This is a genomic window from Meiothermus ruber DSM 1279 (assembly GCF_000024425.1).
GTDB classification, from domain to species: Bacteria; Deinococcota; Deinococci; order Deinococcales; family Thermaceae; genus Meiothermus; species Meiothermus ruber.
Window position 1 is genome coordinate 879,986 of the sequence record NC_013946.1, and the last position, 54,856, is coordinate 934,841.

The 54,856-nt window shown below is 62.1% G+C and carries 53 protein-coding genes, 2 tRNA genes and 2 rRNA genes (2 of these 57 cut by a window edge); 21 read left to right on the plus strand and 36 right to left on the minus strand.

The genetic code is table 11. The features are described from left to right. From MRUB_RS04525 to MRUB_RS04540, 4 genes are all read right to left on the minus strand, one after another. Positions 1-716, minus strand: partial view of an O-antigen ligase family protein gene (locus tag MRUB_RS04525; RefSeq protein WP_244403993.1) — the 5' portion only. The gene continues 787 nt to the left of window position 1, outside the view; 716 of the gene's 1,503 nt are visible here — the first part of the coding sequence; it begins with the start codon at positions 714-716; its stop codon lies off the left edge, out of view. A gap of 162 nt (positions 717-878) precedes the next feature. Beyond that, a complete protein-coding gene (locus tag MRUB_RS04530; protein WP_013013180.1) occupies positions 879-2,264 on the minus strand; it encodes a hypothetical protein in 1,386 nt (461 codons plus the stop codon). Between the two features lie 105 nt (positions 2,265-2,369). Next, entirely contained in the window at positions 2,370-2,726 is a 357-nt protein-coding gene (locus tag MRUB_RS15535; RefSeq protein WP_013013181.1) for a competence type IV pilus major pilin ComGC, read from the minus strand. 55 nt (positions 2,727-2,781) lie between these two features. Further along, positions 2,782-3,129 carry a type II secretion system protein gene (locus tag MRUB_RS04540; protein WP_013013182.1) on the minus strand — a complete coding sequence of 116 codons (348 nt, stop codon included), beginning with the start codon at positions 3,127-3,129 and terminating at the stop codon, positions 2,782-2,784. A gap of 230 nt (positions 3,130-3,359) precedes the next feature. On the opposite strand from MRUB_RS04540, the gene MRUB_RS04545 reads away from it, so the two are divergent. After that, positions 3,360-4,088, plus strand: coding sequence for a tetratricopeptide repeat protein (locus MRUB_RS04545; RefSeq protein ID WP_244403994.1), 729 nt, complete (start codon positions 3,360-3,362; stop codon positions 4,086-4,088). A gap of 104 nt (positions 4,089-4,192) precedes the next feature. Beyond that, positions 4,193-4,633: a hypothetical protein gene (locus MRUB_RS04550; RefSeq protein WP_013013184.1), complete on the plus strand. Its 441-nt coding sequence runs from the start codon at positions 4,193-4,195 to the stop codon at positions 4,631-4,633. Between the two features lie 8 nt (positions 4,634-4,641). Here MRUB_RS04550 and MRUB_RS04555 read toward each other — a convergent pair whose 3' ends face one another. Genes MRUB_RS04555 through MRUB_RS04565 form a run of 3 tightly spaced genes read right to left on the minus strand, consistent with a single transcriptional unit; the run spans position 4,642 to position 7,137 of the window. After that, positions 4,642-5,097 (minus strand): cupin domain-containing protein, encoded by a 456-nt coding sequence (locus MRUB_RS04555; protein WP_013013185.1) that lies wholly within the window; start codon positions 5,095-5,097, stop codon positions 4,642-4,644. 18 nt (positions 5,098-5,115) lie between these two features. Continuing rightward, complete coding sequence (locus MRUB_RS04560) at positions 5,116-6,213, minus strand: RuBisCO large subunit C-terminal-like domain-containing protein (RefSeq protein ID WP_013013186.1); 1,098 nt, start codon at positions 6,211-6,213, stop codon at positions 5,116-5,118. Between the two features lie 60 nt (positions 6,214-6,273). After that, a complete protein-coding gene (locus MRUB_RS04565; protein ID WP_013013187.1) occupies positions 6,274-7,137 on the minus strand; it encodes a hypothetical protein in 864 nt (287 codons plus the stop codon). Between the two features lie 118 nt (positions 7,138-7,255). On the opposite strand from MRUB_RS04565, the gene MRUB_RS04570 reads away from it, so the two are divergent. Beyond that, a complete protein-coding gene (locus tag MRUB_RS04570; RefSeq protein ID WP_013013188.1) occupies positions 7,256-7,924 on the plus strand; it encodes a TetR/AcrR family transcriptional regulator in 669 nt (222 codons plus the stop codon). Between the two features lie 9 nt (positions 7,925-7,933). On the opposite strand, the gene MRUB_RS04575 is transcribed toward MRUB_RS04570, so the two are convergent. The 11 genes from MRUB_RS04575 to MRUB_RS04625 all read right to left on the minus strand — a co-directional run bounded on the left by MRUB_RS04575 (position 7,934) and on the right by MRUB_RS04625 (position 22,289). Further along, positions 7,934-8,009, minus strand: a tRNA-Gly gene (locus MRUB_RS04575). Between the two features lie 11 nt (positions 8,010-8,020). Continuing rightward, positions 8,021-8,137: ribosomal RNA gene (rrf, locus tag MRUB_RS04580) — 5S ribosomal RNA — on the minus strand. A 75-nt stretch (positions 8,138-8,212) separates the two neighbouring features. Then, a 23S ribosomal RNA gene (locus MRUB_RS04585) occupies positions 8,213-11,107 on the minus strand. A gap of 251 nt (positions 11,108-11,358) precedes the next feature. Further along, complete coding sequence (locus tag MRUB_RS04590) at positions 11,359-12,246, minus strand: response regulator (RefSeq protein ID WP_013013189.1); 888 nt, start codon at positions 12,244-12,246, stop codon at positions 11,359-11,361. Positions 12,247-12,514: 268 nt separating this feature from the next. Then, positions 12,515-13,249 carry a DUF4388 domain-containing protein gene (locus MRUB_RS04595; protein WP_013013190.1) on the minus strand — a complete coding sequence of 245 codons (735 nt, stop codon included), beginning with the start codon at positions 13,247-13,249 and terminating at the stop codon, positions 12,515-12,517. A gap of 42 nt (positions 13,250-13,291) precedes the next feature. Further along, positions 13,292-16,027, minus strand: coding sequence for a hybrid sensor histidine kinase/response regulator (locus MRUB_RS04600; RefSeq protein ID WP_013013191.1), 2,736 nt, complete (start codon positions 16,025-16,027; stop codon positions 13,292-13,294). A gap of 8 nt (positions 16,028-16,035) precedes the next feature. After that, positions 16,036-18,354 (minus strand): methyl-accepting chemotaxis protein, encoded by a 2,319-nt coding sequence (locus tag MRUB_RS04605; protein ID WP_013013192.1) that lies wholly within the window; start codon positions 18,352-18,354, stop codon positions 16,036-16,038. Between the two features lie 11 nt (positions 18,355-18,365). Next, on the minus strand, positions 18,366-20,630 hold the full coding sequence (locus MRUB_RS04610; protein WP_013013193.1) for a methyl-accepting chemotaxis protein: 2,265 nt from the start codon (positions 20,628-20,630) through the stop codon (positions 18,366-18,368). Next, positions 20,627-21,382, minus strand: coding sequence for an MHYT domain-containing protein (locus tag MRUB_RS04615; RefSeq protein ID WP_013013194.1), 756 nt, complete (start codon positions 21,380-21,382; stop codon positions 20,627-20,629). The genes MRUB_RS04610 and MRUB_RS04615 overlap by 4 nt, the downstream gene beginning before the upstream one ends. Before the next feature lie 21 nt (positions 21,383-21,403). Next, positions 21,404-21,874, minus strand: a complete 471-nt coding sequence (locus tag MRUB_RS04620; RefSeq protein ID WP_013013195.1) for a chemotaxis protein CheW — start codon at positions 21,872-21,874, stop codon at positions 21,404-21,406. A 58-nt stretch (positions 21,875-21,932) separates the two neighbouring features. Then, on the minus strand, positions 21,933-22,289 hold the full coding sequence (locus MRUB_RS04625) for a response regulator (RefSeq protein ID WP_013013196.1): 357 nt from the start codon (positions 22,287-22,289) through the stop codon (positions 21,933-21,935). Positions 22,290-22,509: 220 nt separating this feature from the next. On the opposite strand from MRUB_RS04625, the gene MRUB_RS04630 reads away from it, so the two are divergent. Continuing rightward, positions 22,510-22,926, plus strand: a complete 417-nt coding sequence (locus MRUB_RS04630) for a universal stress protein (protein ID WP_013013197.1) — start codon at positions 22,510-22,512, stop codon at positions 22,924-22,926. 26 nt (positions 22,927-22,952) lie between these two features. Here MRUB_RS04630 and MRUB_RS04635 read toward each other — a convergent pair whose 3' ends face one another. Then, positions 22,953-24,599: a dynamin family protein gene (locus MRUB_RS04635; RefSeq protein WP_013013198.1), complete on the minus strand. Its 1,647-nt coding sequence runs from the start codon at positions 24,597-24,599 to the stop codon at positions 22,953-22,955. A gap of 449 nt (positions 24,600-25,048) precedes the next feature. On the opposite strand from MRUB_RS04635, the gene MRUB_RS04640 reads away from it, so the two are divergent. Beyond that, positions 25,049-25,360 (plus strand): hypothetical protein, encoded by a 312-nt coding sequence (locus MRUB_RS04640; RefSeq protein WP_013013199.1) that lies wholly within the window; start codon positions 25,049-25,051, stop codon positions 25,358-25,360. Between the two features lie 38 nt (positions 25,361-25,398). On the opposite strand, the gene carB is transcribed toward MRUB_RS04640, so the two are convergent. Further along, a complete protein-coding gene (gene carB, locus MRUB_RS04645; protein ID WP_013013200.1) occupies positions 25,399-28,515 on the minus strand; it encodes a carbamoyl-phosphate synthase large subunit in 3,117 nt (1,038 codons plus the stop codon). 198 nt (positions 28,516-28,713) lie between these two features. On the opposite strand from carB, the gene MRUB_RS04650 reads away from it, so the two are divergent. Then, entirely contained in the window at positions 28,714-29,211 is a 498-nt protein-coding gene (locus tag MRUB_RS04650; RefSeq protein ID WP_013013201.1) for a ferritin, read from the plus strand. A 61-nt stretch (positions 29,212-29,272) separates the two neighbouring features. Next, positions 29,273-29,572, plus strand: a complete 300-nt coding sequence (locus MRUB_RS04655) for a rhodanese-like domain-containing protein (protein WP_013013202.1) — start codon at positions 29,273-29,275, stop codon at positions 29,570-29,572. Positions 29,573-29,578: 6 nt separating this feature from the next. Here the strand turns inward: MRUB_RS04655 and MRUB_RS04660 are convergent, their stop codons facing one another. The 4 genes from MRUB_RS04660 to MRUB_RS04675 all read right to left on the minus strand — a co-directional run bounded on the left by MRUB_RS04660 (position 29,579) and on the right by MRUB_RS04675 (position 33,504). Then, positions 29,579-30,919: a hypothetical protein gene (locus tag MRUB_RS04660; RefSeq protein ID WP_013013203.1), complete on the minus strand. Its 1,341-nt coding sequence runs from the start codon at positions 30,917-30,919 to the stop codon at positions 29,579-29,581. A 78-nt stretch (positions 30,920-30,997) separates the two neighbouring features. Further along, entirely contained in the window at positions 30,998-31,858 is an 861-nt protein-coding gene (locus MRUB_RS04665; RefSeq protein ID WP_013013204.1) for a sulfurtransferase, read from the minus strand. Positions 31,859-32,013: 155 nt separating this feature from the next. Next, positions 32,014-32,535, minus strand: a complete 522-nt coding sequence (locus MRUB_RS04670) for an RrF2 family transcriptional regulator (RefSeq protein ID WP_013013205.1) — start codon at positions 32,533-32,535, stop codon at positions 32,014-32,016. 9 nt (positions 32,536-32,544) lie between these two features. Further along, the gene (locus MRUB_RS04675) at positions 32,545-33,504 is read right to left on the minus strand and encodes a nitrilase-related carbon-nitrogen hydrolase (protein WP_013013206.1); all 960 of its coding nucleotides are present in this window, start codon (positions 33,502-33,504) and stop codon (positions 32,545-32,547) included. A 99-nt stretch (positions 33,505-33,603) separates the two neighbouring features. On the opposite strand from MRUB_RS04675, the gene MRUB_RS04680 reads away from it, so the two are divergent. After that, positions 33,604-33,972, plus strand: coding sequence for a hypothetical protein (locus MRUB_RS04680; RefSeq protein ID WP_013013207.1), 369 nt, complete (start codon positions 33,604-33,606; stop codon positions 33,970-33,972). A 37-nt stretch (positions 33,973-34,009) separates the two neighbouring features. After that, positions 34,010-34,085: transfer RNA gene (locus tag MRUB_RS04685), tRNA-Ala, on the plus strand. A 134-nt stretch (positions 34,086-34,219) separates the two neighbouring features. Here MRUB_RS04685 and MRUB_RS04690 read toward each other — a convergent pair. Beyond that, positions 34,220-35,269, minus strand: coding sequence for a chromate transporter (locus MRUB_RS04690; protein WP_015586453.1), 1,050 nt, complete (start codon positions 35,267-35,269; stop codon positions 34,220-34,222). Between the two features lie 89 nt (positions 35,270-35,358). Here MRUB_RS04690 and MRUB_RS04695 point away from each other — a divergent pair, with 89 nt between their 5' ends. The 4 genes from MRUB_RS04695 (at position 35,359) to MRUB_RS04710 (ending at position 39,372) form a co-directional block, all read left to right on the plus strand. Continuing rightward, positions 35,359-36,930, plus strand: coding sequence for an ABC transporter substrate-binding protein (locus tag MRUB_RS04695; protein WP_013013209.1), 1,572 nt, complete (start codon positions 35,359-35,361; stop codon positions 36,928-36,930). Positions 36,931-36,997: 67 nt separating this feature from the next. Continuing rightward, a complete protein-coding gene (locus MRUB_RS04700; RefSeq protein WP_013013210.1) occupies positions 36,998-38,005 on the plus strand; it encodes an ABC transporter permease in 1,008 nt (335 codons plus the stop codon). A gap of 15 nt (positions 38,006-38,020) precedes the next feature. Further along, entirely contained in the window at positions 38,021-38,875 is an 855-nt protein-coding gene (nikC, locus tag MRUB_RS04705) for a nickel transporter permease (RefSeq protein WP_013013211.1), read from the plus strand. Between the two features lie 8 nt (positions 38,876-38,883). Beyond that, the gene (locus MRUB_RS04710; RefSeq protein WP_013013212.1) at positions 38,884-39,372 is read left to right on the plus strand and encodes a GNAT family N-acetyltransferase; all 489 of its coding nucleotides are present in this window, start codon (positions 38,884-38,886) and stop codon (positions 39,370-39,372) included. Here the strand turns inward: MRUB_RS04710 and MRUB_RS04715 are convergent. From MRUB_RS04715 to MRUB_RS15920, 3 genes are all read right to left on the minus strand, one after another. Continuing rightward, the gene (locus tag MRUB_RS04715) at positions 39,367-39,810 is read right to left on the minus strand and encodes a hypothetical protein (protein WP_013013213.1); all 444 of its coding nucleotides are present in this window, start codon (positions 39,808-39,810) and stop codon (positions 39,367-39,369) included. The two genes, MRUB_RS04710 and MRUB_RS04715, sit on opposite strands and share 6 nt — an antisense overlap. A gap of 60 nt (positions 39,811-39,870) precedes the next feature. After that, the gene (locus MRUB_RS04720; RefSeq protein ID WP_013013214.1) at positions 39,871-41,427 is read right to left on the minus strand and encodes an acyl-CoA mutase large subunit family protein; all 1,557 of its coding nucleotides are present in this window, start codon (positions 41,425-41,427) and stop codon (positions 39,871-39,873) included. Between the two features lie 76 nt (positions 41,428-41,503). Beyond that, positions 41,504-41,668, minus strand: coding sequence for a hypothetical protein (locus tag MRUB_RS15920; protein WP_013013215.1), 165 nt, complete (start codon positions 41,666-41,668; stop codon positions 41,504-41,506). Positions 41,669-41,827: 159 nt separating this feature from the next. Here MRUB_RS15920 and minD point away from each other — a divergent pair, with 159 nt between their 5' ends. Together minD and minE are read left to right on the plus strand one after the other, a co-directional pair. Beyond that, positions 41,828-42,631 carry a septum site-determining protein MinD gene (minD, locus tag MRUB_RS04725; RefSeq protein WP_013013216.1) on the plus strand — a complete coding sequence of 268 codons (804 nt, stop codon included), beginning with the start codon at positions 41,828-41,830 and terminating at the stop codon, positions 42,629-42,631. Then, positions 42,631-42,855 carry a cell division topological specificity factor MinE gene (gene minE / locus MRUB_RS04730; protein ID WP_027887234.1) on the plus strand — a complete coding sequence of 75 codons (225 nt, stop codon included), beginning with the start codon at positions 42,631-42,633 and terminating at the stop codon, positions 42,853-42,855. Before minD ends, minE begins: the two co-directional genes overlap by 1 nt. Before the next feature lie 19 nt (positions 42,856-42,874). Here minE and MRUB_RS04735 read toward each other — a convergent pair whose 3' ends face one another. Then, complete coding sequence (locus tag MRUB_RS04735) at positions 42,875-43,549, minus strand: chromosome segregation protein ScpA (protein ID WP_013013218.1); 675 nt, start codon at positions 43,547-43,549, stop codon at positions 42,875-42,877. Between the two features lie 3 nt (positions 43,550-43,552). Further along, a complete protein-coding gene (trpS, locus tag MRUB_RS04740; protein WP_013013219.1) occupies positions 43,553-44,593 on the minus strand; it encodes a tryptophan--tRNA ligase in 1,041 nt (346 codons plus the stop codon). An 87-nt stretch (positions 44,594-44,680) separates the two neighbouring features. On the opposite strand from trpS, the gene MRUB_RS04745 reads away from it, so the two are divergent. The 5 genes from MRUB_RS04745 to MRUB_RS04765 all read left to right on the plus strand — a co-directional run bounded on the left by MRUB_RS04745 (position 44,681) and on the right by MRUB_RS04765 (position 48,057). Continuing rightward, positions 44,681-45,235, plus strand: coding sequence for a sigma-70 family RNA polymerase sigma factor (locus tag MRUB_RS04745; RefSeq protein ID WP_013013220.1), 555 nt, complete (start codon positions 44,681-44,683; stop codon positions 45,233-45,235). Continuing rightward, on the plus strand, positions 45,225-45,842 hold the full coding sequence (locus tag MRUB_RS04750; protein WP_013013221.1) for an anti-sigma factor: 618 nt from the start codon (positions 45,225-45,227) through the stop codon (positions 45,840-45,842). The genes MRUB_RS04745 and MRUB_RS04750 overlap by 11 nt, the downstream gene beginning before the upstream one ends. 164 nt (positions 45,843-46,006) lie before the next feature. After that, positions 46,007-46,639: a ferritin-like domain-containing protein gene (locus MRUB_RS04755; RefSeq protein WP_013013222.1), complete on the plus strand. Its 633-nt coding sequence runs from the start codon at positions 46,007-46,009 to the stop codon at positions 46,637-46,639. Positions 46,640-46,648: 9 nt separating this feature from the next. After that, the gene (locus MRUB_RS04760) at positions 46,649-47,152 is read left to right on the plus strand and encodes a CHRD domain-containing protein (protein WP_013013223.1); all 504 of its coding nucleotides are present in this window, start codon (positions 46,649-46,651) and stop codon (positions 47,150-47,152) included. An 11-nt stretch (positions 47,153-47,163) separates the two neighbouring features. Next, positions 47,164-48,057 carry a ferritin-like domain-containing protein gene (locus tag MRUB_RS04765; protein WP_013013224.1) on the plus strand — a complete coding sequence of 298 codons (894 nt, stop codon included), beginning with the start codon at positions 47,164-47,166 and terminating at the stop codon, positions 48,055-48,057. A gap of 78 nt (positions 48,058-48,135) precedes the next feature. Here MRUB_RS04765 and MRUB_RS04770 read toward each other — a convergent pair whose 3' ends face one another. From MRUB_RS04770 to MRUB_RS04795, 6 genes are all read right to left on the minus strand, one after another. Then, entirely contained in the window at positions 48,136-49,143 is a 1,008-nt protein-coding gene (locus MRUB_RS04770) for a 1-aminocyclopropane-1-carboxylate deaminase (protein WP_013013225.1), read from the minus strand. Further along, positions 49,140-49,784 (minus strand): GntR family transcriptional regulator, encoded by a 645-nt coding sequence (locus MRUB_RS04775; protein WP_013013226.1) that lies wholly within the window; start codon positions 49,782-49,784, stop codon positions 49,140-49,142. Before MRUB_RS04775 ends, MRUB_RS04770 begins: the two co-directional genes overlap by 4 nt. A gap of 132 nt (positions 49,785-49,916) precedes the next feature. Continuing rightward, complete coding sequence (locus MRUB_RS04780; RefSeq protein ID WP_013013227.1) at positions 49,917-50,375, minus strand: GNAT family N-acetyltransferase; 459 nt, start codon at positions 50,373-50,375, stop codon at positions 49,917-49,919. 3 nt (positions 50,376-50,378) lie between these two features. Beyond that, positions 50,379-51,566 (minus strand): phosphoglycerate kinase, encoded by a 1,188-nt coding sequence (locus tag MRUB_RS04785; RefSeq protein ID WP_013013228.1) that lies wholly within the window; start codon positions 51,564-51,566, stop codon positions 50,379-50,381. Between the two features lie 107 nt (positions 51,567-51,673). Next, on the minus strand, positions 51,674-52,666 hold the full coding sequence (gap, locus tag MRUB_RS04790; RefSeq protein ID WP_013013229.1) for a type I glyceraldehyde-3-phosphate dehydrogenase: 993 nt from the start codon (positions 52,664-52,666) through the stop codon (positions 51,674-51,676). A 202-nt stretch (positions 52,667-52,868) separates the two neighbouring features. Beyond that, positions 52,869-54,032 carry a prepilin peptidase gene (locus tag MRUB_RS04795; RefSeq protein WP_013013230.1) on the minus strand — a complete coding sequence of 388 codons (1,164 nt, stop codon included), beginning with the start codon at positions 54,030-54,032 and terminating at the stop codon, positions 52,869-52,871. A 176-nt stretch (positions 54,033-54,208) separates the two neighbouring features. Between MRUB_RS04795 and pgeF the strand changes: the two genes are divergently transcribed. Continuing rightward, on the plus strand, positions 54,209-54,856 hold the 5' portion of the coding sequence (pgeF, locus tag MRUB_RS04800; RefSeq protein ID WP_013013231.1) for a peptidoglycan editing factor PgeF. Its footprint extends 87 nt past the window's final position; the window shows 648 of its 735 coding nt (coding positions 1-648); it begins with the start codon at positions 54,209-54,211; the stop codon falls past the right edge of the window.

Consider the following 54,856-nt stretch of genomic DNA (forward strand, 5'->3'; position numbering starts at 1 on the left):
TGCAAATACGCTGCTAAAGTATCCCGAAAGCTACCATTGCCTGTGCCCATGGGGTGTTGCAGGGCGATCTTTAGGGTTTGATCCCACATCTGCAAGCGGCTGCCTATACTACCTTCCGCGCCCAGGTCTTGCGCCTGCCTGCTCAGGGTGGCCTTCAGGCCCAGTGCGTTTTGGATGGGGGAGAAAGGCAGGGCGGTATCTAGGCTTACTATAGCTGCGGCAACCAGAGCGCAGACCAGCATAATCTGCCGCAGGGGAATCCCTTCCCGCCAGAGCCGCCAAACCATGAGCAAAACGATAAAAACCAGGGGTAAGTAGACCGCTCGAGCCCCCGACATCAAGGCTAAATACAGAGCACCTGTCAGCAGGATGCCGCTTAATATGGGCCACCTCGAGCGGAACAGCCACATCATAGCCAGCGGGATTAGCACCAGGGCCTGGGCCCCGGCCACATAGTGGCTCGAGCCCGAAAAGTACATCACCAGGCCCATCCAGGCCAGCGTAAGGGTGGTCAGGAGCCCATACCCCAACAAAGCGATGTTCAACCCCACCAGGCCTGCCAGCCAGGTTCCTGCAGCAAACGCTGCCAGATAAGCCAGCTCCCACAGACCCAACACCAGGGTGTTGCCGGGCGTAAGACTCCAAAAAACGGTTAGAAGACCCAGCCCCCACCACGCCCACAGGGCAAGCGGAATCTTAGGCAATACGAGTGCCACACAAATGAGCACCAGGCCAATTAAGCCAGCAGGGGCGGCATCATAGTGCGAGAAAACCGCTTGCCATAACCATGCCAGGCAGGCAAATAGGGTTGCTGCGACAAACACAAACAGAATTCGATGGTGCTTTGCCATGGCTATATTGGTTCTGTATGTAAGCCCTTACTGTGGTTGTGGTCTTGCCCAGGCAGCGGCGAGTAAAACCAGGTGGATGGGCTCTACCTGCATTACAGGGAACCACGCTAAATAATAAATCATTAGTGCTATAAATGCCCATCCAAAGCAGTTCTGTAGATAAAAGCTTTGGTAAATGGGGCGGAGAAAAAGAACCAGCCAGATGCCCACAGAAATCAGACCATACGCCAGCCAACGGTCCAGTATATAGTTGTGAGCCCGGTCTATGGCAAAGCTATACTCCTTGGTTACGTTTTTACTTCCACCGAATTGCTCAAATTCGATGGCTAACCACCGGTCACGCAGGCCCTTATTTGCGCTGTCGGCCTCCTTAATATAAGCCCTTTTTACTATTGCATCTTTGGGCCATCCAAACTCCAGGGCATACTCCTTGAAAAGCAGATCGAGCGGGGGGTTGCGGAGCTGTGCTAACCGCAGCGCATCGGGCCCGCCACCCAAGATGGGCTGAAAAGGGGTTTCTGAGATGGCGCGAAGAGCAATGTGCCAGATGATACGCCGGGTTTGGAAGGTGGTTGTGTCTGTGTAGCTTTGGGTATCCTTGCTGAAGGTTCTAGGTATCAATACGGCCAACAGCAGCAGGCAGCTTAAAAGCAGCAGCCTCCAGCTTCTTTTTAGGATGTTTGCCAACACCAGAGTGGCGATTAGGGCATAAAAGGCCGAGGCGTTGCTGGTTATACCAAGCCCGGTTGCTATGAGCAGTGCCGCGCTAAACCACCAGTGGCGATAACGCTGCTCCTCAGCCATCAAGCTGTACCACAATGCGAGCAAAAGACCTGGGAGTAAATAGGCTGCTGCCATGCCCGGATGGCCAAGTGTGCCCAGGGGGATATTGGGTGTTTCCCATAGTCTGAGCGGTGTTATTGGGTCCACCCCAAGCCCTTGGAATAGCAAAACCACGCTCTGGATAGAGCAGCCTAGCACCAAGGCGATGACCAGGGATCGAAGGTGTTGGGGGGCTGATTTTAGCGTTATGTAGGCAAACGCACCAACGGCAAACAAGCCAGCCTGGTACAGGATTCCATCAAAGCGCTGGCTGGGCCCCAGAAGATTGAAAGCCAGGCTATCACGGGCGTTTAGGGTGCTCAGGACAGCAAGCACGAGGTGCAAAGATATTAACAGCAAAAATGTTGATGGGGCGATCAGGCGGCGCACCTCCAACAATCCCAAAACCCCCACTCCTAGGAGGAAGAGCAGCTTGGGTAGGTATAAAAACTGTTCGGAAGCCATGATGTTATCGAGTGGCGTGATGACGGGGGGTCTTCCAAAAAGGGTTCCGGGAAAGAATAGAAGGGGATAAACCAGAACAAATATAAAAAGCAGCCAGGGATAGGCCGGTTTTTTTGAAAGGTGCATACTGCTGATTCTACCTGTGACCATCTGTGGCTGCGAGAGGAATGGCCAGGATCACAAAAAGTTAGTGGCGCCAAGGGCACCACTAACCAACAAGCGGCCTGGTGTTTAGTAGCCGATGGTTACTGAGGGTCGTACACCACCAGAATACGTGACGGTTACCTGGGAGGCTTGGTTGTTGTAGGTGCAGCTTGTAACCACAAGGGCGCTGCTTGGCGGAGGTACCACGTAGCCGCCAAAGTTGGCACCTGAGATACATGTGCCAGCCGGTACCAGAGCGGACGGGTTTTCTCCAATGTAAGCCTGGGCTGCCCTGTAGACAATAGAGGCGTATGCCAGTGCGGCGCGGTCTATTGCAACCCGGCGTGCGGTGATGAGGTTGGGGATCAGGGTGGCCGCCAGTATACCGATGATGGCGATGACGATCAGTAACTCGACGAGGGTGAAACCTCTTTGAGTTTTCATGGCCTTTTGAGCGCAAAGCCCTGCCAGACGGCAGGGCTTTGCCTAGGTGTGGGGTTTACTGGCCTACAGTTATGGAGGTTTGGGTGCCGCCGGTGTAGCTTACAGACACGCTAGCACCGTTTGAGGCGACACTGCAGCTCGTAATGAAGCTACCAGGGTTTGGTACGTTGTATTGGCCAGCCGTGTAGCCACCCGTGCAGGCGATGGGAACAGTGGTAACGTTGACGTTTTCGGCCAGATAAGCCTGGGCCGCTTTGTAGACGTTCTGGGCGTAGGCTTGGGCGGCGCGGTCGTTGGCAACAGCACGGGCGCGCAGCAGGTTGGGGATCAGCACGGCGGCCAGGATGCCAATGATGGCGATGACGATGAGGAGCTCGATGAGGGTGAAACCGGATTTCTTCATGGTACTTCTCCTAAGGGTTCCGCACCGGGATATGGTATGGGTGCGGTATTGCGTAGTGCAGATAAAGCTTAGAGCCTCGAGGGAGCGGGCCGATTCCCGAACTCCAGGGCTTAGTATAGCCCGTGTTTTTACAGGGCGTGTGGAATTTGACCCAACCCAGGGCCCGAAGCGTTACGTGGTTTGGGCGGGGCGGTGGATCGCTGGATACAATGGCACAGTAGATGGGCTTTATGGATAACGAGGTGAACGAACTGATTCGCTTGGGGCGCTACGAGGAGGCCCGCAGCCGCATTCTGGCGGGAGAAGCGGGCGACGCCGACGGGCTGGCGGTGCTGCTCGAGCTGCGCGACTGGCTGCGCCTGAAGGAATATGGCAGGGCCCTAAAGGTGCTGGAGCAGGACGGCGACCTGGTGCAGGGCTATCTGGATGTGGTGCAGGCCAGGGCGGCCATTCAGGCGTTCGAAGCCGAGGACGAGCAGCAGATCAGGGCCTATCTGACCGACCCCCACCTGGGGGCGGAGGCCTGGGCGGTGCTGGGGCTGGTGTGCATTTCGCACGGCGACCGCGCGCAGGCCCGGCAGGCTTTCGAGGCTGCGCTGCAGGCCGACCCCCGCCACTTTAGGGCCCAGACCAACCTGGCTAACCTGGCCCTCGAGGCCGGCCAGACCGATGAGGCCATCCGGCTGTACCAGGAGGTGCTTCGGCTAAACCCCGACTATGCCCTGGCCCACCACAACCTGGGTGCGGCTTACCGCAAGAAGGGCCAGATCGACAAAGCGGTCTACCACATCAAGCAGGGCCAGCGCCTACAGATGCGGCCTGTGACGCGACCTCCACACGCATCCACACCGGGAGCCCCACTGCCCATGCCGGAGCGTAGACCTTTGCTAAGAGGCCGCTGGTGGCTCTGGTTGCTGGTGGTGGGGTTGGTGCTCTGGCTGATAGGCCGTGGGCCTTGAGGGTTGAGTCCATGCCCAGTAGCCCTCCCAGGCTAGCTAGGTTTGTACATTCCCCTATTGAAAAACGGTAGGGTTTTTGATAAGGGGAAAATTGAAGATGGGTTATGTGGAGGTGGGTTTGGCTCTTGCTGCTCTGTGCCTGTGGGGTAGGCTCCTGGGTCAACATCCAGGGCGGGCGTATCGTTTCGAGCAGTGGTAGGGTGGTGATTCTTTCCTACGAACCGCCGGTTTACTTGCTCGAGGCCGATCTGCTCGAGCAGCGGGAAGGCGCTGTGCGCGTGGTGCGCTTCCGTGGTTTTGACAGCCTCGAGCGCCTGGGCCAGATCTGGAGCCGTCAGTTACAGGAAGCAGGCTGGCGGGAAGTCTGTCAGGAATACCTGGGCGTGGCTGCGTTCGGGGGGCCTTATCTGCGCCTTCGCTACAACAAAGGCCCGCAAGACCTCAGCCTGCTGGCCCAGCCGGATGGGGCCGCCGGCGCCTACCGGGTTGAGCTACGACGGCCCCCGGCCTGGCAGGGGCCGCGCTGGGGCTGTCCCCTGGAGTAGGGCCCTGCTCAAACCCGGATAAAAGCGGCCACCTGGGGGTTTGCCCGGAGTTGTTCCAGCTCTTCTGGGCCGGGCAGCTCGGGCCGGTCGCGCTCGGTGTTGACCAGGCACAAGAAGCCCAGCGGCTCGTGCAGAGTGGCGCGGAACTGGTGCCAGGTGAGGGGCGGCACATAAACGAGATCGTGCAGCTCGAGGGGGAAGACCTCGTTCCCCACCAAGCAGGCCCCCCGCCCCCGGATGACCATCACCGCGTGCACGTGCTGGTGGCGCTCGAGGGTGGTATGGCCGCCAGGGGCTACCTCGAAGTAGCGCCACTGGGCGGCCAGGTGGGGGTCGTCAAACAACACCTGACGGGTAACGTCCTTGAAAGGGGCCGCTCCTTCCGATTTGTAGGCCCGCACCTCCACGCCCTCCCAGGTGTACTTTCGCGCGGCTCGCTTGGCCTTGACATTGCTCGAGGTCATACCGCCTCATTCTAACGGCTATACCTTCCCTGTGCTGACCGCTACTTTTTGCACAAACTGGCGGGTTCGTTCCAGCAGGTTGTCTTTAGCGGCCAGCAGGTCGCCGCCAATTAAGAGCATGGTCTCGAGCCCATACAACCCCAGCATTTCCTCCACCCGCTCCACGGTCATGCCCCCTGCCGGCACCGGCAGGGCTGGGCGGATATGGCCCCAGGGGGCTCGAGCAGCCTGGGCCAGCGCCAGGCAGGTTTGCGGGCTGTAGGCAAAGCGCCCACCATGGTTGGGAAAGATCACCGCGTCGGCCCCCAGAAGCCGGAAGAGCTTGCCAAACATCAGAGGGGGGCTGATACGAAGTCCAGCAAAAGCTGGATGCGCCAGCACCGCCAGGCCCAGGTCTTCGACCAGCTCCTGAAAGGTTGCCAGGCCCAGCAGCATGGGAGCGGTGAGGATCACCTTAACCCCGGCCTGCCGGGCGATGCGTAGGTGGCGGTGCAGGGTTTTGGGGCCGCCGGTCAGCATGGGGGCGTACAGGGTGTGGCCGCCGGTCTCGGCGTTGGCTCGGGCAATGGCCTCTTGAATGACCGGCACCCGCTCGGCAAAGGGCGCGGTGGGCTGGTTGGTGAGGCCGTGGTCGTCCTTGACGATGTCAATGCCCCCCAGGGCAAAGGTATAGGCCAGCTCGGCGAGCTGGGTGGGGGAGAGGCCCTGGGGCTTAAGAGCGGTGCAGGTCAGGGGGCGGCCTTCCACCTGGGCCAGTTGACGCAGTCCGGCGATACCAAAGCGCGGGCCCGCAAACAGCGAGAGCAGGCTGGGTGGCAGCTTTAGGTCTAGCAACTCGACATCCTCTTGTAAAGCGCAGTTGCCAAAAAGCACGTTGAGCAGGCCGGTTGTCTCGAATGCCGTGGTCTGTTCGGCAAAGCGCAGCACAACCCGGAAATACCCCGCCCCGGCCTCCTGGATGGAGTCCACCTGGGCCAGCACCTTTTGCAGCAGCTCGGGCTGACGTACGGCGGTGGGGGGCATCTCGATGCTTTGTTCAATGGCCAGGGCCTGGGCCCTGGCTTCGATCTTTTCTGGGGTGGATTGGATTCGATAGGTGGCCTCGAGTTCGTACATTGCACAGGATTGTAAACAAAAAACACCCCGCCAGTATTGCGGGGTGTGGTGGGGCTGGGGTTATAGAGCTTCGCCGTTGTAGGTGACGGTTACGTTGTTGCAACCGTTGTATACCACATCCAGACGGTTGCCGCGGCTATCGGTCAGGCTAAAGCTGCCGCCCACAAAGGTGGCGCGGCAGCTCTGAAGGTACTTCAGGTTGGTGGCGAGGCCCTGGAGCAGGTAGTAGCGGCTGGGGGTGCGGTACTCGAGCGCCCCGCTGTAGTTGAAGGTGCCGCCCACAAAAGGACGCTCCGGGTCATCGGGTATGTATGCAGCGGTGTAGTTGTAGCGCTGGCTGTAGCGCTTGCCTGGTTTGTAGGCTTCAAAGTAGAAGTTGTAGCGGATGTCGTAGTTGGGGTTTTTGCGGTTGACCTCGAGGTCGAGGTCAAGCTTGAGACCCGTCTGGTTGGCTGTACCGGTGTTGAAGCTCAACTCGTACTGATCGGTGTTCAAGACATAGCCGCTTTTGGGGTCGTTATCGTCTTTGTCCTGGAGTGTGATCTTCCCTTTTAGATAGGTGCTTTCTACCCTGCAGTCCACGGCAAAGGTGGCTTGCACAGGGATGCTGTCCTGATCCTGGTCTTGCGGGTTGGAGGGGGTGGTGCTGGCGCTACAACTGATGCTTTGCGCATCGAGCCCCGAGGCCAGAATCAGGCTGGCTACGGGAGCCGGGAAGACCTGGCCCCCAACCGCGCTGGTGGTTACCATGTTGGTGGGGTTGCCCAGGGCAGCCACCAGGTACTTATTGGCTTCCAGGACATTGCTTTTGAGCTCCTGGGCATCTTCCCGGCTGAGGGGTTCACGGGTGGGCTGTTCGCCGCAAGCAGCAAGCACAGCCAGCAGACTCAACAGCAGCAAAGGTTTCAGCAGCGGCTTTTCCATAAATCACTCCTCAAGTGGTAGCCAATCACCACATCGAATAAAATGATAGCGCAATCACTTAATGGCCGCCAACAATCCGGGCTTTAGGTTAAACGTATATTAAGATTGAACCGACTTTATGACGGGGAAACGCAAAAAACGCCCTCATGGTGAGATCACTCGCGAAAAGCTGATCGAGGCTACAGTGCGTATTTTGAGCCAAGAGGGTCTGAGCGCGGTCTCTACAGCCCGGTTGGCCCGCGAGGTGGGTATTGTGCAGTCGGGCTTTTATGCGCACTTCGATAGCCTCGAGGCCTGCATCTCGGTGGCAGCCGAACGAATAGGGGAGAAGATACGGGCCAGCCTGGCTGAGGGTTTGGCGCTGCTGGGTTCCCAGGGTGCTGGTGATTACCACCTGGTCAAGGCGCAGTACCGCAGGCTGCTCACTGAACTACAGCAGCAGTGGGTGTTTGTGGAGCTGCTGATTCGCTACTTCCGTGATCCCTCACCTTTGGGCCGGGCGCTGTCTCGAGTGCAGCAAGGTCTTCGCAGCGACCTTGTTTCCTATCTTACACGGGTGGTTGAGCCACTCAATTTGCCCAAAGGCGGACGCCCCCAGGCCGGTTTCATGGCCGACTTGATGGTTAGCATGACCCTCAGCGCAGTGGAGAGCTTGCGCTGGGAGCCCGAGCTGGATCAGGAGCTGGTGGCCCATCTTTTGGCCCTGCAAACCTTGAACACGGGTAAACACCTGGTGGAATGGATGGTGGCAAATAAAAACCCCCTCCTCAAAACTGAGGGGGGGTAAGTAGTTATTTGGAGCGGGAAACGGGACTCGAACCCGCGACCCCAACCTTGGCAAGGTTGTGCTCTACCAACTGAGCTATTCCCGCAAAGAAAAAAACCTCTGCACTGCCCTACTCTCCCAGGCCCCTTCGAGCCAAGTACCATCGGCGCAGGCACGTTTCACTTCCGTGTTCGGAATGGGAACGGGTGGTACCATGCCGCTATGAGCACAGAGGTTTCCAATGTTTTACATTTCAAAGTTGGATCGAAAAGGGGTAGGGGAGGGAAGGGGTATCCAGATCAGTGCATAAAGGTCAAGACCTCGGACGATTCGCACGGGTCGGCTCAACGCATCGCTGCGCGTACACCTCCCGCCGATCCACCCGGTATTCTACCGGGGTCCTTACCGGATTGACTCCGTGAGAAGGCTCATCTTGGGGCAAGTTTCCCGCTTAGATGCTTTCAGCGGTTATCTCTCCCGTACTTGGCTACCCTGCATATGCCCTTGGAAGAACAGCAGGAAAACCAGCGGTACGTCCACTCCGGTCCTCTCGTACTAGGAGCAGCCCCCCTCAACCTTCTTGCGCTCGTGACGGATAGAGACCGAACTGTCTCACGACGTTCTGAACCCAGCTCGCGTGCCACTTTAATGGGCGAACAGCCCAACCCTTGGGACCTTCTTCAGCCCCAGGATGTGACGAGCCGACATCGAGGTGCCAAACGATTCCGCCGCTATGGACGCTCGGGAATCATCAGCCTGTTATCCCCAGGGTAACTTTTATCCGTTGATCTATGGCCCTTCCACACAGAACCACAGGTTCACTAGGCCCCGCTTTCGCGTCTGCTCGGCTTGCAGGCCTCACAGTCAGGCTCCCTTCTACCCTTGCGCTCTCTGGTGGGTTTCCGTCCCACCTGAGGGAACCTTTGGGCGCCTCCGTTACCTTTTGGGAGGCGACCGCCCCAGTCAAACTGCCCATCAAGCCCTGTCCCCGTCAACGGGTTAGAAATCCAGACGTCTCAGGGTGGTATCTCACCGTCGCCTCCACCGAGACCAAAGCCCCGGCTTCATAGGCTCCCACCTATCCTGCGCAGAAACGGCCGAATCTCAAGGCCAGACTACAGTAAAGCTCCATGGGGTCTTTTCGTCCTGCCACGAGTAGGCTGCATCTTCACAGCCAGTTCAATTTCACCGGGTCCCTCGCTGAGACAGCGCGCTGATCGTTACGCTTTTCGTGCAGGTCGGAACTTACCCGACAAGGAATTTCGCTACCTTAGGACCGTTATAGTTACGGCCGCCGTTCACTGGGGCTTCGGATCAGGGCTTGCACCCCTCCCCTTGACCTTCCAGCACCGGGCAAGCGTCGCTCCGTATACTTCCACTTACGTGTTCGCACAGAGCTGAGTTTTTGGTAAACAGTCGCCAGCGCCTATTCACTGCGGCTCTCCATGGCGCCGCACGCGGCGCCACCTTGAGCACCCCTTCTCCCGAAGTTACGGGGCTAGATTGCAAAGTTCCTTAGCGAGGGTTCTCCCGCGCGCCTTGGTGCATTTACACCCACCCACCTGTGTCGGTTTACGGTACGGGTACTCCGCAGTTATGCTTAGAGGCTTTTCTCGGCTCCATGGCTTCGGCGAGTTGTCACCTTGCGGCTTCCACACCACCCACCGGTAATGGACTACGGATTTGCCTATAGTCCCCTTTGGGCTTCTGTCCGGGCTCTTCCATGGCTCCGGTTCGCCTAGCCTAAAGCGTCCCCCCATCGCACTGCGTAGTAGGACTGGAATATTAACCAGTTGTCCGTCGGCCTCGCCTCTCGGCTTATCCTTAGGCCCCGCCTAACCCTACGATGACGACCATCGCGTAGGAAACCTTGGGTTTACGGCGAAGGGGATTCCCACCCCTTTTATCGTTACTCATGCTGGCATTCGCACTTCCCGTACCTCCACCACTCCTCACGGTATGGCTTCATCGGCATAGGGAACGCTCCTCTACCACTCAACCAGGCAAAGCCCGGCTAAGTCCGCGAATTCGGTGACAGGTTTGAGCCCCGATCATTTTCAGCGCAGGGTCACTCGACTAGTGAGCTATTACGCACTCTTTAAAGGATGGCTGCTTCTAAGCCAACCTCCTAGCTGTCTGGGCAACCCCACATCTTTATCCACTTAACCTGTACTTGGGGACCTTATTCGGCGGTCTCTGTTGTTCCAGCGCTTGGACACGGATGTTAGCACTCGTGCCCTCACTCCCGGACTCCATTTCGGACCCTTCAGAGTTTGAAAGGGTTTGGTAGGCTGGTAGGCCCCCTAGCCCTATCAGTGCTTTACAGGCCCAAATAAGCATCCGAGGCTGACCCTAAAGTCATTTCGAGGAGAACTAGCTATCTCCCAGATCGGTTAGCTTTTCACTCCTAACCCCAGCTCATCCGAAGGATTTGCATCTCCCACCGGTTCGGCCCTCCACCGAGTGTCACCTCGGCTTCAGCCTGGCCAGGACTAGCTCTCTGGGTTTCGAGTCTACGGCAGCCGACTACACGCCCTGTTCGGACTCGCTTTCGCTACGCCTCCGCCTTCCGGCTTAAGCTCGCCGACTACCGTAAGTCGCCAGCTCATGCTTCAATAGGCACACCAAAAGACCTGTATAGTCCTTTGATTGCTTGTAAGCACACGGTTTCAGGTTCTATTTCACTCCCCTCCCGGGGTTCTTTTCACCTTTCCCTCACGGTACTGGTCCGCTATCGGTCACCTAGAGTATTTAGCCTTACGCGGTGGGCCGCGCAGATTCACCCATAGCTCCACGAACCACAGGCTACTCGGGTACTGGCTACTAGCCTCCGCCTTTCGTCTACAGGACTTTCACCTTCTATGGTGGGCTTTCCCAAAACCCTTCGACTAGACTTCCGCTTCGATACCGCCAGCCCCACAACCCCGCTGAGCACGCTCAACGGTTTAGGCTCCTCCCCTTTCGCTCGCCGCTACTCAGGGAATCGATTCCTCTTTCTTCTCCTCTGGGTACTTAGATGTTTCAGTTCCCCAGGTTCCCCCCACCTCATAGGTGGTGACCTGTGTTCCCACAGGCCGGGTTCCCCCATTCGGACATCCCGGTATCAACGCTTACTACCAGCTCCACCGGGCTTTTCGCAGGTAATCACGTCCTTCATCGGCTTAGGTGCCAGGGCATCCACCGTGTGCCCGTTCTATCTTGACCTTCTCTCCTCCTCAGGGTTACCCCCGAAGATAAGGCCTATTCCAACCCACCCCATGACACCTCTACCGCTACCGCAAATAGAAGCCTGGGATGGACTTCCTTCCTACTCCCTACTACCCCTTTTTCATGATCCTCGCGCCTGCTTCCTATCGCGGCGCAACGAAGAGAGTACCGAATACCCTGAAATCTGTCAACACCCCCTGAGCAAAAAAAGCAGGGGGCTGGCCGCCCCCTGTAGGAGAAAAGCGCGTCTAGCTGCTTAGTACGGCTTTTAGCTGGGGCATTTGTTTAAGCACCAGGTAGCGAATAACGCCCGTCCCGCCGGTGCCGCGCAGCAAGAGCACCAAGGAGGCCTTATCGCTGATGCGGCTGACAATGACGGTTTTGCCCAGGTACTCGAGGTTCAGGCTTTGCACCGAGGAGAGGTGGTATTTTTCGCCCATGACGCTGCTGATGGAGAGCAGGGTGTGTATGTAGGTGGCCAGCAGATCGGGTTCATCCAGGGTTTGGCCCAGCCAGGCTAATAGCTGGCCGCCGCTACCCACGACAAAGACGCTCTCAATCTCGGGCTTATCCAGAAAGGGCTGTAGTTCGTTGAGCAGGGCCTGCGATGAAGGGGTTGGCTGTGGGTCTGTGTGTACTGCCGGCGCCGGCGGTGGGGGAGGGGGTGCGGGGGGCTGACTAACCGGTGCGGTGATGGGTGGCAGCGGTGCTGAGGGCTGGCTTGCAACCGGGACGGCCTCATCCCTGGCTTGATTTGACTGCTTGGCAGCGTTGAGGGCACGTTCAATTTTGGGAAAGAGGTCGTCGGGTGTAAACGGCTTAGAGACTACGTCGAAGGCCCCTGCCTGCTGGGCTTGGGTGACCACACTCTCGTTGATGATGCCGGAAATTAGAATGACGGGGATGTTTTGAGTTGAGGCCTGCGTTTTGAGCATCTGGCATAGCTCAAAGCCGCTCATACCGGGCATTACCACATCGGCGATAACCAGGTTGGGGGCGTGGTGATTGATCGCATCAAGGCCCTGCTCGGCCGACTCGCTGGTGGTGACCACCAGGCCGCGCGACGACAAAAGCTTCTCAAGCACCTTTCGCACGCTGGTGCTGTCGTCAACAACTAAAACTTTGGATCCTTGCATAACTACCCTAATGGTAGAGCTATCTGCGATGGGGTGTGGTGATGTGTGACCATCACGCCGTGCTTAGGGTAAGCCATCTGGTGTACGAACATGGTGAGTTCTGGAGGAGGCCACCCGATCAATTCGCAGTTCTGCCTTGTTGTTCGCTGATGAAGGGGTGGGATTAACTGTGCAGGCTGTTTACCCGGCGCCATTGCGGTTCATAGGGCTCGAGCCCTAGCCAAAACACCCGCCCAAAGGCGGGCGCCGGGCTGGTTTTTATGCAGCATCAATTGATGCCTTGCTGGCGGTGATCCATCTCGACAGCCATTGAAAGCAGCAGTTGGTCGGTGCTTTTGCGAATGGTGATGGGCTCCAGGAAAAAATCGGCTTCGGTGAGGGGTTCAAAGTGGAAATGGCCGCTGGGCCGGTTTTCAACCTGAAGCAGCAGGTGCAGCACAGCATCTTCACCGCTCTTGCCGGCGTACTCGGCGTGGATGAGCTGCCCTTTACTGAAGAGCCAGCTGGCGCTCTCCCCCTCGACCTCGACCCGAAGCCGGCCGGTTTTGGCCGATTTAGCCAGCCACTGGGCCAGTTCAAACAGGCTCATGTCGCCCAGTCGTCCTTGTATACCCTGGGTTGCCGGGTTGGCAGCTTCGGGGGCGTGGGTTTTACGGGTTAGCTCGAGGATAAGCTTATAGGCGCTGCGCACCACTTCAGCCGCTGGTGTGTCGGGGGGCAGCACCAGGTCGAGGTCGCCCACTTTGGCCGGGGTGGTGTGATCGAGCAAAACAAAAGGAACCAGAGCAAGCTGTGGGTCGGAGCGCACCATCTCGAAAAACTCGGCACCTGCCAGGTCGCTCAGCGAGGCTGTGCTGACAATGACGTCGGGTCGGTGGCGTTCCAGAAGGGTCATGGCGTAGAGGGCGCTGTCCTCAACCTGGACATCAAACCCCGACAGCACAAAGCTGTCTTTGAGCGCGACACCACGCTTGGGTTGACCGGTCAGGATCAGGGCTTTCATCGATAAATCTCCTTTTTCAAGCGAGCCTCTTGGAGCATATGACTATATCTCTTGCAAGAACCGGCCCAATTCTACCTCGTCGGCGGGCTTGGTTAGATAGGCATTTGCACCGAGTTCAACAGCGAGGTCGCGGTGTTTGGTTGAGGCTCGAGTGGTCAGCACCGCAATGGGCAGGTGGGCCAGGTTGGGGCGGCGTCGCACCTCCTCCAGCAGTTCGAAACCCGACATGCGGGGCATCTCGAGGTCGGTCACCACGGCCTGGAAAGGTTGCTGCTCTAAAAGCTCGAGGGCTTCCTGTCCGTCCGCAGCCGTGACAACCTGATGGCCGGCTTTGCGCAGCATCTGGGCCACCACTTTCCGCACCGAGAGTGAGTCGTCAACCAGCAGAACCGGCAGGCGCCGGTTGAGCGAGGCTTTGATGGGGGTTTGGGTGGGCAGGGTGGTGTTCAGGCTGAGGAGACCGCTGGGGCTCAGTACCAGAATCACCTGGCCGGTGGGCGAGACGGTGGCGCCGATGAGGTGGGGCAGTTCGGAAAGAGGGCCTGGGAGGGGCTTGACCAAGGCCTGTTGCAGGCCTATAAAGCGCTCAGCAGCCAGGGCAACCAAGTTGCCACCGCGGCCTTCCACCACGGCCAGCGCATACTCTTCCGACTCAGCCGGGGGTAGCCTCAGCAGCTCGCCCAGGTGCTTGATGGGAACGGCCTTCCCTTCGTAGGCCACCTCGTCCTGGCTGGCAGGCGCGGTGAGCAGGGTGACCAGGCTTTCGCGGGGCAGGGCCAGGGTCTGCCCGCCGGTTTGCAGCACCAGGATGTCCGAGACCACCAGGCTTTGCGGTATGCGTAAGCGAAAGGTCGTGCCCAGGCCGCTGTGGGTTTCTACGGTTAGGTCGCCGCGCAAGCGGCGGATGGTGGTTGCGACGGCATCCATGCCCACCCCGCGTCCGGCCACATCCGAAACCACCGGAGCGGTAGAAAGGCCGGGGAGGAAGATGAGTTCCAGGGCTTCCTCCGGGCGCATGTTCTCTACCTGGGCCTGGGTGCGCAGGCCCTTCTCGACAGCTTTTTGCTTGACGGCCTCGAGGTCGATACCCCGCCCGTCGTCGCTGATCTCCAGCACCAGGGCACCGCGCTGCGGCTGGGTGCGGATGGTCAGGGTGCCCTTGGGTGTTTTTCCGGCGGCGAGGCGTTCTGCGGGGCTTTCAATCCCGTGAATTACGGCGTTGTTGACCAGGTGGAGCAGCGCCTCTGAAAGGCCGTCGAGCAGCACGGAGTCGATCTCGACCTGCTCCCCTTGAAAGAGGAGCTGTACCTGCTTTTCACCGGCGATTTGTTGTACCTGGCGGGTGAGGCGCTGGTAAAAGCGGCCGATGGGGATGAGCCGGGCCCGGCCCACCTCGTTGCGCAGCTCTTGTGAGAGTTTAGCGAAGGTCTCGGTTTCCTGGCGGAAGGCTTTGATCTGCTCGCTAAGGCTGTTGCGCACCTCGGCCAGGTCGCTGGTCATCTCCTGGATGGAGCGGGCCAGGATGTTGAGGTCGTCGTAGCGGTCGAACTCGAGCTCGGTAAACAGTTCCTGAACGGTTTTGCCCAGGGTGCTCTGGGGCTGGGATGCCTGGGTTTCCTGGGCCAGCGAGAGCCTGGGGTTGAGGTAGCGGGCCTCGAAGTCGGCGGTGGTGCGCATCAGCCGCTGGCGGGCCATTTCGAGGAGCTGATCCATCTCCTCGAAGCGCTGGGCCAGCAGCTCCAAACGCGAGCGGGCCACCAGGGTCTCACCGGCCAGGTTGAGCAGGGCATCGAGGCGCTCGAGGCTCACCCGCACCGATGCCGTGCTGCTGGGACGGGTTTGTGGAGCAGGGGTGCTGGGTGGGGCCGGCGCGGCCGGGGCTGGGGCGGGGGTGGGCGGCTCCCGGTTGAGCAGCAGGGCCAGCCGGTTTTGCAGGTCGATAAGCTGCTGGTGGAGGGTTAGAGCAGCTTGGGGATCTTTGCCCTCGGCCACCACGAGCATCTGGCTCAATACCTGCGAACCTTCCAGCACCAGGTGGGCGATCTGCTCACTCCAGGGGGTCTGGCCCTCGCGCACCGCTACCAAGAGATCCTCGAGCTGGTGGGCCAGGGCCCCAATCGGCTTGCAGCCCACCGAGTAGGCCGCCCCTTTGACGGTGTGCATCGCCCTGAACAAAGCGCGCAGGTGCTCGCCGTTTTCGTCGCCGGTTTGTAAACCGGTCAGCGCATGGGTTACGTGGTCGAGGTTCTCGAGGGTTTCGGGGGCGAAGAACTCCCAGAACTCGGCGTTTTGCCGATAGAATGCCTGCAATTCTTCCACCACCCCCCCCGGGGTCTGGGGGGAGGCTTGTGGGGCCTCCTCGGGCTCATCGCTAACGAAGGCTTCGGGGTTGAGCGCGGCCAGCTCCTGGATTAGAGCAGCCGCTCCCAGACGACCGAGCTCGAGGCCCACGCGACCTTCCTGGCCGTGAATGGCGATGTTCTCCAGCGCAGTGGTGAGCACCGCTGTAAGCTGGCCTACGAACTCGACCACCTTGGCCTGCTGCTGCTCGGTATAGCGGGGGGCAGCCTCCAGGATGCGCTCAGCCAGGGCGCCCAGGTTGGCGATCTGGGGAAAACCGTACAACCCCGCCGAGCCCTTGAGGCGATGGGCCATAACCACCAGGGGTTCGTGGCGTTTGATGGCCAGGAACTCGGCGGCCTGCTCGAAGACCGCTACAGTCTCCCAGGCCTCTTCCAGAAAGCTTTGCAGCAGATCGGGTACGGTTGCGGCAGACATAGCAGCTCCTAGTCGGGCAGGCGGAAGCGACCCAGGCTTCTAGAGAGTTCCTGGGCCAGCACCCGCATGGCCTCCGCGGACTGACGGCCTTCCTGGCTTTCGGCCCCGGTCTTTTGTGCAGTCTGGGTGATTTTTTGCACCGCCTGATCGACCCGTTCCACCACGGCCACCTGGCTCTGGGCCAGGCCCGAGATTTCCTGGGCCAGGCTGGCCGATTGCTCAGCCAGTCGGGCAATCTCCTCGAGGCGGCTCCCGGCGCTGTTGGCTGTGCCGTAACCGGTCTCCACCTCGCGCACCCCTTCGCGAACCAGCTCCACCACCCGGCTGATATCGGTCTGTACCTGCTGCACCAGGTTGTTGACCCGGCTGGTCTCGCGGGCTGAGTCTTCGGCCAGTTTACGGATTTCCTCAGCGACGATGGCAAAGCGGCGGCCCGCGGCCCCGGCCCCCGCTGCCTCGAAGGAGGCGTTGAGGGCCAGCAGGTTGGTTTGCGAGGCGAAATCCTCGAGCACCCTGGTGATGCTCTCGATCTCGGCCGAGCGTGCAGCCAGCGCGGCGATGTTCTCGGCGATGGCCTGCATCTCCCTGCGGATATCGCTCATGCCCGAGAGGGTCTGGGTCACGGCCTGGCGGCCTAGCTGGGCCGACTCGAGGGTGCGAAGAGCGGCCTCCGCGGTGATGCTTGCGCTTTGGGCCATCTGCCGGATGTTCTTGGCGGCAATTTGGGTCTGTTGCTGTACCTGGCTTACCTCCTGGGCCTGCAAGAGGGCCCCGGAAGCGATAGAAGCGGTGAGCTGATCCATCTGCATGGCGCTCTGACTGACCGACTCGGCGGCTTGCCTGACCTCTTTGAGCAGGTGTGCGATTTCCTCAACGGTCAGGTTTACCGCATCCACCACGTTGCCCAGCACATCGTCGGTGACCTCGCCGCGCTCGGTAAGGTCGCCCTGGGCGATTTTGGTGGCTACATCCAGGAAGCGTCGCACATTTTCCTGCAGCCGCAGGCCGCGCTGGCGCTCTGCTTCTTGCTGCTCCAGCAGGGTGCGCAGGGTAAGGATGGACTGGTTCAGGGTTCTACTGACCAGCCCCAGCTCGTCGTTGGAGCGCAGGTGGGCCAGGGTGGAAAGGTTGCCCTGCCCGATGTGCTGGGCAACCCGTGTGAGCTCTTGCACCGGGGCCAGAATCGAGCGCAAAACCCCTACGATCAGCCAGAGGGATAGCATCAGGGTGGCCACCACGATGAACAGGCTCAACACCTGCCCGTTGACCAACTGCCCTAAGCGCTGATCGAGCAGGTTGTTGAGCTGGTTCAGGGCGGCGGTTTGTACGGCAAAGTAGGCCTCAATGGGGCGGCTAAGCTGATCGAAGTAAAAGGTGGGCTCGAGGCCAAAACGCCTGCTCAGTATCTCCCGGCGGGTCAGCTCAACCGCCGACTCGGTGATGGCCCGGGCCGCGCCCACCTGCTCCTGCAGGCTCTCGCCCAGCGAGGGGTTGCTGGCCAGGGCGTTCTGTACCGAGCGCTCGAGGGCTGCCGTCACCGAGGCCACCTCGCCGAAGCCGGTGCCCCGATTGACCAGCGAGGCCAGAAGCCCGTTCAGCCGTCTTTCCTGCTCTGCGGTGAGCTGCTTGGACTGCAAGACCGTGGCCCCGATGCCCTGTATCTGGCTCAGGGTTTCCATGACCGGCGGCAGGCGGTATACCACCGAATCCACCAGCCAGTAGCTCTGCACGGTTGGGTCTAGAATCAGGTTGGAGCCGATGGCCATCTGCTCGTATAGCCCCAGTAGCTGCCCGATGAGCCGGGTGTGGGCTTGAAAGCTTTGTGTGGGGCTATAGCGCATGGCCAGCAGGGTATCCCAGTCGGTTCTGATGGCAGCCAGCCTATCCCCAATGCCGTAAGGGTCGCCTTCGGTGCGGTTCATTCTGTCGAGCAATTGCAGGCTGCGGCTGATCTCCTCGGCTTTTTGGGAGCGCGGCACGACCAGTTCCTGGTTGCCCGAGAGGGTGGCTGCGCTCATGCTGCGATGCTCGGCCATGGCTTTGATCAGGCTGCCGGTGCTTTGCAGGAAGAGCACCCCCTGCTTTTCGCTTCGCACAAAGTTGATGTCTCTTTGTTGCTCAAATACCAGTGCGAACAGCAGGTAAAAAATGGGCAGCAGCAGGGGAACGACCAGCAGTGCCAGCTTGTAAGGGACGCGGAGGTTGCCAAAGAACCCGGTGTAAGGGGCCTCGAGGGCCTCGGCATCCACCCGCACCTTGCGGCTCTGGGCGCCCAGGAGGCCCACCTGCTTGATTTCGACCTCGCGAAGCTCGCGTTGAAGCGCCATAGTACATCCCTTTAGGCAGGCAGCCGGAAGCGGGTCAGGCTTTGGCTGAGCCGCTGGGCCAGGGCCTGCAGCTCCTCGGCGGTCTGACGGCCTTTACGGCTTTCCTGGTCGGTTTGCAGGGCGGTGTCGTAGATGTCCTGCACCACGCTGGTCACTTCTTCCACGCGGGCCACCTGCTCCTGGGCGGCCTGGGCTACGTAGCGGGCTGCCTCGGCGGATTGCTGGGCCAGGGCTGCGATCTGCTCGAGCTTGCTTCCGGCCTCGGTGGCAATGCGGTAGCCTTGCTCCACCTCGCGGGTACCGCCTTCTACCGAGATCACCACGCCTTGAATCTCGGTTTGAATGCCCTTGACCAGCAGGTTGACCCGCTGGGCGGCCCGGGCCGAGTCCTCTGCCAGCTTGCGCACCTGGTCGGCCACCACCGCGAAACGGGCCCCAGCCTCACCCGCACCGGCCGCCTCGATGGCGGCGTTGAGGGCCAGCAGGTTGGTTTGCTTGGCGATGCGCGAAATGGTATCCACCACCTCGGAAATTTCCAGCGAGCGGTCGGAAAGGGCCTTGATGCTCTTGGAGATGCTCTGCACCTCGCGGCGGATGTTCTGCATACCGCTGAGGGTGTTTTGCACAGCCCCCTGGCCCTCCAGGGCCGCTTCTTTAGCCTGCATAACCAGTTCGGAGCCCTGCACAATCTGCTCGGCCATGCTGCGGATGGATTCGGTGGTGTCGAGCGCCTCGATGCGGGCCCGGGCTGAGAGCTCGGCCTGCGACTCGGCTTTCTCCTGCACGCTTGCGGAGCTCTGGGCCATCTGGGCTGCACCCCGGTTGACCATCTCGGCGGCAGCCTGCACCTGCTTGAGCAGATAGGCAATCTCCTCGACCGTCAGGTTTACCGCGTCGACCACGTTGCCCAGCACATCCTCGGTCACCCGCCCGCGCTTGGTCAGATCGCCCTGGGCGATGTCCATGGCCACGTTGAGGAAAGCGGCGATGTTTTCTTGCAGGAGCTGGCTCTGGCGAAGCTGCTCGGCGTCGGCCTCGGCCTTGGCCTTGAGCTGCACCACTGTGTCGTTGAAGGTGCGGGCCAGCGAGCCCAGCTCGTCGGAGGACTGCACGGGTACCTGCACACCCAGGTCGCCCTTGCGCAGCCGCATGGAGGCGTTGAACAACTGCCCCAATGGGCGGGTGATGGAACGCACCACAGCCCCCACAATCCCCAGCACCAGCGTCACAGCCAGCGCAATAATCACGAACAGTAGGGTCTGCTCGTGTTGGAGCTCTTGCCAGGTTTGAAGGGTGTTGTTTTGCAGCACCTGCAGAGCGTTTTGCTGGAGCTGTGCCACGCTGGCGTCGATCTGGTTGAAGGTGCTGGCGTACTCGCTGGGGCGCAGGGTAGGCCGGGCGGTAGCCAGAATCGAGTTGGTTACGAAGGAGTTGATAAAGCCGGTCTCGGTGAAGACCTGCTCAATTTCGAGTGTGATGTCTTCCAGGCCCCGCACCTGCCCCGACCGGCTCTGGGCCAGGCTGAGCAGGGTGCTCTCGGTTCGCCTGGATATCTGCTCGAGCAGGTTGATGATCTGCTCCCGCTCGTAGATGAGCGCGGAGCCTCGAGCCAGCACCTCCATACCCAGGAAGCGCAGCTCGGCCAGGGTCTCGCGCAACTCGGGCAGGTGCCGCAAGGTGGTTTCGGCTAAGAGGAAAGACTCCTCGCCGATGTTGAGCAGCATCCCCGAGGAGAGGCTTAGCTTTTCCAGGGTCTGCTGTAATTGCACCATCATCTGGTGGTGCATTTCGAAGATGGCGTTGTTACCGGCTGCCTGGCTCTGGTTTTTGATTCCCGCCCACCTTTGACTGAGCTCGGAGATGGACTCGCCGATGCCAAAGCGGTCTTGCATGGTCTCGTTGAGTTGAGCCAGTCGGGCTAGCGCGTTATCCACGTCGGCAGCTTCTTTGCTCAGGTTGCTTCTGAGGCCCAGGCGCCGGTCATCCAGGAGGTAGCGCCGGTGTTCGTGTAATTGCTGGGATACCGCATCGAGGGCCAGCGCGAGCTGGTAGCCCTGTAGCTGGCTGTACAGCCGTTCGTTCTGGCGTTGCTCGAGGGAGAAGATGATGCTAATGGGTACGAAGCCTACCGCCACAAACGCCAGCACAATCAGGAGCAGCTTTTGCCAGATCTTAAGCGAACCCAAAAACCCGCCGGTCGGCAGGAACTGTGTGGGGGCGGCTGGCCTGGGGCGGCGCACAGGGCGCACAGCAGTTTTTGAGCCGCGCTGGGTCATGCTTCAGCCTCCTGGGCCTGTTCTGTGGGGGCCTCGAGCAGGGATGAAATGAACACCGGTAGTCCCAGCACCACCACCGCAAGCAACACGAAGATATTGAGTGTGACCAGGCTGCCGCTGGCGATCATGTTGTGAATCTGGGTGGTGCCGGTGTCGGTAAAGCGCGCGGCCAGCATGGCGGTGTAGTGCATGAAGGGGATGGCCAGCCCGGTGACGGTAGCGGTGGCTAGATTGCTGAATGGAACCCGGCTCAAGACCGGGCTGATCAGCATCCACATACCGAAGGTGCCCAGCACCACTGCCACCAGAACCGAAAGCACCACCAGGGCTGGGTCGAAGGTGAGCTGGGCATCGAGGCGCATGGCAAACATGCCCACATAGTGCATGGTTCCGATGCCCGCTCCCAGGAAGAAGCCGGAGCCCAAAATCTGGCCTGGGCCCACATTGGGTCGGCTGATCAGATGGAACGCGGCGGCAGCCCCCAGGATGGCAAAAAACATCGATACCAGGGTGATAAGCGGATCGTAAGAGACCAGCTTGGTGATCTGGAGGGCGGTCATGGCTGTGAAGTGCATGGCCCACACCCCCAGCCCGTAGGTGGCGGCCCCCAACCACAGCCAGTTCTTGCTGGTGCTGCTCTGCCGCAGGCGGCTGATAATGGCCAGTGCGGCATACGACGCAAAGATCGCGATAAGAAACGAGGCCCCGACCAGCCAGGGGTCGTGGCTTATGGGAAGGTGGGTTTGTTCCATATGGGACTCCTTTACAAGGGTTTAGCTGAACGGGGTGGTTCGAATTGCAGAGGTGGGTGCGGGGGTTGTGGCCGATATCCGGGCGGTGAGGTGGGCCAGCAGGCTGTTGGGGTTCAGGATGCGGATGCTTTTGCCGCCGTCCTCCAGCACCGCACTGAACAAGGGTTCTTGGCTTGGGGTAGCCCAGGTGCCACTCAGGTTGGTGCGCAGCCCGGTCACCTCGTCGATTGTGAAAGCGATGGCCTGCCCCTCGACCTCGAGCAAAGCCGCCAGATCGGAGCCTGTGGGTGGAATCTGCAACACCTGTCTCAGGTCAAACACCGACACAATCCGGCCCTGGTTGCTCAGGAGTCCCAGCAGGGGTGGAGGGGCCAAGGGAATGGGCGTGAGCTGCGTTACTTCCAGCACTTCTTTCAGGGCTTTGGGCTCAACGCCCAAAAAGACGCTGCCAAGCCGCAGCACCCAGATTTTGTCGATGCCGATCTTATTCATAACGCAAGCCGTTTGCAGATAGTTGCAGATGTCTGTTCAACTGGAACCACCGGGCCGGCTAGAGGATTTCCTGGACAGCTTTGCGCAGGTCTTCGGGGGTGTAGGGTTTGGTCAGGTAGCCGTTGGCCCCCTGGCGTTTACCCCACTCGATATCGGTGGGCGCGTTCTTGGAGCTGATGATCAAGACCGGAATGTGCTTGGTGGACTCGTTGCGCCGGAGGGCGCGAAGCACCTCGTAGCCGTTGCGACCGGGCATGACCACATCGAGCAGAACCGCGTCTGGCTTTTCGGCTTCGATGCGCTGTTCGACATTCTCGCTGCCCTGGTACAGGATCACCTGGTGGTAGGGTGCTAGCGATTGCTCGATGAGCTTAAGATCTGCCATGGAATCGTCTACGGCTATAAGCTTTGCCATTTTTACCTCCAGATTTGCGGGCAGGGTGGCGATGACAGCAAATGAATACTACTACCCGCAACATAACCTAAAGTTACGTGAAGCGTGACCCCCTGGATGTGACGAATGCACAAGCGTAGAGCAGGCGGGCGTTACGCTTGCCTTTCTTTAGCGATAAAACCGGAAACGTTTGGCTTAAATTTAAGTCATCTGGCTCATCTGCTGGGTGGAGGAGGAGATTATGTTCAAAAACATCCTGCTGGCCTTCGACGGCTCAGTCCATGCGCAGAAAGCGGCCCAGGTGGCTGCCGACCTGGCCCGGCAGTATCGCGCTTCGCTGTGCCTGGTTCATACCTACGACCCTGTGCCCGATTATCTGGGGGAACCCTTTTTGCAAGAGGCCATCTCCAGGCGAACTGAGGCGGCTGACCAGGTGGTAGCCCAGGCCCGGGCTTTGCTGGGTGATGGGCCCCAGCTCGAGGTCGAGGTGCTGGAGGGCCCGCCGGCCGAGGCCATTTTGCGGGTGGCCGAGGTTCGCCAGGTAGATCTGATCGTAATGGGCACTCGAGGCTTGAGCCAACTGCAGGGCTTGCTGCTGGGCAGTCAGAGCCAGAAGGTGCTTACCCATGCCCAGTGTCCGGTGCTGCTGGTGCGCTGACGTTACGGCCTGAACCAAGGGCCGGGCTAGTTCAGGCGGGCGCGCAGCTCGAGCGCTCTTTTTTTCAGCTCCTCCAGCGTTTGTAGGTTGGCTAAGGTGGCGTTGCGGGTGTTTTCCAGGCGCGCGCAAGGGGTGCGGTACAGGCTGTTGAAGCGCTCGCGGGTGCGGTGCATCTCGGTATTTAGGGTCTCGCTTAGGGCTTGCTCGAGGGTATTCTTGAGCTCGGTTAGCCGCTCACGCAGGCGGGCTTTGGCCACCTCTTTGCGGCGAGGCAGGATGGAGGTGGCCAGGATGGCCCCAAACACCGTGGCAAAGATGCCCAGGATATCAAAGGCGATTTTCTGGGCTACCAGCAGGATGGTCAGGCCGAGGCCCATGACCCCTACCTCGGCCAGGGCGGTGCCGCGCAGGCTTTCTTGGATAAAGTCGCGTAGCTGGATGGCCTCGGCCTCGGCGTCGAAGGAGCGCAGGGCCTCCTCTAGATTGCCTGCGATGGTGCGTTCTTCGGGGCCAGCCTGCTCAGCATGCCGGAGGCCAGGGGCCTCCCGAAGCAGCACGAGGGCGTCTTCTAGCAGCTCGCGGTCGCGCCGGGCCAGCCAGTTCATGGCCTCGAGCACCCGGCGTTCGATTTCCTGGTTGGCCCCTTTGACCACCTCGTCTATAAAGCTTTGCTTGAGCTTGCTGGACTGCAGAAGCTCGAGGAACCTGGAGAATCGCACCTTTTCGTCCAGCCAGCGCTCGCCCCGGGCCCGTACCTCGTCGATGGCCTGGAGGGCCAGGGCGACCTGCCCGCTGAAGTCGCGGCGGGTACGCTCTTCGTGCCGCTGGAGCAGGTGATCCAGCTCGTGGCAGGTGGCAAGCTGCTTCTCGGCTTCCTTAAGCCGGGCCTCCAAAGCAGGCTTGGCGTCATCGGCAAGATGGGCCAGCACACCCAGAGGAGAACCGAGCTTAATAGAGGCCGCCTCGTGATTAAGCACCTGCCGGATATGGGCTTCCAGCTCGGGAACGCGGCTGGCGGCGGTTTCGCCTTGCCTGGCCCGGCGGGCCGAGACCGCAAAGAGGGGGGGGATCTGCCCCAGGGTTTGATCGGCCGCTTTCCTGACAAACTCGAGCACCTGCTGCAACTCAGCCTCGCTGAGCAGGTCAATTTTGTTTATGACCAGCACCACCTTTTTTCCCCAGGCGCGGATTAGACGGAGGAAATCGGCCTCGGACTGGGTGAAGGGGCGGTCGGCGCTGGTGACGAACAAAATAAGATCGGCGCGCGGGAGAAACTGTTCGGTCAAGACCTGATGATGCTGGAGGATGGCGTTGGTGCCAGGGGTATCGACCAACCGCAAGTCCTTGAGCAGGGGGTGTGGCAGTTGAACCAGCACCAGCTCAGGCGACTGGGGCTGTAGCTTGGGTTCAGGGCCATAGCCGATTAGGTTGATGCGGTCGGTGGTGGGGGTGACCCCCTCCTTCAGGAAGTCTTCGCCCAGCAAGGCATTGAGCAGCGAAGACTTACCGCTGTTGTACTCACCGATAACCACAAGCAAAAATGGACCCTCCAGATCCAACAAAGCCTGTTTAAGCGCTTCGGTGTCGAGGCCCACTCGAGCCAGGGTATCCAGCCCTTGGGCGAGCAGCGCGCGTATATCTTGGGCTAGAGCCAGGGTTTTTGAATCCAGCATACGGAGATTGTATCGCAGGGTTTTACAAACGCTTTTGTGTTAGGCAAAGCCAGGCAGCGATGCCCAGGAGGGCCCGCCAGCGTGCGGTATGGCGGTTGTAGCCGGGTTATCCTTGAGCGACCCGCGTGGTGCAGTTGATTAAGACGGGTTTGCTGGGTTTGAGCACCTGAAAAAGCGCCGAATAATCCGATGAGGAAGGGAAAAGCTAGCAATGGCGACCCGGCTCGCGTCGGCTGGCGATTCAACAACAGGTTGTGTTGTGCGTGTCAAAAGCACACAAGATGTTGTATAGTGAAGTTCAGTGGAGAAACAATCTAAAAGCACCGCTCGCCTGCAGTGCACAAAAGGCTTTTGGGTTTTGTGCCATGGGCGAATCATCCGCTGGATAGCGCATGGTTTGGGAGCTGGGGCCTAGATATCTCCACACTGGATTGCGAGGAGGTATACACATGCCTGAAAAAGCCAAACCTGAAGAAGCCAAAAAGCCCGCTGCCAAAAAACCTACCGCCAAGGCCGCGGAGAAGAAGACCGCGACCAAAACCGCTACTAAGACTTCTACCAAGGCTCCGGCCAAGAAAACCACGGCCAAGGCGGCAGAAAAGCCCACTGCCAAAGCCACCGCTAAACCGGCTGAAAAGACCACTGCTAAGAAGGCCGCTTCCAAAACCGCTGCGAAAACCACCAAGACCGCCGCTAAAGCCGCAGCAAAACCGGCGGCTAAAAAAGCCGCTGCTCCCAAAAAGTCGACGGCCAAGAAGTAGGGGTTTTGGGTTGACCGGCCCCATAGCGGGGCCGGTTTTTACCTGCCATGCCAGGCTTGCAACGACCTGACCGGCAGGTTGGAGTGGCGTGCGCGCAGGATGGCCTCGAGGCTCCACCTGGCCCCCTCGAGCGTGGTGATGAAGGGCTTGCCGGTCTCCACCGCGCGGCGCAGCTCGGGGTCGGGGGTGAGGGCAATCAGCAGGTCGTAATCCCCTTCCGAGACCTCGAAACCGGCGGCCTCCCAGTCGGGCTTGAGCTGCTCGGCCCCGATGAAACGCACCTTGCCGGAAAGCGGCAGCCGCTGGCCCACCCCCAGCTCGGCCCGGTAATAGGCCAGGTAGGGATCGGTGTCGATGCCCATGCTCTCGCCGGTGGAGCGCATCTCGGGCCCCAGCACCGGGATCACCCCAGGGAACTTGAGCCAGGGAATCAGAACCTCCTTGACCGCGTAGAAGCTGGGGGTGGGGTCCTGGGTGAAGCCCAGCTCCTCCAGGGTGTGGCCCACCGCAATCAGGGCCGCGTACTTGGCCAGCGGGTGGCCGATGGCCTTGGAGACAAAGGGCACCGTGCGCGAAGCGCGGGGGTTGGCCTCCAGGATGTAGACCACGCCATCTTTGATGGCGTACTGCACGTTGATCAGGCCCCTGACCCCCACCGCCAGGGCCAGCTTGCGGGTGTAGGCCTTGACGGTCTCGAGCTGTTCGGGGGTGAGGGAGATGGGGGGCAGGATGGTGGCCGAGTCGCCGGAGTGCACCCCGGCCCGTTCGATGTGCTCCATGATGCCCGCTACCACCACCTGCTTACCATCGCACAGCGCGTCCACGTCGAGCTCGAGGGCGTTTTCTAGATACTGATCCAGGAGAATCGAGGGCCGCTCGGCCAGCGCCGCGTAGATGCCGCTCAGATACCAGCGCAGCTCCTCGGGGTTGCGCACCACCTGCATGGCCCGCCCCCCCAGCACGTAGCTGGGCCGGGCCATCAGGGGATAGCCCAGGGTTTCGGCCAGTTTGAGGGCCTCCTCGGGGGTGCGGGCCACCGCGCCTTTGGGCTGGGGGATGCCCAGCGCGGCGCAGAGCTGGTTGAACTCGGCCCGGTCTTCGGCTTTGTGGATGGCTTCCCAGCTCGTCCCCAGCAGCGGCACGCCGGCCTCGGCCAGCTTTTTAGCCAGCTTGAGGGGGGTCTGGCCGCCCAGGGTAGCGATGACCCCAATGGGTTTCTCGTGCTCGGCCAGGTTGAGCACATCCTCCAGGGTAAGGGGTTCGAAGTAGAGGCGGTCGGCGGTGTCGTAGTCGGTGGAGACGGTCTCGGGGTTGGAGTTGACCATGATGGTCTCGTAGCCCCGTGCCCCGGCCTCGCCGGGCCGCTCAGGCGGTATCGCTGCTTCGCGCAGAGCCCAGACCGCGTGCACGGTGGCGTAGTCGAACTCCACCCCCTGCCCGATGCGGATGGGGCCGCTGCCCAGAATAACTACCTTGGGTTTGGAGGTTGGGCGCACCTCGTCTTCCAGCTCGTAGGTGCTGTAGTGGTAGGGGGTGTAGGCCTCGAACTCGGCGGCGCAGGTGTCCACGGTTTTATAAACCGGCTTGCAGCCCGCCGCCAGGCGCTGTTTGCGGGCCGCGGCCTCGGAAACCCCCAGCAGCTCGCCCACTCGAGCATCCGAGAGGCCCAGGCCCTTGACGTAACGCCAGTCCTCGAGGTCTTCCAGGCGGTGCGGCTCGGTCTCGAGGTCGTGTTCGGCCTCCACCACCTCTTTGAGCTGGGTCAGGAACCAGGGCTCGATCTTGGTTTTTTCGTAAAGGTGGTCTACCTGCACGCCCCGCCGCAGCAGTTCCAGGACTGCATAAATTCGCGTGGGGCTGGGGTAGAGCCGGGCCTCCAGCTCCTCGGTGGTAAGGCCCGAGAACTCCGAGCGCACATCGGCCTCGAGGCTCCTGAGGGCCTTGCCAAAGGACTCCTTGAAGGTGCGGCCAATGGCCATCACCTCGCCCACGCTTTTCATCTGGGTACCCAGCCGGTCGGAAAAGCCGCCGGGGTTGGTGTTGGGCAGGGTGCTGAACTTCTCAAAGGCGAAGCGGGGAATCTTGGTGACCACGTAATCAATGGTGGGCTCAAAGCTGGCCGGGGTTTTCTGGGTGATGTCGTTGGGAATTTCGTCCAGGGTGTAGCCCACCGCCAGCAGCGCGGCAATTTTGGCGATGGGGAAGCCGGTGGCCTTGGAGGCCAGGGCGCTGGAGCGGGAAACCCGCGGGTTCATCTCGATCACGATCATCCGCCCGCTCTTGGGGTCAATGGCGAACTGGATGTTGGAGCCCCCGGTCTCCACCCCAATCTCGCGGATGATGGCGATGGCCGCGTCGCGCATGCGCTGGTACTCCACGTCCGAGAGGGTCTGGGCCGGGGCCACGGTGATGGAGTCGCCGGTGTGCACGCCCATGGGATCCAGGTTCTCGATGGAGGTGATGATCACCACGGTATCGTTCTTGTCGCGCATGACCTCGAGCTCGTACTCCTTCCAGCCCACGATGCTCTCCTCCACCAGGGCGGAGTGGGTGGGGGAGAGCGAAAGCCCCCGGCTCAGGATTTCCACAAACTCGGCTTCGTTTTCGGCGATGCCGCCGCCGGTGCCCCCCAGGGTGAAGCTGGGCCGCACCACCACCGGATAGCCCGTCACCTCGCGGGCAAAGGCCAGCCCCTCTTCCAGGCTGTGCACCATCTTGCCCCTGGGCACATCCACGCCAATCTTGAGCATGGCTTTCTGAAACTCCTCGCGGTCTTCACCTTTTTTGATGGCGGCGGCATTGGCCCCAATCAGCTCGACACCGTATTTTTCCAGAATGCCCTGTTCGTAGAGGGCCATCGAGAGGTTGAGCGCGGTCTGGCCGCCCAGGGTGGGCAGGAGGGCGTCCGGGCGTTCGGCAGCGATAATTTTTTCCAGGAACTCCACCGTGAGGGGCTCCAGGTAGGTGCCCTCCGCGAGCTCGGGATCGGTCATGATGGTAGCGGGGTTGGAATTCACCAGCACCACCTGGTAGCCCACGCTGCGCAGGGCCTTGACAGCCTGGGTTCCCGAGTAATCGAATTCTGCCGCCTGGCCGATGGTGATGGGGCCGGAGCCGATAATCATTATCTTTTTCAGATCGGTGCGAGCAGGCATACCAAGGGGAGAGCATAGCACTTATCGGGGCCGGTGGCTACCCGGTTTTTGCATAGTGTTGCGCGGTTTGAGCATAAACACGCAAGCCCCCGGCCTGGGGGTTGGATTACTTTAGAACCCGGCAATCGTGCTAGACTCAAAAAGTAGTTGCGTGTAGCAAAACTATTGTCAGGCCATCCCAAACAAAAGGAGTCGAACATGCCAAAGGCCGTGCAAACCATGATCTCGAGCAAACTCGCCCAGAAACTTCAGGAGCAGGTCGGCCACGAACTCGGCGCGCACCAGCAGTACCTGGCCATCGGCACCTACTTCGCCCAGCAGAACCTGGACAAGTGGGCTGCGCTCTTTTACCAGCAGGCCGCGGAGGAAAAAGAGCACGCCATGAAGATTGTGCGCTTTCTGACCGATGTGGGGGAGGTGGTGCATTTCCCGGCCATCCCGGCGGCCTCCACCGGCTTCAAAAGCGCGGCGGATGCGGTGGCGCAGGCCCTCAAGTGGGAGCGCACCGTGACCGAGCAGTTCCAGACCATGGCCAAAATTGCCCTGGCTGAAGGCGACTACGTGGGCTTTCAGTTCTTGCAATGGTTCTTAGAAGAGCAGGTCGAGGAAGTGAGCAGCATGGAGAAGTACCTGGCCCTGGTCGAGAGCGGTATTAACCTCTTCCAGGCCGAGGCCTTGCTGGAAGTTGAGGCTTAGTCCAGCGCTTTCCTTCTTGGCTGGGGTGAAGGCCCCGGCCTTTTGTTTTATCGTTGGAGCTATGCAAACCATCAAGCCCGAGCTGCTCAAAAGCTTTCTTCAAGAGAACCCGGTGGTGGTGGATGTGCGGCCGCCTGAGCAGTACAGCCCAGGCGACCTCGAGGGCGCTTTGCACATCCCTTTGCGCGATATCCAGCAAGGCCACCACAACCTGCCCAAAGACCGCCCTTTGCTGCTCATCTGCGAGCGGGGGGTGATGAGCGAGCTGGCCGGGCTTTACCTCGAGGCCGCCGGCTACCAGCAGGTGTACCATCTCGAGGGCGGCCTGCAAAAGCTGCGCAAGGTGGCCGAAGGGCTGTAGCCCAGTTTACTCGGTGCGCTTGGGCAGCTCATCCAGCCGCAGGCCGTGCCAGGTTTCCAGGTGCGCGCGGTGGGTTGGCAGGTAGGCCCCCGGCTTGAAGAAGCGGTCGTAGTACTCGAGGTCGAGGTGGTGGGTCTGCAAAAACATCAGGCTGTAGATGGTGGGGACGGTGGCGGGGAACTTCCCAAAGGTATCGAAAAGGTACTGGGCCTGGGTAGCCACCACCTCTACCAGCCATTCTTCGTGCGGGAAGGCCTGGGCGCGCACCGCCGGGGCGTTTTTCCAGGGGCCGGGGGTTTCGGGGTTAAAGGGGCCGCCTGGCTGGTATTTACGGGCCACCACAGCCTCCACTGCCTGGCGCATGCTGGGGTAATGCGGGGGGCAGTGGCCCTCAAAAACGCCCTCGAGGCCGGTGGGGTTGGGCCGCGACCAGCCGGGCTTGAAATCGTAGCGGAAGCCCAGCCCCGGCACCTCGGGGTCGCCCGAAGCCCCCAGGGTTCGCACCCGGTCGAGGCCATTCAGCATCCAGCCGCCCAGGCCCATGGCCTGCTGCATCAGGTGGCCGGCAAACACCGCGGTGCTGATCTCCGCCGAGACCTCGGCCAGGGTGGCCTGGTCAAAGGCGGTGAGGGGGTAGGGCTTGTCCACCGCCACGTAATCCCTGAACTTGTCCAGGCCGGGGATGCTCCGGTTGTGCACGTCGTCGTAGAGCACGAAGCCGTTTTGAGCGATAAACAAAAGCTTGAGAAGCTGGTGCTGGGCCACGTCGGCCACCGGCCAGACCAGGAGGGAGCCGGGCTTGTTGGCGTTCCAGGCGTTGTGCCCGGCCATATAGGGCTCCCGCGGGGGTATGTAGAGCCGCTGGTCGGACAGACGCTGGATGTACTGCCGGTGGGCCAGCAGCAATTCCCACACATCCACATGCCCGTGTTCGTTGCGCGGTACGGGTGGCGCGGCGTCGCGGGTTTTGAAGATATACGTGCCGCTGTCGTCGGTGAAGAACACCTGGCTGGTGTGGAAGCCCGCCGCGCTGGGGAAGGTGCGCCCGGCGGCCATGCCCGCGTAGCTGGGCAGGTAAGGGGCCACGTTTTTGTGGTGGCTGATCAGGTTGTGCCAGCCGGTCAGGCCGCCCACCGTGGTCAGGATGATCAGGCGCTCGAGCTCGGAAAGCGGGTAGGGCTCGTAGCGTGAGCGGTAGGCCAGCGGCCCCTCGGGCAGCTCACCCCCCAGGGCAAAACGGCGGCTGCGGCGGCCAAACAGGGCCTCGGTGAGCGGAAACTTTAGCAGCGCCTCGAGGGCCCGGCGCTCGTGCGGCTGGATGATGGGCTCAGACTCGGCGTGTGGCATTTTTTCCAGTCTATCCCGGATTTGCAAAACAAAACGCCCCCTGCTCGAGACCTGGCAGGGGGTTGCAGGTGTTCCAGGCTACTTTTCCGCGCCTTTTTCGATGGGCACCCCCACCGCATTGCCCCACTCGGTCCAGCTCCCGTCGTAGTTCTTGACGTTGGGGAAGCCCAGCAGGTGCTTGAGCACAAACCAGCTATGGCTGCTGCGTTCGGCGATGCGGCAGTAGGCGATTACCTCCTTGTCGGGGGTGATGCCCTTGCTCTCGTAGATGGCCCGCAGCTCTTCGGCGCTTTTGAAGGTGCCGTCGGCGTTGACGGTGGTGGCCCAGGGGATGTTCTTGGCGCCGGGGATGTGGCCCCCGCGCAGCACCCCCTCCTGGGGGTACTCGGGCATGTGGGTCTTCTCGCCGGTGAACTCGGCGGGGCTGCGCACGTCTACCAGGGCGCCCTTGCCGGCCTTGACTTTTTCCAGATGGGCCAGCACCTCATCGCGGAAGGCCCGCAGGTTGGGGTCACGCTGGCCGGGGGTGTAGGAGCCTTTGGGGTAGGTGGGCACCTCGGTGGTCAGGGGTTTGTTTTCCTGAATCCACTTAATGCGGCCCCCATTCATCAGCTTGAGCTTCTGGTGGCCGTTGTAGCTGAAGAACCAGAAAGCGTAGGCCGCCCACCAGTTGTTCTTGTCCCCGTACAACACAATGGTGGTGTCGTTGGAGATGCCCAGACGCTCAAACAGGGCGGCCAGCTCGTGGGGCTGGATGAACTCGCGGATGGTGTCGTCCCACAGATCGGCCTGCCAGTCGATCTTCTGACTGCCGGGAATATGCCCGGTGTCGTAGAGCAGGATGTCCTCGTTGACCTCGAGGATGCGCACCTCGGGGTTGTTCAGGTTTTCCAGCACCCAGTCGGTTGAAACCAGTACGTCGGGGTTGGCGTAGCTCATCTTAGATTCCTCCTTAGCACAGCCTCAGTTAACCCAAAACAGCTTAGGGTAAAGATGTTCAAGGTTACGCTGACATAGATTACAAAAAATGTAATCTATGAATGGCATCATATCCAAGATTGGCCATTGAATGCAAGTTGGGCCATTTTTTGAGTTTACCGCGCCTTTGATTGAGGGTCGGTATCAGCCTTGTTTGAGCGGCGGGTAAGCAGCTCGCTCGAGGGCAGCAGGTGCCCCAGGCACTCGGTGTAATCCACCCCCTGCCGGAAATCGGCGGCCAGGTCGGCCACACTCACCTGGCTCAGGATTTGCAACGCGGCATCCCGCACCTTGAGCCAGACCACGCTCCGCGCATGGCAGCGTCGCTCCTCCACGCAGGCTTTGGGCCAGTTGAGGCTTACGCAGGCCAGGGGGGCGATGGGGCCGTCCACCGCCCGGATCACATCGCGCAGGTTGATCTCTTCAGCCGGGCGCGGGAGGGCATACCCCCCGCCCTGGCCTTTTTTGGAAAGAACCAGGTTATGGCCTACCAGGGCGGCCAGAATGCGTGCCAGGTAGGTGTGCGGTACGCCGGTGGCCTTGCTGAGTTCCTCGCTGCCAACAAGGCGATCCGGGGCCTGGGCACCGAGATAACCCAGGATTTTGAAGGCGTAGATATCGGTTTTGGAGAGGCGCATGGCCCCAATTTAGCCCAACCCTCGCGCCTCCGGCAGTTCTACCACCGCGCGCACAAAAGCGTTGCCCACCGCGCGATCGGCCAGGGCCAGCGGGCCACCGGCCTGATAGACGCCGCTTCTACCCTCGAAGTACAGGTCGTAGAGGTGTCCGTTGAGCATGGGGTTGAGGCCGTAGCGAAGGTGCTCCCGGTTTTGCAGCTTTTTAGCCAGCCCTTCGCGCAGCCAGACCTCCCCCTCTACCTGGCTCGCATCGGCGCTCCAGGGGCCGTTCCAGCGGGCAGCGTTGGCCGAGGGTTGTACCACCAGCCAGGCCCCGGCGGCATCGGCCTGCTCGAGCAGGCTTTCGTGAAAGGCGTCCAGGCAGATCAGGTTGGCGATGGGGCCCAGCCGGGTTTTTAGTATCTGCCTACCAGGCCATCCCCCTGACAGAAAAGCCCCGCGTTCGTGAGCGGTGAGATTGACCTTGGGCACCCGCCCCAGGATGGTACCCTGGGGTGAAACAACCAGCGACAGGTTGTACACCCGCCGGCCCAGGGCGTGTAGCTGCTGTGCGGGTTCCCAGTCCATGAAGGGGCTGAAGATGCTGCCGGCCACCACATAAGCCCTGGCGGCCTGGGCAGCCTCCCGAAAAGCCTGCTCGTACACCGGCCAGACCTTCCGGGCCCGCAGATGATAGAACACGGCAGGGCTCAAAACCCCCAGCCCCAGCGCTGCTCGCCACTCTTCTCGTAATAGCCTCAGCGCTGCTTGCAGGCTGGTTCCGGCCTCCCGAACCGCCCTGGGGGTGTCCAGCCAGAACAATAGCGGCAGGGCGAAGGCCTCGGGAAAGGCGATGAGACGGGGTTCATGTTCCGGGAGCCCGTGAATAGCGGCTTGAGCCAGCCCCCGCACATACTGCCTGAAGCCCTCGGCGCTGGTGTAGGGCTGGGTGTGTAGTTCGGTTTGCACCGCAACCAGGTGTACCCGCATTGAGCCTACCTTACTACAGACGCGTACCGGGCGGATCATAAAAGAGGTCTTAACGTCCCTCACACACAGCCGCGGATACCCCGGGGTTAGGGTAAGGGCATGCGTGGTTTGCTTATTTTGCTGGTTTTAAGCTCGATGGCCTTTGCCCAGATCCGAGTGACGCTCGAGGCCCCACCCCCACCCACCCTTACCATCAGCGCCGACATCCGCATTGCCCTGGTTCCGGGCCTTGTGGTGGTGGAGCGGGTGCCTGAACCCCAGGGGATTCTGGTGGTCTACCGCAGCAGCCGGGCGGCTGAGGTGTACGCCTACCACCACCGCGACCTGGTGGCCCGCGGCTGGACGCGGGTCAAGTATCAGGCCGGCGGGGGCCATTACAAGTCTGAGTACCGCAAGGGCCGGGCCAAGGCCAAGCTGGAAGTGCGCGACCGTCGGGGCCGGATTGAGGTACGGGTCAAGGAAGGCTAGACAGCCGGACGGCTCCCGGCTACACTAAACAACGCTTGGGGCCGTGGCGCAGTTGGGAGCGCGCTTGAATCGCACTCAAGAGGTCGGGGGTTCGAGTCCCCTCGGCTCCACCAAGTCCAAAACAGTGAGAATCCGAGGGTAGACACTCTCGGATTCTGTTTTCTGCTGCTTGATGCAGTTGTAGGAATCCGTGCCCGGATTGTTGAAATGGGGTTTGATCTCCATGGACGTTTGTCGTTTAAAATGTCTAGCTCACCACCCAAGCGCTCCACAGTGCGCCGCCCAGCCCAAAAAGCCCCAGTAAAGGAATAGGGGGAAATTGGCGCAGCAGGAGGCCCAGCGCTAGCAATGTAGCAACCAGTTCACCCCAGCCCACCAGGGTTTCGCGTCCCAATAGCCACAGTGCCCAGGCGATGAGTCCCAGGGCCGCCCCTGAGGCCCCCTGAAAAAAGGCTTCGGCGATGGGATGCCCCTGCCAGCGGTGCAGGAGGCCGGCCACCAGGAAGGTAAATATGAACGAGGGTAAAAAAATGCCCACGGTTGAGAGTACCGCTCCAGGGATGCCTGCTGCCAGGTAGCCTGCCGCTGTGGCTGTGGTTAGCAGGGGCCCCGGTGTGATCTGACCCAGGGCCAGGGCGTTCAGGAGGTCGCTCGAGCCCAGCCAGCCCCGGCTTACCATCTCCTGCATCAGCCCGATCAGCGCGTAGCCCGAGCCGAACAGAGTGGAGCCCACCAGCAAAAAAAACCAGAACAGGCTGAGGGGCTCTATGCTCAACACCCTTGCGCTTCTGCCCAGTACCATCAGCAGACCCACCAGCAACACCACCGCCCACTCCACCACACCCAGCCCCGCCATCGCCAGCCCCGCCAGGGCCAGCACCCAGGTTTGGGGTTGTTTTTTGGGGTGGGGCAGCAAATCCCAGAGGGCCTGGGCAATCAGGGCCACCACAGCCAGCTTGAGCCCCAGGAACGCGCCCTGTACTAAAGGTAGCGCGGCTGCTCCGCGGTACAGCATTACCAGCGCCAGCGTGACCCCCGCCGCCGGAACAATAAACCCGAGCCCCGCCAGCAGCAGGCCCCAGTGGCCTGCTCGAGCGTACCCCAAGAGCATGGCCGTCTCGGTGGAGTTGGGGCCCGGAATCAGGTTGACGGCGGCCAGCATCCTTAAGTACTGCGCTTTGCTCACCCATTTACCTTCCCCGACCAAAAAGCGCTGGAAAATGGCAAAGTGGGCTGCCGGGCCGCCAAAAGCGGTCAGGCCCAGCCAGACGAAGGTTTTCAGCACGGGCCAGAGCACCGCGTACAGTATATGGTCGCGCGTCATTACAGTGTCTTGACCTGCCGTGTGTTTATCGGTATTGTTGCGACGTATCGAAAGGAGGCTTCATGAGGCTGGTAAAAGTAGTTGGGCTCGTTGCGGCTTTAAGCCTTGGGGGTGCCCTGGCCCAAGACCGCACCCAGACCCTTATTTATGGTGGGGACTGGTCTGATCTCATCACCATGGATCCCCAGGTTTCCTACGAGTTTTCCGGTGGCCTGGTCACCGACAACCTGTACGAGACCCTGGTCAAGTATGAGGGGGCCGACCTCTCCACCCTCAAGCCGGGCCTGGCCGAGAGCTGGAAGGTAGACCGGGGCCGGGATACCTGGGAGATCACCTTCCGCCTGCGCCGGGGCAGCAAGTTCTCCAGCGGCAACGAGGTGACCGCCAAGGACGTGGTTTATACCTTTGAGCGCGCCCTAGCCCTCAAAGGGCCAGGTTCTTTCCTGTTCACCGAGATTGCCCAGCTCAAGCCGGGGGCTACCAGGGCCGTGGACAACTACACGGTGGTGGTGAGCCTGCCTAAAACCGCCTCGCCGAGCTCCTTCCTTTCGATTCTGACCTTCAATATCGGAGGTATCGTAGACTCCGAGACTGTGCAGAAAAACGCCAGGAACAACGACTTTGGCAAAGAATGGCTCACCAACAACTCGGCCGGCTCGGGGCCTTTCCGGTTGGTGCGCTGGGATCGGGGTTCGCAGGTGTTGCTCGAGGCCAACCCCAACGCCCGCATCAAGCCCAAACTGCAGCGCATCATTCTGCGCGAGATCAAGGAACCGGCGGTGTTGCGCACGGCCCTCGAGTCGGGCGAGATTGATATCGCCGAGGGGCTCACCCCGGAAGCCCTGCGGGCCCTGGCCGGCAACCCCCGCTTTAAGACCCTCAAAGCCGATAGCCTGCGCCTCAACTACCTGGGCATGAACGTCAAAGAAGGCAGCCCCTTCGCCAACAAGCTGGTGCGCGATGCGGTGCGCTACAGCATCAACCAGGACGAGCTGGTGAGCGGGCTGGTGCAGGGTAACGGCACCAAGATCCAGACCCTGATCCCCAAAGGGCTGCTGGGTTACGACCCCCGCACCCCCTACACCTTCGACCCGGCCCGGGCCCGGCGTTTGCTGGCCCAGGCGGGGTATCCGAACGGCCTCGAGTTCGAACTGCTGGTGAGCACCGGAATCTGTGGTGGGGGCATCCCCTGTGCGGACATCGCCGCCAAAGTTCAGGCCGACCTGGCCAAGGGGGGCTTTAAGGCCAACGTCAAGGCCATCGCCAACGCCGAGGTGCTGCGCACCTACCGGGCCCAGAACCACCAGATGGTCTTGGTGGGCTGGAGCCCCGACTTCCCCGACCCCGACGGCAACGCCACCCCCTGGGCCAACTTCGAGGCCCGCAGCCTGGCCTGGCGCAACGTCTGGAACGATCCCACCGCCATCCGGCTGACCAACCAGGCGGCCCTCGAGACCGACCCGTCCAAGCGGGTGGCCCTCTACCGGCTCCTTACCGACTATGTGCTCAAGAATGGCCCCTACGCCGTGCTCTATCAGCCGGCCATTCCGATTGGCCTTTCGGTCAAGGTGGAAGGGTACGTGCGCAACGCCCAGGGCCAGGTGCGCTTCGAGAACATCAGCAAACTGCCCTAAGTCAACCCCAGGGTTCGGGGCGCAGGGTGCCGGTGGGGCCCTGGGTTCCGAACCCTAAACCCTGCATATGCTTTCATACTTTTTCCGCCGCCTTTTCTTCGTGGTTTTTGTGGTCTGGGGGGTCACGTTTGCTACCTTTTTTATCGCCAATGTGGTGCCGATTGACCCCGCCATTGCTGCCCTGGGGGACAACGCCCGCGAGGAGCAGATCAAGGAATTCCGGGAGCGCTACGGCCTGGATAAACCCATCTGGCAGCAGTACCTGATTTACATGGGCCGCCTGCTATCCGGAGATCTGGGCAACTCGCTGCGCACCCAGCGGCCGGTGGCCGAAGACCTGAAGGAGTTTTTTCCTGCGACCCTCGAGCTCTCGGTAGCGGCCTTTTTGGTGACGCTCCTGCTGGGTGTGCCGGCTGGCATTCTGGCTGCTTTGCGACAGAATAAGGCCACCGACGTTACGGTGCGCATCCTGGCCCTCATCGGCGGGGCCACCCCGGTGTTTTTCCTGGCGGTGCTGCTCCAGTACGTGCTGGCCCGGGAGCTTGACCTGCTGCCGGTGCAGGGCCGCCTGGACGGTTTTACCTTTCCTCCACCCAGGATCACCGGCCTGATGGGCCTGGATGCCCTTCTGGCCCGGGACTGGGCGGCTTTCCTGGACTCGCTGCGGCACCTGGTACTGCCGGCTTTTGTGCTGGGTTTGTTTTCGGCGGCCATTCTGGCCCGCATGACCCGTGCCACCATGCTCGAGGTGCTCTCGCAGGACTATATCCGCACCGCTCGAGCCAAAGGGGTTCCCGGCAGGGCCGTGGTCTTTCGCCACGCCCTCAAAAACGCCTCGCTGCCGGTGCTCACCCTGCTGGGGGGGCTGCTGGGCGGCCTGCTCTCCGGTGCCGTGCTAACCGAAACCATTTTTAGCTGGCCCGGCATCGGGCGCTACGTGACCCAGTCGGCCACCAGCCTGGACTTCCCCGCGGTGATGGGGGTCACCCTCCTGGTGGGGCTGGTGTACGCCCTCATCAACCTGATTGTGGATCTGCTCTATGCCTTCCTCGACCCTCGCATCCGCTATGCCTAAACCGGTGGAGTACCCATGGCTGCTGTAGCCTCTGTTACACGTCCGTCCCGCCCGCTGCGGCGCTTTCTGCGCAACCCAGGAGGCCTGATTGGACTGTTTTTGCTGGTTTTGCTGATTCTGGTGGCCCTGCTGGCGCCGGTCATCGCGCCCGACCCCATCGAGCAGAACATCGCCCAGCGCCTGCAGCCGCCCTCGGCAGAACACTGGCTCGGTACCGACCAACTGGGCCGCGATGTCTGGGCCCGGGTGGCCCACGGCGCGGGTATCTCCTTGCGGGTTGGGTTTGGCGTGGTGATTCTGGCGGTGTTGATTGGGGTGGCGGTGGGGCTCCTGGCCGGCACCCTGGGTGGGGCCTGGGACAACCTGCTGATGCGCGTGACCGATATCTTTTTTGCCTTCCCCTCGCTCATCCTGGCCATGGCTATTGCCGCCGCGCTGGGGCCCAACCTCAACAACACCATCATCGCGGTGGCCCTGGTGAGCTGGCCCATCTACGCCCGGCTGGTGCGGGCCAATGTGCTGGCCTTGCGGGAGCGCGAGTTTGTGGAGGCGGCGCGGGCCCTGGGCTCCTCGCAGGGGCGTCTGATGCTGCGCCATCTGCTGCCCAATACCCTCACACCGGTCTTTGTGCAGGCCAGCTTCGATGTGGGCGGGGCCATCCTCACCGCCGCGGGCCTGTCGTTTATCGGCTTTGGGGCCCAGCCGCCCACCCCGGAGTGGGGGGCCATGGTCTCCGAGACCCGCAGCTACATCGCCGAGGCCATCTGGGCCCCCACCGCACCGGCCATGGGCATTCTGCTCACCGTGCTGGCCTTCAACCTGCTGGGTGATGCCCTGCGGGACGTGCTCGATCCCAGGGGGCGGGATTGAGAGTGGAGATGCGGCCCGCCTCGGTGGAGGAAGCCGCGGTGGCTTCCGATATCCTCAGCGAAGCTGCCCGGTGGCTGATGGAGCGGGGCCAGACGCTCTGGCACCTCGAGGAGCTTACCCCCGAACTGCTCCGTCTGGTAGCCCGGCAGGGTGAGCTGTTCCTGGCCTACTGGCAGGGGCAGGCGGTGGGCACCCTCATCTACCAGCACACCGACCCCCTCTTCTGGCCCGAGGTTCCGGCGGGCACCTCGGCCTTTGTGCACAAGGTAGCGGTGCGGCGGGCGGTGGCCGGGCAGGGGGTGGCCGCGGCCATGCTGGCCTGGGCCCAGGAGCGGGCCAGGGCCGAAGGCCTGGCCTTTCTGCGCCTGGACACCGACTTCAATCGCCCGAAACTGCGCAGCTTCTACGAGGGCCTGGGTTTTGTGTGCGTGGGGGAGAAGCGGGTGACCCGCATGGGCTACCCCCTGCACGTGGCGCTGTACGAGTTAAAGCTATAACCCCCCGCAGCCCCGGGGGGCCGAAGGGTTTCCCAGCATACGCCACTCGCCACCCGGCCACTGCCCGGCCTGGTAGTAGATGTGACGGGGGCTCTTTGGGTCTTCGAGCTCACCTGCCGAGGCCAGTGCGACCTCGAGGGCCAGGCACTGCTCAGGGGTGGCGCCAATGGTATAGAGCTGGCCCCGCTGCGGCATCTCGGCCAGGGCAAAGCCATCGCTCAAGGAGACCCATTGGTGTAGCCTAACCTGCACCACGCAACCATCGCTTCCCAGGGCCTTTAGGTTCATAACCTGTCCGGTGGCGGTGTAGGTGCGGTAAGGGGCGGGGGGCTGGGTCTGCGCTGCCTTGCGGCTTTGTACCCACAGGCCGCTGCCGGCCTCGAGGGCTGCCAGCGCGGCCAGCCCCCCCAGCATCCACCACAGTTTCGGCCAGGCCATCCTTCCACCATTAGGCCTGGTGGGAGGGGCCTGGGGTATGAGGGCTGGCTAAAGGCGGGTTTAGTAAGAGGGCTGGTACTCGCCCCACTCCTCGCGCAGCACGCCGCAAATCTCGCCCAGGGTGGCCCGGCGCCGGAAGGCCTCGAGGATATAGGGCATCAGATTCTCCGGGCCCCTGGCGGCTTTTCGCAGGGCCTCGAGGGCATTGGCAGCAGCCTGGCCGTCGCGCCCTGCCCGGAAGGCCTGAATCTGGGCCTTGCGGCGATTGGCCAGCGCATCGCTGATTTTTTGCACGGGGGTGTGCTCGTTGAGGGGGGAGTCGGGGTTGTTGAAGCGGTTGACCCCCACGATAATCCGCTGGCCGCTTTCCACCTGGCGCTGGAACTCCCAGGCCGCTTCCTCGATCTCCCGTTGGAAGAAGCCGGCCTCGACCGCTGCCACCGCGCCCCCCAGCCGGGCAATCTGATCGAGGTAGTCCTGCGCCTGGGCCTCGAGCGCATCGGTCAGGTGCTCCACGTAAAAGCTACCCCCCAAGGGGTCTACCGCCCGGGTGATGCCCGACTCGTAGGCCAGAATCTGCTGGGTGCGCAGGGCCAGCAGGGCGCTTTTTTCGGTGGGCAGGCCCAGCGCCTCGTCGTAGGCGTTGGTGTGCAGGCTCTGGGTGCCGCCCAGCACCGCTGCCAGGGCCTGGTAAGCGGTGCGCACCACGTTGTTCAGGGGTTCCTGGGCGGTGAGGGTGGAGCCGCCGGTCTGGGTGTGGAAGCGCAGCGTCCAGCTTTTGGGGTCTTGGGCCTTGAACTCATGGCGCATGATGCGGGCCCACATGCGCCGGGCTGCGCGGAACTTGGCGGCCTCCTCGAGGATGTCGTTATGCGAAGCAAAGAAGAACGAAAGCCGGGGCGCAAAGGCATCCACATCCAGTCCGGCCTCTATGGCCGCCTGCACATAGGCCTTGCCGTTGGCGAGCGTAAAGGCAATTTCCTGCGCGGCGGTGGAGCCGGCTTCGCGGATGTGATACCCCGAGATGCTGATGGTGTTCCACTTGGGCACCTTCTCGCTGCAGAAAGCAAACACATCGGTGATAAGGCGCATGGAGGAGCCGGGGGGAAAGATGTAGGTGCCGCGGGCGATGTACTCCTTCAGGATGTCGTTCTGGATGGTGCCGCCCAGCTTATCCCAGCTCACGCCCTGCTCCTCCGCCACCAGCAGGTACAGGGCCAGCAGCATGTTGGCGGGGGCGTTGATGGTCATGCTGGTGGTGACCTTGTCCAACGGGATGCTGTCCAGCAGGGTGCGCATGTCCTCGAGGCAGGCGATCGAGACCCCCACCTTGCCCACCTCGCCCACGCTCAGGGGGTGGTCGGGGTCCAGGCCGAGCTGGGTGGGTAGGTCGAAGGCCACCGAGAGCCCGGTCTGGCCCTGCGAAAGCAGGTAGCGGTAGCGGGCGTTGGACTCCTCGGCGCTGCTAAAACCGGCGTACTGCCGCATGGTCCAGGGGCGGTCGGTGTACATCCGGGGGTAGACCCCCCGCGTGAAGGGGTACTCCCCAGGGCGGCCCAGGCGTTCCCTGTAGCCCTCGGGGAGCGATTCGAACAGGTATTCAACTGTGGCGGGCATGGGTTCTCCTTTCAACAACTTGGCCCTTGTGTGGGGTTTGCAAGAGGCTGCCAAGGTTTAGCGTTGCTGACCTGGCTTAGAAGACCACATACAGCAGCAGCAATACCAGCGCGGCGGCGCCGAAAATCAGGAGGAGTGGGGGCAGCAGGATGGAGTAAGCCGCAATGACCAGGGCTATAAAATCCTTCCAGTCGGGTTTGATCTCCCCTTGAGGTGCATCTTGGTTTTTAGGGTCGTGCATACCCTGATTGTAAACCTTCCTGAGGCCCCATTCAGTCCCAGCGATCCGGCTGGGCGGAGGCCTGCCCTGACCTGTGCCTGACACATCGTCCTGGTTGACCGTATACTAAAGCGAGCTTTTACCCAAGCCAGCCTGGCTTGAATCTCTGGAGGATTGAGCGTGAATGCCCGTGCAATTGTGGTGACATCGGGGAAAGGTGGGGTAGGGAAGACCACCACCACGGCCAACGTGGGCGCTGCACTGGCCCGCCTGGGCGAGAAGGTGGCGGTGGTGGATGTGGATGTGGGGCTGCGCAACCTGGATGTGGTGATGGGCCTCGAGGGCCGGGTGGTCTACGACCTGATCGATGTGATCGAGGGCAAGTGCAAACTGCGGCAGGCCCTTATCCGTGACAAGCGCATCGAGGGGCTGGCCCTGCTGGCGGCCTCGCAAACCCGGGACAAGGAGGCGCTCGACCCCGAGAAGTTCCGCCAGATTGTGCGGGCCTTGCTGGAAGAGGAGGGCTTCGACCGGGTGCTCATCGACTCACCTGCCGGTATCGAGAAAGGCTTCCAGACTGCTGCTACTCCTGCCGAGGGGGCTTTGGTGGTGGTGAACCCGGAGGTCTCGAGCGTGCGCGACGCTGACCGGATTATCGGGATGCTGGAGGCCCGCGAGATCCGCGAGAACTTCCTGGTGATCAACCGCCTGCGCCCCAAGATGGTGCAGCGCGGCGACATGCTCTCGGTGGAGGATGTGGTGGAGATCCTGGGCATCAAGCCCATCGGCATCGTGCCCGAGGACGAAGGGGTGCTCATCTCCTCCAACCAGGGGGAGCCTTTGGTGCTCAAGAACGGCAGCGGGGCGGCCAGGGCCTTTGTCGAGATTGCTCAGCGGGTGCGGGGTGAGGACGTACCCTTTGCCTCCCTGAACGATGCACCGGGTTTTCTGGGCACCCTGCGGCGGCTGTTTGGGGGTAGATGATGTGGCCCTGGCAGCGCAAAAGCAAAGACACCCTGAAAGAACGCCTCAAGGTGGTGCTGGCCTACGACCGGGCCCACCTGAGCCCGGGCATGGTGGAGCAGCTCAAGCAAGACCTGCTGGCCGTGCTGAAGCGGTATTTCCCCGATGAGGAGAACCTGGAAATCCACGTCGAAACCATGGACGACAAAATGAAGCTCCAGGCCGATGTGCCGATTCCCAAATGATGGATTGGGCAGCCATTGGCTAGTGATCGGCCTTGAGTTCGACCTCGAGCGCCCCGAAATTCTCCTGCTGGTGTAGCTCCACCTGGCCCTGCTTTTTGGCTTCCAGAAGGGCGGCAAAGGCCACGGTCTGCTCCTTCCAGCCGCGAAGCGGCAACTGTCCAAACAGGGCCCGGCGCAGGCCCCACAAAAAGCCCTTGATACGATCCCAGGCCTCCTTAAGCCCGAAAGTCTCGGGCTCGAGGTGCAGCTCGGCCCGCCGCGCGAAAGGCTCAACCGCCCGCACCAGCAGTTGCAGGGGCATGGGGCGCAGGCGGCGGTCTTTAGGGAGCGGGGGTGGGGGCACCGGCAGCACCCGGGCCCGCTCGCGGGAGCGCTGCTCGAGGAAGGCGATGGCCTCTTCCAGGGCCACCAGGGTCTCGAGGAAGGCCGGATCGCTCTCCTCGAGGTAATCTTCATCCTCGGTCGGCACAACCTCGGGCCGCCTGGCGAAGGCCCGCAGTTTGAAAAGCACCAGCTCGGCCAGGATGGGCAGCAGCTCGCTCCGCTCGGCAAGCCCCAGGGCCTGCACCTGGGCCAGGGCCTGCTCGGTGAGGGCCAGCACCGGCAGGTCTTTGGCGGCAATCCGGCCTTTGCGCACCTGCTCGGCCAGCTCCCTGGGGGTTCCGCTGAACTGCTCGAAGTGCAGAGTAATCACGGTCTACTTAGAGGCCACTTTTACCGGCGCAGGTGTTCCGGGAGTCTGGCTTCTGGGCCGGAGCAGCCCGAACTTTTCCCGCACCTCTTCCATGGTGGCCTGGGCGATGCGGCGGGCTTTGGCGGCGCCTTCCTCGAGGGCCCCCAGCACCCGCTCGGGGTGGGCCCGCAGCTCCTCGGCGCGCTCGCGGATGGGGCGCAGGGTTTTCATCATCTCCTGCATGAGAAGCTGCTTGACCACTAAGGTGCCGATACCCCGCCGGCGGTACTCCTCGCGCAGCACCTGCACCAGCTCGGGCGGGGCGAAGTACTGCAGAAACTTGAAGACCACGCTGCGCTCGGGGTCGCCGGGGTCGGAGAGCCGGATGCGGGCCGGGTCGTCGGGCATGGTGCGTATTTTGGCCCAGATGCTCTCCTCGTCCTCCAGGAGCCCGATGGTGTTGCCCACGCTCTTGGACATCTTGGCCTTGCCGTCGATGCCGGGCACGCGGGGGGCGTGGGGGTTCAGGTAGATTTCCGGTTCGGGGAAGGTCTCGCCGTAGGTCTGGTTCCAGCGACGGGCAATCTCGCGGGTGAGCTCGAGGTGCTGGGTCTGGTCGTCGCCCACCGGCACGGTATCGGCTTTGTAGAGCAGAATATCGGCGGCCATCAGCACCGGGTACATCAAAAGCCCCGCCGGCACCGACTCGAGCTTGGCGGCCTTGTCTTTGAACTGGGTCATGCGGGTCAGGTCACCGTAGGGGGTCTGGGTGGTGAAAATCCAGGCCAGCTCGGTGTGTTCGGGCACGTGCGACTGCACGAACAGAATGACCTTGTTGGGGTCGAGCCCGGCGGCGATGTTCACCAGCGCCGCCTCAAAGGTGCGCTGGCGCAGGAGGTCTTTGTCGTAGGCCACCGGGTTGGTGGGGGCGTGGTAGTCCACAATGCAGTAAATGGCGTCCTGCCCGAGCTTCTCGCCTAAGGCGATATAGTTGACCATCGCACCCAGGTAGTTCCCGATGTGCAGGTCGCCGGTGGGCTGGAAGCCGGAAAAAACTCGTTTCACGCTGGATAGGATAGCAGGCCAGATGGCTTCGTGCACCCTGGGAAAACCAAAACTTGAGCCGGATACGTATGCTAACATAGGCCGAGCATGAGCCTCGAGGCCTTCTCAGACGAAGCTTTGCTGGCTTTGGTGGCCAGGGGAGAAGAGGCCGCCTTGCAGCAGATCTTTCGGCGCTATGCAGGGGCTTTCCTGGGCCTGGCACGCCGCTTAGGCCTCGACTCAGCCAGCCAAGAGGATGTGGTGCAGGAAGTTTTCACCAAGATCTGGAAAAACGCCCGCGAGTTTGACCCCCGGCGGGCCTCGGCACGGGCCTGGCTTTTAGCCATCGCCCACCACACCACGGTGGATCACCTTCGGCGCCTCGAGGCCCGTCCCCAGGCCCTCGAGCCCACCGAGGAGGAGCCCGAGGCCTTCGATCTGCCCGGCCCGGGCCTGGACGAGGAACACCACCTGGATCGCATCCGGCTCCGCAGGGCCCTGGCCCACCTCGAGCCCGAGGAGCGGGAGGTTATCGAGGTGCTGTTCTACCAGGGGTATGCCCACCAGGAGGCGGCCCTCAAACTCAACATCCCCCTCGGCACCCTCAAGACCCGGGCCCGCCGGGCCCTGGCCCGCCTGAAGGAGGAGCTGCGTGAAGCCTGAGGAAGTGCGTGAACTTCTGCCGCTGTACGCCCTGGGGGCCCTGGAGCCCGCAGAGCGGGAGCGGCTCGAGGCCGCCCTGAAGCGCTACCCCGAGCTCTGGGCGGAAGCCCGCGCCCTTCAGGAAACCGCCGCTGATCTGGCCGAACTCGTTCCCCCGGCCCCGGTGCCCGCGGGGCTGGAGCAAAAGGTTATGGCCGGCCTGCGGCCCCGCCGCCGCCTGCTGCTTACGGGCTGGCTGGCCCGGGCTGCGGCGGTGCTGCTGCTGCTGGGGCTGGGCTACACCGGGGGGTGGGGTGCTTTCTGGCTGCTCTCGCTGCGCGACCCGGCGACCCGGGTGGTGGCCCTGGCCAGCCCCAAGGGCGAGGTGGTTGGGCGGGTGATTCAGCGCAAAGACAACGTGGCCCTGGTGCTGCTGGATCGCTGGCCCCCGCCGGGCCAGGTCTTCCAGGCCTGGGGTCTGGCGCAGGGCGGGCCCACCCCCCTCCCCACCTTCCGCACCCCGCTCAAAAGCCTGCGGCTGCCCCCCCAGGCCCAGGCGGTGGCGGTCTCGCTCGAGCCCCCCGGCGGCAGCCGCCAGCCCACCACCCTGTTTGGTCTCCCGCAGTAAAAGCCTGCGGATCGATTTTTTGTGCCATGGGCATTGCAAAGCGATTGGCGATGCCCGGCTTCGCATGCTTCCAGCTTCCCGTCCGGGGCTGCGGTGGTGACCGGGGTTGGGGCTGCTTAATCCAAACGCCGCCTCCCCTGCGAATAGCAGGGTGGAGGTGCAAAATGCAAACGCAACCCCAGAATCTGGCCCGCAGGAAGTTCGTTAAGGTTTTGACCGCCGCCGGCCTCTCCACGGCCCTGGCCCATAGCCTGGTGGGGCAGGCCCTGGCCCAGTCGCAAAACGTGAGCGACCTGGATGTGCTCAACCTGGCCCTCACGGCCGAGTACCTGGCCACCGATGCCTACACCCGCGCCCTCACGGTGAGCTTCCCTGGCGAGATCCGGGATTACCTGGCCGAGGCCCTGAAGCACGAGGAGGCCCACGTCAAGGCCCTGACCGACACCATCCGGGGCCCCTTCAACGCCACGCCCGTGGCCCGTCCGCAGTTTACCTACGGCGATCTGCAGTTCAACGCGGCCAACCGGCTGAAAGTGCTGGAAACCCTGGTGGCCCTCGAGACCGCCTTTACCGGGGCCTACCTGGGGGCCATTCCCCTGATTCAGAACAAAGCCGTGCTCTCGGCGGCGGCCAGCATCGCCATGAACGAAGAGGCCCACCTGGCCATCCTGCGCGACGCGGTGCTGACCCTGGGCGGGCGGGTGGAAGGCCCGCAGACCCCGGTGGGCCGGGCGGTGGCCGTGGCCATCACCCCCCAGCAGGCCACCCAGGCCGTGCAGGGCTTTATTCGTAAGTAGGGGGAGTCCATGCAGCGGCGTGCATTTGTAAGTGGAGTGGGGGCCAGCCTGCTGTTGCTGGGCCTGGGCAGCGCCCGGGCCCAGGGGATGGGCGGTGCGGTGCGGGCGGTGGTGCTGAGCGGGGCCGAGGTGGTGCCCAACGCGGCCAACACCCCGGCCCTGGCGGTGGTGCGCCTCGAGCTCATGGGCTCCACCCTGAGCATCCAGGGCGCGGTCGCCAACCTGGCCGGGCCCTTCCGCGACTACACCCGCGACCCGGTGGACGACCCAGCGCTGAACGCCCGGCTGACCAGCGCCGTACACCTGCACCGCGGCCCCAAGGGGCAGAACGGCCCCCTGTTGCAGGCCCTTAAGGTGATGCCGGCGCCCGATGGACGGAGCGCTACCTTTATGGATCGCCTCGAGCTAAGCCTGGACGACCTGAACCGCCTGTACCGGGGAGAACTCTACTTCGATATTCACACCGCGGCCTTCCGGGCGGGCGAGCTGCGCGGACAGATTCAGATCATGTAGGGAGGTAGGCTATGAACCGTAGGGAGATGCTGAAGCAGACTGGGCTGATGGGCACGGGCCTGGTGCTGGGGGGTGTGATGGGGGCCTGCGCCACCACCCCCGGGATGAGCCAGAGCCCCAACCAGGACGTGGCCGTTTTGAATTTTGCTCTCAACCTGGAGTACCTGGAGGCGGCCTTCTACCTGGCTGCGGTGGGGCGCATTAACGAGATCAAAAACATTGGCGGCAGCGCCGAGATCCGCCTGCCTTCGGGCTTTGACGGCACCAGCCCAATCGCCGGGATGAGCCAGGAGGTGCTCGAGTATGCCCAGGAAATCGCCGAGGATGAACTGGCCCACGTCAAATTCCTGCGCCAGGCCCTGGGGTCGGCGGCGGTGGATCGCCCGGTGATCGACCTTGACCAGGCTTTTCGGGACGCCGGGAATGCCGCCAGCAATGGGGCCATCACCAACTTCAATCCCTTTGCCAACGAACTCTTCTTTATTCACGGGGCCTTTATCTTTGAGGATGTCGGGGTGACCGCGTACAAGGGGGCCGCCAAGCTCATCACCGACAAGAACAATGTATTGGATCCGGCCGCGGGCATTCTGGCCGTAGAGGCTTACCATGCCGGGCTCATCCGGCTGCTTTTGCATGAACGCAAGGACATGATGGTGACCTCGAGCCTCAGCGTGGAACAGGTGGTGCAGGCCATCAGCGACCTGCGCGGCAGCGTGGGTGGGGGCAAGGACGAGGGCATTACCAAGATGGGTAAAGCCAACCTGGTGGCCGCCGATGCCAATGCCGTGGCCTATGGGCGCACCACCAGCGAGGTGCTCAAGATCGTGTATCTCACCGGCAACGCCGGCGTGAGCATGGGGGGCTTCTTCCCCATGGGGCTCAACGGCAGCATCAAGACCACCTGAAGCCATAGCGCACAACCGGGCGGAAGCCCCGCCCGGTTTTTCTCGCAGCCGCTTGAGGCAGGCTCGAGGGGGCGCTTCTTAAGACCGGTACAGGCTGGCGTAGGCGTTCATGGCCGGGGCCCCGCCCAGGTGCACATAGAGCACGCGGGCGCCCTTTTCGAACTGGCCTTTGCGGGCCATATCGATGAGCGCGTGCATGGACTTACCTTCGTAGACCACGTCGGTGATCATACCTTCCAGGTGGGCGGCCAGCCGGATGGCCTCGAGGGTGCCTGGGTTGGGCAGGCCATACTCCGGCCCTGCGTAATCCTCAAGCAGAATCACGTCCTCCTCGGTGATTTCGCGGCCCAGTTCGACGGCCTCGGCGGTGAAGCGGGCGATCTTGTGCACAGCGGCGCGGGTCTCGGCTGGCTTGGCCGAGGCATCGATGCCCAGCACCTTGCGCGGCCTGTCCTGGGCTGCAAACCCCACGATCATCCCGGCCTGGGTGCTGCCGGTCACCGAGCAGACGATGACGTAGTCGAAGAAGAGGCCCAGTTCCTTCTCCTGCTGCGCGACTTCCTCGGCGAAGCGGGCGAAGCCCAGCCCCCCGAGCGGGTGATCGGAGGCGCCAGCGGGGATGGCATAGGGTTTGCCGCCCCGTTGCCGCACCTTTTCCAGGGCCTGCTGCCAGCTCTCCCGCAGGCCAATGCTGAACCCCGCCGGGCTGAGCTCCACCTCGGCTCCCAGGATGCGCGAGAGGAGGATATTGCCCACCTGGTCGTAGAGGGGATCCTCGTAGTTGACCCAGTGCTCCTGCACCAGGAGGGCTTTGAGGCCCAGGTGGGCTGCCACAGCGGCCACCTGGCGGGTATGGTTGGACTGCACCCCGCCAATTGAGACCAGTGTGTCGCAGCCCTGGGCCAGGGCGTCAGGTACCAAGTACTCCAGCTTGCGCACTTTATTGCCACCAAAGGCCAGGCCACTGTTGCAGTCTTCGCGTTTGGCCCAGACCTCTACCCCCAGATACGCGGAGAGCCTTTTGAGGGGGTGGATTGGCGAGGGGCCAAACATCAGGGGGTAGCGAGGAAATTTCTCCAGCTTCATACCTTCTCCTTTAGAAACTGCACCAGGCGCTGGCCGGCCTCGAGGATGTGTTGTTGTAGCAGGCGGGAAGCCCTTTCGACCTCCCTTGCCCGGCAGGCCTCGAGCAGCAGGCGGTGCTCGAGGTTGGACTGCTCGCGGTGCTGCATGACCGTGAGGATCATGCGCATGTAGCGGTCTACGTTCAGGTGCAGCAGCTCGATGGTGGAAAGCAGCCGGGGCCGCTCTGCGGGGCGGTACAGTGCGGCGTGGAACCTCCAGTTGAGCTGGCTCAGGCGCTGCCCATCGTGCACGCGCTCGGCTTCGTCCAGGGCGTCCTCGGCTTCGCCGAGCTGGCCCTTGCCCAGCCGGGGGATGGCCAGGCGCAGGGCCAGGGGCTCGAGCGCCGCCCGCATCTCGTAGATTTCCTCGAGTTCGGCCAGCGAGAGCTCGGCCACCACCGCACCCCGGTGAGGGTGGAGGATCAGCAGCCCCTCCGCCGCCAACTGGCGCAGGGCCTCGCGCACGGGCATGCGGCTCACGCCGAGCTCCGCCGCCAGCTCCTCCTGGCGCAGGATGGTGCCGCCGGGATACCGCCCCGCCAGAATCCGCTCGCGGATTTGCCGGGCCACCCGCTCGGGGGAGGTCAGGGATGCGCGGAACATTCCAGCACTGTATCCTTTGTATCCAAAATTTGCAACCAGGTACAACCCCTGTCCCCAGGGCGATGGCGAAACCAACAAGCAAGGCCCCAGTGTGGGGCCTTGAGCTGCTTTGAGCCTGGCAGCAATGGCTGGCTATGCGAGCCTTTTCTCCATGCAGAGGCTCACCGGGTCTTCAAAGTAGGGGCCAAACGGGGGGATGCGCCGGAAGCCGAAGCGCTGGTACAGGCCGATGGCCTCGGTCTGGAAGATCCCGGTCTCGAGCCGCAACACCCGCAGGCCCCGCTCGTAGGCATAGGCCTGCAGATGGGCCAGAAGCCGCTTCCCCACACCCTGCCCGCGAAACGCAGGCCGCACGTACATCCGCTTGAGCTCGGCGTACTCCTCGCCAAATAGCTGCACCCCACCACAGCCCGCCGGCTGGCCGTCCAGGTAGGCCACAAAGAAAGCAACCTCCTGCTGGATGAGTTTTTCTACGCTATACCCGTGACGGCTTTTGGGGGGGTACAGCGGCTCCAAGACTGCATCGAGCTCGGCGATCAGGGCCCTGGCGATGGGGCTGTCCGGGGGTTCGGCCTGGATGTGGAGGGGCATACCCTAGCTTAGCGCTTCTATGCCCGGCAGGGTGCCGAGTTCCAGGAGCTCGAGGCTGGCCCCCCCGCCGGTGGAGACATGGCTAAACTTATCGGCCATGCCCAGCTTGTTGGCCGCCGCCACCGAGTCGCCCCCGCCAATCACGGTAAAGGCGCCCTCGAGGCGAGCGATGGCCTCGCCCACGGCCAGGGTGCCCTTGGCAAAGTCATCTACCTCGAAGACCCCCATGGGGCCGTTCCAGAGCACCGTCTTGGCGCCTCGCAGCGCCTCGGCAAAGGCTTTGGCACTCTCGGGCCCAATGTCCAGCCCCATCCAGCCGTCCTCGATGGCGTTGGCGGGCATAATTCGGGTGGGCGCCCCGGCCTCAATTTTTTGCGCCGCCACCACATCGGTGGGCAGCAGCAACTTTACCCCCAGGTCGGAGGCCCTTTTGATAAGGTCGCGGGCCAGATCCAGCTTGTCGTCCTCCACCAGGCTCTTGCCCACCTGCCCCCCCTGGGCCTTGATGAAGGTGAAGGCCATGGCCCCCCCAATCACCATCCCGGTCACTTTGGGCAGCAGGTTCTCGATCACCCCAATCTTGTCCGAGACCTTGGCCCCGCCCAGCACCACCCAGTAGGGCTTTTCGGGGTTGTGCAGCACCTTACCGATGCTGCTGACCTCTTTTTCCATCAGAAAGCCCGCGTAACTGGGCAAAAACCGGGCCACCCCGGTCACCGAGGCGTGGGCCCGGTGGGCCGAGCCAAAAGCATCGAGCACAAAGGCATCCCCCAGTCGTGCAAACTTCTTCGCCAGCTCCTCGTCGTTCTTTTCCTCACCCGGCTCGAAGCGCACGTTGTCCAGCAGAATGACCGAGCCGGGGGGCGCGGCCTGCACGCGCTCCAGGGTGGCCTCGCTGGCCGGGGTCAGCTCCGGCGAGCCCCCGATGAAAACCACCGGCTTGCCCAGGTGTTTTTCCAGAACCGGGGCCACAGGTGCCAGGCTGCTGGCCTCTTCGTAGCCGCCCTTGGGACGCCCAAGGTGCGAGAACAACACCAGGGTTGCGCCCTGTTCCAGCAAGTGCTTCAGGGTTGGGATGGCCGCCGCCACCCGGGTCTCGTCCTTGACTTTGCCCTCTTTGATGGGCACGTTGAAGTCTACCCGCACCAGCACGCGCTTACCGGCAGCGTTGAAGTCTCTGAGTGTTCGCATGGTTGACCTCCTAGACAAATGCCCTCTCCCACCGGGAGAGGGGTTGGGGTGAGGGGTGGGCAAAGGTGAAGCCGCTCACCCCCTGCGCCCCCTCCAAAGGTGCGGGCTTATAGCTTTTTGCCGATGTACTGGGCCAGGTCGGCCACGCGGCAGCTGTAGCCCCACTCGTTGTCGTACCAGCTCACCACCTTGACCAAGTTACCCACCACCAGGGTGTCCAGGGCGCTGAAGATGGAGGAGTGGGGGTCGCCCTTGAGGTCGCTGCTCACCAGGGGCTCCTCGGTGTAGGCCAGGATGCCCTTCATGGGGCCTTCAGCAGCCGCTTTCATGGCGGCGTTGATCTCTTCTTTGCTGGCTTCTTTGCTCAGGATGGCCGTAAAGTCTACCACCGAGACGGTGCTGGTCGGGACGCGGAAGGCCATGCCGCCAAACTTGCCTTTGAGCTCGGGGATCACCAGCCCCACCGCCTTGGCCGCGCCGGTCTCGCTGGGCACGATGTTGAGGGCCGCCGCCCGGGCGTCGCGGGGGTCGTCCTTGACGGCGTCCACCAGGCTCTGGCTGGCGGTGTAGGCGTGCACGGTGGTCAGGAGGCCCTTTTCGATGCCGAAGTGGTCGTTGAGCACCTTGGCCACAGGGGCCAGGCCGTTGGTGGTGCAGCTCGCGTTGGAGATGACGTGGTGTTTGGCGGGATCGTACATGTGCTCGTTCACGCCCATCACCACCGTGAGCATGTCGCCCTTGCCCGGCGCGCTGATGATGACCTTCTTGGCCCCCGCTTTGAGGTGGGCTTCAGCGGCCTCGAGCTTGGTAAAGCGCCCGGTGGACTCGATGACGATATCGGCCCCAATCTCACCCCAGGGGATGTTGGCCGGGTCTTTCTCTTCGTATACCCGGATGGTCTTGCCGTTGACGGTGATGGTTTTCTCGTCGTAGCTGACAGTGCCCGGGAAGCGGCCATAGTTGGAGTCATACTTGAATAGATGGGCCAGGATGGCGTTGTCCGAAAGGTCGTTGATGCCGACCACCTCCACCCCGCGTTCCTGCAAAATCCGGAACACCTGACGGCCAATGCGTCCGAAACCGTTGATGCCTATTTTCATGTGATCCTCCTGTTTGGGATTAAACGCTGGATAGCCTCCGCGTTCCGCAGGACACTATAACGCCTCTATCCCAGGACGCCTAGACTTAAGGATACCCTTTTGCGCTGCACGCGACGAAAAATCCAGCAACGCCACCTTTCGCACAGGTTTTTTTGAGGCCGACTGCCCTGTGTGGATGATGCGCCTCAATTGCCGGCTCAAGCTACGCCAGTCCAATGTAGCGCAGGTACCACTGCACAAGGGCGGTTCCATAGAAGAACGCAACCAGTCCGCCAATAGCCAGATACGGCCCGAATGGTATTTGACTCTCGCCGCTATACCTGCGCATGATCAGACCGATGACAGCGCCAGCAAAAACGGCGATAAAAACGGCCACCAGCAGGTTGGCAAAGCCCAGCCAGACCCCTAGAAATCCGGCCAGCACCACATCGCCATAGCCCATTACGGTCACGTACCCTTGCGGGTTTTCTTCGGTGGATGGGGGCTCCACCTTATCGGATGGGTTGCGGAGCCACCAGTACAGCATGCCGGCCAGGGCCATGCCCCCTGCGCTGACCAGCAAACCCCGAAGACTCTCCAGCGGGGAAAGACCCAGCGCCCAGGCAGCAAGCGGGGCCAGCGCAGCAAGACCGAGGGTCAGGCTGTCGTGCAGTGCCCATACCTTACCTGTGCGGGCGTTGAGCGAGGCGTTTAGCAGCCCCACCACAAGGCCCAGCCCGCCCAGCCAGGTGCCCCCTACGCTGCCCAGCATCCCACCCCAGGCCCCAAGCATGGCAGCCAGATGTACCAGGTGCACACCGAAGGGGCCTTCGCGAGGGCCATCCTTGAAGCGGTTGTACAGCCATCCGCCATAGCCTGCGAACAACGCGACCAAGCCGGCGCCCATCAGGCCGCCTTCCAGAGCGGTCTGAAAGCTATGTGGGAAACCCAGCGCCCCCGCCCCCAGCAGGCCCAGGAAGAATCCGGTGAAATTGAGTGAATTGGGCAGGGTTTTGGTGTCAATGTCAATAAATGACAGGGCAATTAGCAGGGCGATAAAGGCCCATATAAAGACCAGATCGGGGAAAACGGGGTGCAAAATTGCGGATAGGCTAAACAGGGCTGCTGTCAGGGCTTCTACCAGCGGGTAACGCACCGAGATGGCAGCCTTACAGTTTCTGCACCGGCCACCCTGCAGAACCCAGGAGGCAATTGGCACCAGCTCGGCTGGGGAAAGGGTGTGCTCACAATGGGGGCAGCGCGATCGCGGCCAGACCACCGAAAGACCAGCCGGAAGGCGATAAATGACCACGTTCAAAAAAGAGCCAATCAGGCTGCCCAGTATAAACGCTAAAGCGGCCAGCGCAGGTAGAGGAAAGACATCCACCCTGTTATTGTAGGCTCTGAGCGCCGGGCTGCTTGTGATGACAGTGTGAACCTGGCTGGCCCGGTTTTCGCCTGTGTTTGGCTGGGGGGGTGGCCCGGCGATGCCAGGGTTGGCAGTGAGATTTGTTTGGTGGAGCTTTTGTTGGTGTTGAATGGCTGCTAGGAGGTGTTGGGTTCTTGCAGTTGCTTACCAGTCCTTTGCTAGAGGTGCCCCATGGCTTCACCACCCGCCAGGGTGGTGTGTCGCCAGCCCCGTTCGACAGCCTCAACCTGGGTCTGTCCACGGCAGATCATCCAGGGCATGTGCTGGAAAACCGGCGCAGGGTGCTGGCGGCTTTCGGGAACCCGCCGGTGGTAGCCCTAAGTCAAGTTCATGGCAACCGGGTGCATGTGGTTGAGACGGCTGGGGAGTGGGAAGGGGACGGGGTGTTGACCGCCACCCCCGGACTGTTGCTGCGGGTTACTGTGGCCGACTGCTACCCCATCCTGCTCCACGATCCTGTTAGGCGTGTGGTGGGGGCGTTGCACGCAGGCTGGCGGGGGGTGGTTTCGGGTATTTTGCCGCGGGCCCTGGAACTGATGCAGTCCCGGTATGGCTCGAGCCCCGAGAACATTCGACTGGCGGTGGGCCCTGGCATCAGCGGCCCCAACTTCCAGGTGGGCCCGGAGGTGCTGGAGCAGTTTGAGCGGGTGGGCCTGGCTTTTGCTTGGCCCGATCCAAAGCATCCAGGCAGATACCGGCTCGACCTCGAGCGGGCCATCCACGCCCAGGCCCTGCAAGGTGGGATTGACCCCCGGCATTACTGGGCGTTGGGACGCTGCACC

What these genes read in the sequence shown, in the direction of transcription:
- MRUB_RS04635 (WP_013013198.1), bottom strand. Translation starts at nt 24,599, where the DNA reads ATGCTGGATTCAAAAACCCTGGCTCTAGCCCAAGATATACGCGCGCTG.
- minE (WP_027887234.1), top strand. Translation starts at nt 42,631, where the DNA reads ATGTGGCCCTGGCAGCGCAAAAGCAAAGACACCCTGAAAGAACGCCTC.
- MRUB_RS04655 (WP_013013202.1), top strand. Translation starts at nt 29,273, where the DNA reads ATGCAAACCATCAAGCCCGAGCTGCTCAAAAGCTTTCTTCAAGAGAAC.
- MRUB_RS04565 (WP_013013187.1), bottom strand. Translation starts at nt 7,137, where the DNA reads ATGGAAAAGCCGCTGCTGAAACCTTTGCTGCTGTTGAGTCTGCTGGCT.
- gap (WP_013013229.1), bottom strand. Translation starts at nt 52,666, where the DNA reads ATGAAAATAGGCATCAACGGTTTCGGACGCATTGGCCGTCAGGTGTTC.
- MRUB_RS04675 (WP_013013206.1), bottom strand. Translation starts at nt 33,504, where the DNA reads ATGCGGGTACACCTGGTTGCGGTGCAAACCGAACTACACACCCAGCCC.
- MRUB_RS04745 (WP_013013220.1), top strand. Translation starts at nt 44,681, where the DNA reads ATGAGCCTCGAGGCCTTCTCAGACGAAGCTTTGCTGGCTTTGGTGGCC.
- MRUB_RS04760 (WP_013013223.1), top strand. Translation starts at nt 46,649, where the DNA reads ATGCAGCGGCGTGCATTTGTAAGTGGAGTGGGGGCCAGCCTGCTGTTG.
- MRUB_RS04755 (WP_013013222.1), top strand. Translation starts at nt 46,007, where the DNA reads ATGCAAACGCAACCCCAGAATCTGGCCCGCAGGAAGTTCGTTAAGGTT.
- MRUB_RS04540 (WP_013013182.1), bottom strand. Translation starts at nt 3,129, where the DNA reads ATGAAGAAATCCGGTTTCACCCTCATCGAGCTCCTCATCGTCATCGCC.
- MRUB_RS04670 (WP_013013205.1), bottom strand. Translation starts at nt 32,535, where the DNA reads ATGCGCCTCTCCAAAACCGATATCTACGCCTTCAAAATCCTGGGTTAT.
- MRUB_RS04530 (WP_013013180.1), bottom strand. Translation starts at nt 2,264, where the DNA reads ATGCACCTTTCAAAAAAACCGGCCTATCCCTGGCTGCTTTTTATATTT.
- MRUB_RS04775 (WP_013013226.1), bottom strand. Translation starts at nt 49,784, where the DNA reads ATGTTCCGCGCATCCCTGACCTCCCCCGAGCGGGTGGCCCGGCAAATC.
- MRUB_RS04695 (WP_013013209.1), top strand. Translation starts at nt 35,359, where the DNA reads ATGAGGCTGGTAAAAGTAGTTGGGCTCGTTGCGGCTTTAAGCCTTGGG.
- MRUB_RS04570 (WP_013013188.1), top strand. Translation starts at nt 7,256, where the DNA reads ATGACGGGGAAACGCAAAAAACGCCCTCATGGTGAGATCACTCGCGAA.
- MRUB_RS04600 (WP_013013191.1), bottom strand. Translation starts at nt 16,027, where the DNA reads ATGTCTGCCGCAACCGTACCCGATCTGCTGCAAAGCTTTCTGGAAGAG.
- MRUB_RS04720 (WP_013013214.1), bottom strand. Translation starts at nt 41,427, where the DNA reads ATGCCCGCCACAGTTGAATACCTGTTCGAATCGCTCCCCGAGGGCTAC.
- MRUB_RS04555 (WP_013013185.1), bottom strand. Translation starts at nt 5,097, where the DNA reads ATGACCTCGAGCAATGTCAAGGCCAAGCGAGCCGCGCGAAAGTACACC.
- MRUB_RS04710 (WP_013013212.1), top strand. Translation starts at nt 38,884, where the DNA reads ATGCGGCCCGCCTCGGTGGAGGAAGCCGCGGTGGCTTCCGATATCCTC.
- nikC (WP_013013211.1), top strand. Translation starts at nt 38,021, where the DNA reads ATGGCTGCTGTAGCCTCTGTTACACGTCCGTCCCGCCCGCTGCGGCGC.
- MRUB_RS04785 (WP_013013228.1), bottom strand. Translation starts at nt 51,566, where the DNA reads ATGCGAACACTCAGAGACTTCAACGCTGCCGGTAAGCGCGTGCTGGTG.
- MRUB_RS04640 (WP_013013199.1), top strand. Translation starts at nt 25,049, where the DNA reads ATGCCTGAAAAAGCCAAACCTGAAGAAGCCAAAAAGCCCGCTGCCAAA.
- MRUB_RS04595 (WP_013013190.1), bottom strand. Translation starts at nt 13,249, where the DNA reads ATGAAAGCCCTGATCCTGACCGGTCAACCCAAGCGTGGTGTCGCGCTC.
- MRUB_RS04715 (WP_013013213.1), bottom strand. Translation starts at nt 39,810, where the DNA reads ATGGCCTGGCCGAAACTGTGGTGGATGCTGGGGGGGCTGGCCGCGCTG.
- MRUB_RS15920 (WP_013013215.1), bottom strand. Translation starts at nt 41,668, where the DNA reads ATGCACGACCCTAAAAACCAAGATGCACCTCAAGGGGAGATCAAACCC.
- MRUB_RS04765 (WP_013013224.1), top strand. Translation starts at nt 47,164, where the DNA reads ATGAACCGTAGGGAGATGCTGAAGCAGACTGGGCTGATGGGCACGGGC.
- MRUB_RS04680 (WP_013013207.1), top strand. Translation starts at nt 33,604, where the DNA reads ATGCGTGGTTTGCTTATTTTGCTGGTTTTAAGCTCGATGGCCTTTGCC.
- MRUB_RS04700 (WP_013013210.1), top strand. Translation starts at nt 36,998, where the DNA reads ATGCTTTCATACTTTTTCCGCCGCCTTTTCTTCGTGGTTTTTGTGGTC.
- MRUB_RS04605 (WP_013013192.1), bottom strand. Translation starts at nt 18,354, where the DNA reads ATGGCGCTTCAACGCGAGCTTCGCGAGGTCGAAATCAAGCAGGTGGGC.
- MRUB_RS04660 (WP_013013203.1), bottom strand. Translation starts at nt 30,919, where the DNA reads ATGCCACACGCCGAGTCTGAGCCCATCATCCAGCCGCACGAGCGCCGG.
- MRUB_RS04665 (WP_013013204.1), bottom strand. Translation starts at nt 31,858, where the DNA reads ATGAGCTACGCCAACCCCGACGTACTGGTTTCAACCGACTGGGTGCTG.
- MRUB_RS04610 (WP_013013193.1), bottom strand. Translation starts at nt 20,630, where the DNA reads ATGACCCAGCGCGGCTCAAAAACTGCTGTGCGCCCTGTGCGCCGCCCC.
- MRUB_RS04545 (WP_244403994.1), top strand. Translation starts at nt 3,360, where the DNA reads ATGGATAACGAGGTGAACGAACTGATTCGCTTGGGGCGCTACGAGGAG.
- MRUB_RS04625 (WP_013013196.1), bottom strand. Translation starts at nt 22,289, where the DNA reads ATGGCAAAGCTTATAGCCGTAGACGATTCCATGGCAGATCTTAAGCTC.
- MRUB_RS04630 (WP_013013197.1), top strand. Translation starts at nt 22,510, where the DNA reads ATGTTCAAAAACATCCTGCTGGCCTTCGACGGCTCAGTCCATGCGCAG.
- MRUB_RS15535 (WP_013013181.1), bottom strand. Translation starts at nt 2,726, where the DNA reads ATGAAAACTCAAAGAGGTTTCACCCTCGTCGAGTTACTGATCGTCATC.
- MRUB_RS04550 (WP_013013184.1), top strand. Translation starts at nt 4,193, where the DNA reads ATGTGGAGGTGGGTTTGGCTCTTGCTGCTCTGTGCCTGTGGGGTAGGC.
- MRUB_RS04615 (WP_013013194.1), bottom strand. Translation starts at nt 21,382, where the DNA reads ATGGAACAAACCCACCTTCCCATAAGCCACGACCCCTGGCTGGTCGGG.
- MRUB_RS04560 (WP_013013186.1), bottom strand. Translation starts at nt 6,213, where the DNA reads ATGTACGAACTCGAGGCCACCTATCGAATCCAATCCACCCCAGAAAAG.
- MRUB_RS04590 (WP_013013189.1), bottom strand. Translation starts at nt 12,246, where the DNA reads ATGCAAGGATCCAAAGTTTTAGTTGTTGACGACAGCACCAGCGTGCGA.
- MRUB_RS04780 (WP_013013227.1), bottom strand. Translation starts at nt 50,375, where the DNA reads ATGCCCCTCCACATCCAGGCCGAACCCCCGGACAGCCCCATCGCCAGG.
- carB (WP_013013200.1), bottom strand. Translation starts at nt 28,515, where the DNA reads ATGCCTGCTCGCACCGATCTGAAAAAGATAATGATTATCGGCTCCGGC.
- MRUB_RS04650 (WP_013013201.1), top strand. Translation starts at nt 28,714, where the DNA reads ATGCCAAAGGCCGTGCAAACCATGATCTCGAGCAAACTCGCCCAGAAA.
- MRUB_RS04770 (WP_013013225.1), bottom strand. Translation starts at nt 49,143, where the DNA reads ATGAAGCTGGAGAAATTTCCTCGCTACCCCCTGATGTTTGGCCCCTCG.
- MRUB_RS04620 (WP_013013195.1), bottom strand. Translation starts at nt 21,874, where the DNA reads ATGAATAAGATCGGCATCGACAAAATCTGGGTGCTGCGGCTTGGCAGC.